Annotated in this window: 57 protein-coding genes and 1 riboswitch (1 of these 58 running past the window's edge); of the genes, 3 read left to right on the forward strand and 54 right to left on the reverse strand. The window is 49.7% G+C overall.

Annotated features, from left to right (window positions below):
* Positions 1–373: 373 nt before the first annotated feature.
* The 36 genes from lysS to pth form a co-directional block, all read right to left on the reverse strand.
* Positions 374–1,894 (reverse strand): lysine--tRNA ligase, encoded by a 1,521-nt coding sequence (gene lysS, locus ACFORK_RS28040; protein WP_379205372.1) that lies wholly within the window; start codon positions 1,892–1,894, stop codon positions 374–376.
* A 243-nt stretch (positions 1,895–2,137) separates the two neighbouring features.
* Positions 2,138–2,617, reverse strand: a complete 480-nt coding sequence (gene greA / locus ACFORK_RS28045; protein ID WP_175370191.1) for a transcription elongation factor GreA — start codon at positions 2,615–2,617, stop codon at positions 2,138–2,140.
* Between the two features lie 202 nt (positions 2,618–2,819).
* Positions 2,820–3,842 (reverse strand): tRNA dihydrouridine synthase DusB, encoded by a 1,023-nt coding sequence (dusB, locus tag ACFORK_RS28050; RefSeq protein ID WP_379205375.1) that lies wholly within the window; start codon positions 3,840–3,842, stop codon positions 2,820–2,822.
* Positions 3,843–3,868: 26 nt separating this feature from the next.
* Positions 3,869–4,075, reverse strand: a complete 207-nt coding sequence (locus ACFORK_RS28055) for a helix-turn-helix domain-containing protein (RefSeq protein ID WP_379205377.1) — start codon at positions 4,073–4,075, stop codon at positions 3,869–3,871.
* Positions 4,027–4,575: a 2-amino-4-hydroxy-6-hydroxymethyldihydropteridine diphosphokinase gene (folK, locus tag ACFORK_RS28060; RefSeq protein ID WP_379205431.1), complete on the reverse strand. Its 549-nt coding sequence runs from the start codon at positions 4,573–4,575 to the stop codon at positions 4,027–4,029. The genes ACFORK_RS28055 and folK overlap by 49 nt, the downstream gene beginning before the upstream one ends.
* An 11-nt stretch (positions 4,576–4,586) precedes the next feature.
* Positions 4,587–4,949, reverse strand: coding sequence for a dihydroneopterin aldolase (gene folB, locus ACFORK_RS28065; protein WP_379205380.1), 363 nt, complete (start codon positions 4,947–4,949; stop codon positions 4,587–4,589).
* 26 nt (positions 4,950–4,975) lie between these two features.
* Complete coding sequence (gene folP / locus ACFORK_RS28070; RefSeq protein ID WP_379205382.1) at positions 4,976–5,833, reverse strand: dihydropteroate synthase; 858 nt, start codon at positions 5,831–5,833, stop codon at positions 4,976–4,978.
* The gene (gene pabC / locus ACFORK_RS28075) at positions 5,830–6,711 is read right to left on the reverse strand and encodes an aminodeoxychorismate lyase (protein WP_379205384.1); all 882 of its coding nucleotides are present in this window, start codon (positions 6,709–6,711) and stop codon (positions 5,830–5,832) included. The genes folP and pabC overlap by 4 nt, the downstream gene beginning before the upstream one ends.
* Positions 6,708–7,289: an aminodeoxychorismate/anthranilate synthase component II gene (gene pabA, locus ACFORK_RS28080; protein ID WP_379205386.1), complete on the reverse strand. Its 582-nt coding sequence runs from the start codon at positions 7,287–7,289 to the stop codon at positions 6,708–6,710. Before pabA ends, pabC begins: the two co-directional genes overlap by 4 nt.
* The gene (locus ACFORK_RS28085) at positions 7,286–8,902 is read right to left on the reverse strand and encodes an anthranilate synthase component I family protein (RefSeq protein WP_379205388.1); all 1,617 of its coding nucleotides are present in this window, start codon (positions 8,900–8,902) and stop codon (positions 7,286–7,288) included. The genes pabA and ACFORK_RS28085 overlap by 4 nt, the downstream gene beginning before the upstream one ends.
* Before the next feature lie 525 nt (positions 8,903–9,427).
* The gene (gene cysK / locus ACFORK_RS28090; protein ID WP_379205389.1) at positions 9,428–10,366 is read right to left on the reverse strand and encodes a cysteine synthase A; all 939 of its coding nucleotides are present in this window, start codon (positions 10,364–10,366) and stop codon (positions 9,428–9,430) included.
* Between the two features lie 88 nt (positions 10,367–10,454).
* Positions 10,455–11,396 carry a peptidylprolyl isomerase gene (locus ACFORK_RS28095; protein WP_379205390.1) on the reverse strand — a complete coding sequence of 314 codons (942 nt, stop codon included), beginning with the start codon at positions 11,394–11,396 and terminating at the stop codon, positions 10,455–10,457.
* A gap of 12 nt (positions 11,397–11,408) precedes the next feature.
* On the reverse strand, positions 11,409–12,293 hold the full coding sequence (gene hslO / locus ACFORK_RS28100) for an Hsp33 family molecular chaperone HslO (protein WP_379205391.1): 885 nt from the start codon (positions 12,291–12,293) through the stop codon (positions 11,409–11,411).
* A 260-nt stretch (positions 12,294–12,553) separates the two neighbouring features.
* On the reverse strand, positions 12,554–13,321 hold the full coding sequence (locus tag ACFORK_RS28105; RefSeq protein WP_379205392.1) for a type III pantothenate kinase: 768 nt from the start codon (positions 13,319–13,321) through the stop codon (positions 12,554–12,556).
* Complete coding sequence (nadC, locus tag ACFORK_RS28110) at positions 13,318–14,193, reverse strand: carboxylating nicotinate-nucleotide diphosphorylase (protein WP_379205393.1); 876 nt, start codon at positions 14,191–14,193, stop codon at positions 13,318–13,320. The genes ACFORK_RS28105 and nadC overlap by 4 nt, the downstream gene beginning before the upstream one ends.
* The gene (nadB, locus tag ACFORK_RS28115; protein WP_379205394.1) at positions 14,183–15,799 is read right to left on the reverse strand and encodes an L-aspartate oxidase; all 1,617 of its coding nucleotides are present in this window, start codon (positions 15,797–15,799) and stop codon (positions 14,183–14,185) included. The genes nadC and nadB overlap by 11 nt, the downstream gene beginning before the upstream one ends.
* Positions 15,800–15,835: 36 nt before the next feature.
* On the reverse strand, positions 15,836–16,774 hold the full coding sequence (gene nadA / locus ACFORK_RS28120) for a quinolinate synthase NadA (RefSeq protein WP_379205395.1): 939 nt from the start codon (positions 16,772–16,774) through the stop codon (positions 15,836–15,838).
* Positions 16,775–17,004: 230 nt separating this feature from the next.
* Entirely contained in the window at positions 17,005–19,059 is a 2,055-nt protein-coding gene (gene ftsH / locus ACFORK_RS28125) for an ATP-dependent zinc metalloprotease FtsH (protein ID WP_379205396.1), read from the reverse strand.
* A gap of 109 nt (positions 19,060–19,168) precedes the next feature.
* Positions 19,169–19,708, reverse strand: coding sequence for a hypoxanthine phosphoribosyltransferase (gene hpt / locus ACFORK_RS28130; protein ID WP_379205397.1), 540 nt, complete (start codon positions 19,706–19,708; stop codon positions 19,169–19,171).
* A 46-nt stretch (positions 19,709–19,754) separates the two neighbouring features.
* The gene (tilS, locus tag ACFORK_RS28135) at positions 19,755–21,197 is read right to left on the reverse strand and encodes a tRNA lysidine(34) synthetase TilS (protein WP_379205398.1); all 1,443 of its coding nucleotides are present in this window, start codon (positions 21,195–21,197) and stop codon (positions 19,755–19,757) included.
* Positions 21,198–21,279: 82 nt separating this feature from the next.
* A complete protein-coding gene (locus ACFORK_RS28140) occupies positions 21,280–22,218 on the reverse strand; it encodes a serine/threonine protein kinase (RefSeq protein WP_379205399.1) in 939 nt (312 codons plus the stop codon).
* A complete protein-coding gene (locus ACFORK_RS28145) occupies positions 22,208–22,954 on the reverse strand; it encodes a vWA domain-containing protein (protein ID WP_379205400.1) in 747 nt (248 codons plus the stop codon). The genes ACFORK_RS28140 and ACFORK_RS28145 overlap by 11 nt, the downstream gene beginning before the upstream one ends.
* A gap of 468 nt (positions 22,955–23,422) precedes the next feature.
* The gene (gene spoIIE / locus ACFORK_RS28150; RefSeq protein ID WP_379205401.1) at positions 23,423–25,930 is read right to left on the reverse strand and encodes a stage II sporulation protein E; all 2,508 of its coding nucleotides are present in this window, start codon (positions 25,928–25,930) and stop codon (positions 23,423–23,425) included.
* Positions 25,931–26,324: 394 nt separating this feature from the next.
* On the reverse strand, positions 26,325–26,825 hold the full coding sequence (locus ACFORK_RS28155; protein WP_175370212.1) for a S1 domain-containing RNA-binding protein: 501 nt from the start codon (positions 26,823–26,825) through the stop codon (positions 26,325–26,327).
* A gap of 124 nt (positions 26,826–26,949) precedes the next feature.
* On the reverse strand, positions 26,950–27,282 hold the full coding sequence (locus ACFORK_RS28160; RefSeq protein ID WP_379205402.1) for an FtsB family cell division protein: 333 nt from the start codon (positions 27,280–27,282) through the stop codon (positions 26,950–26,952).
* 21 nt (positions 27,283–27,303) lie between these two features.
* Positions 27,304–27,867: a spore cortex biosynthesis protein YabQ gene (gene yabQ / locus ACFORK_RS28165; protein ID WP_379205403.1), complete on the reverse strand. Its 564-nt coding sequence runs from the start codon at positions 27,865–27,867 to the stop codon at positions 27,304–27,306.
* Positions 27,864–28,148 (reverse strand): sporulation protein YabP, encoded by a 285-nt coding sequence (gene yabP / locus ACFORK_RS28170; protein ID WP_379205404.1) that lies wholly within the window; start codon positions 28,146–28,148, stop codon positions 27,864–27,866. The genes yabQ and yabP overlap by 4 nt, the downstream gene beginning before the upstream one ends.
* A gap of 189 nt (positions 28,149–28,337) precedes the next feature.
* Positions 28,338–28,616: an RNA-binding S4 domain-containing protein gene (locus ACFORK_RS28175; protein ID WP_066367906.1), complete on the reverse strand. Its 279-nt coding sequence runs from the start codon at positions 28,614–28,616 to the stop codon at positions 28,338–28,340.
* Positions 28,616–28,888: an HU family DNA-binding protein gene (locus ACFORK_RS28180; protein WP_066367909.1), complete on the reverse strand. Its 273-nt coding sequence runs from the start codon at positions 28,886–28,888 to the stop codon at positions 28,616–28,618. The genes ACFORK_RS28175 and ACFORK_RS28180 overlap by 1 nt, the downstream gene beginning before the upstream one ends.
* Positions 28,889–29,235: 347 nt before the next feature.
* Positions 29,236–30,732, reverse strand: coding sequence for a bifunctional methyltransferase/pyrophosphohydrolase YabN (yabN, locus tag ACFORK_RS28185; RefSeq protein WP_379205405.1), 1,497 nt, complete (start codon positions 30,730–30,732; stop codon positions 29,236–29,238).
* Positions 30,733–30,856: 124 nt separating this feature from the next.
* Positions 30,857–32,527, reverse strand: coding sequence for a putative polysaccharide biosynthesis protein (locus ACFORK_RS28190; RefSeq protein ID WP_379205406.1), 1,671 nt, complete (start codon positions 32,525–32,527; stop codon positions 30,857–30,859).
* Between the two features lie 160 nt (positions 32,528–32,687).
* Positions 32,688–33,230, reverse strand: a complete 543-nt coding sequence (gene spoVT, locus ACFORK_RS28195) for a stage V sporulation protein T (RefSeq protein WP_379205407.1) — start codon at positions 33,228–33,230, stop codon at positions 32,688–32,690.
* Between the two features lie 282 nt (positions 33,231–33,512).
* Positions 33,513–34,541, reverse strand: a complete 1,029-nt coding sequence (locus ACFORK_RS28200) for a peptidylprolyl isomerase (protein WP_379205408.1) — start codon at positions 34,539–34,541, stop codon at positions 33,513–33,515.
* On the reverse strand, positions 34,528–38,052 hold the full coding sequence (gene mfd / locus ACFORK_RS28205) for a transcription-repair coupling factor (RefSeq protein ID WP_379205409.1): 3,525 nt from the start codon (positions 38,050–38,052) through the stop codon (positions 34,528–34,530). The genes ACFORK_RS28200 and mfd overlap by 14 nt, the downstream gene beginning before the upstream one ends.
* Positions 38,053–38,183: 131 nt before the next feature.
* Positions 38,184–38,414, reverse strand: a complete 231-nt coding sequence (locus tag ACFORK_RS28210) for an anti-sigma-F factor Fin family protein (RefSeq protein ID WP_066367922.1) — start codon at positions 38,412–38,414, stop codon at positions 38,184–38,186.
* A gap of 85 nt (positions 38,415–38,499) precedes the next feature.
* Complete coding sequence (gene pth, locus ACFORK_RS28215; protein ID WP_379205410.1) at positions 38,500–39,060, reverse strand: aminoacyl-tRNA hydrolase; 561 nt, start codon at positions 39,058–39,060, stop codon at positions 38,500–38,502.
* A gap of 116 nt (positions 39,061–39,176) precedes the next feature.
* On the opposite strand from pth, the gene ACFORK_RS28220 reads away from it, so the two are divergent.
* Positions 39,177–39,377, forward strand: coding sequence for a hypothetical protein (locus ACFORK_RS28220; RefSeq protein WP_066367928.1), 201 nt, complete (start codon positions 39,177–39,179; stop codon positions 39,375–39,377).
* Between the two features lie 104 nt (positions 39,378–39,481).
* Here ACFORK_RS28220 and ACFORK_RS28225 read toward each other — a convergent pair whose 3' ends face one another.
* From ACFORK_RS28225 to ACFORK_RS28285, 13 genes are all read right to left on the reverse strand, one after another.
* Positions 39,482–40,435, reverse strand: a complete 954-nt coding sequence (locus ACFORK_RS28225) for a ribose-phosphate diphosphokinase (protein WP_066367931.1) — start codon at positions 40,433–40,435, stop codon at positions 39,482–39,484.
* A gap of 88 nt (positions 40,436–40,523) precedes the next feature.
* Complete coding sequence (gene glmU, locus ACFORK_RS28230) at positions 40,524–41,924, reverse strand: bifunctional UDP-N-acetylglucosamine diphosphorylase/glucosamine-1-phosphate N-acetyltransferase GlmU (RefSeq protein WP_379205411.1); 1,401 nt, start codon at positions 41,922–41,924, stop codon at positions 40,524–40,526.
* A 284-nt stretch (positions 41,925–42,208) separates the two neighbouring features.
* Complete coding sequence (gene spoVG, locus ACFORK_RS28235; RefSeq protein ID WP_020425826.1) at positions 42,209–42,496, reverse strand: septation regulator SpoVG; 288 nt, start codon at positions 42,494–42,496, stop codon at positions 42,209–42,211.
* Positions 42,497–42,741: 245 nt separating this feature from the next.
* The gene (gene purR, locus ACFORK_RS28240; RefSeq protein ID WP_379205412.1) at positions 42,742–43,566 is read right to left on the reverse strand and encodes a pur operon repressor; all 825 of its coding nucleotides are present in this window, start codon (positions 43,564–43,566) and stop codon (positions 42,742–42,744) included.
* A gap of 75 nt (positions 43,567–43,641) precedes the next feature.
* Positions 43,642–44,496 (reverse strand): 4-(cytidine 5'-diphospho)-2-C-methyl-D-erythritol kinase, encoded by an 855-nt coding sequence (gene ispE / locus ACFORK_RS28245; protein WP_379205413.1) that lies wholly within the window; start codon positions 44,494–44,496, stop codon positions 43,642–43,644.
* A 160-nt stretch (positions 44,497–44,656) separates the two neighbouring features.
* A complete protein-coding gene (locus tag ACFORK_RS28250; protein ID WP_066367955.1) occupies positions 44,657–44,836 on the reverse strand; it encodes a small, acid-soluble spore protein, alpha/beta type in 180 nt (59 codons plus the stop codon).
* Between the two features lie 124 nt (positions 44,837–44,960).
* Positions 44,961–45,236 carry a biofilm formation stimulator Veg gene (gene veg, locus ACFORK_RS28255; protein WP_066367960.1) on the reverse strand — a complete coding sequence of 92 codons (276 nt, stop codon included), beginning with the start codon at positions 45,234–45,236 and terminating at the stop codon, positions 44,961–44,963.
* 323 nt (positions 45,237–45,559) lie between these two features.
* A complete protein-coding gene (gene yabG, locus ACFORK_RS28260; protein WP_379205414.1) occupies positions 45,560–46,459 on the reverse strand; it encodes a sporulation peptidase YabG in 900 nt (299 codons plus the stop codon).
* 111 nt (positions 46,460–46,570) lie between these two features.
* Positions 46,571–47,455 carry a 16S rRNA (adenine(1518)-N(6)/adenine(1519)-N(6))-dimethyltransferase RsmA gene (rsmA, locus tag ACFORK_RS28265; RefSeq protein ID WP_379205415.1) on the reverse strand — a complete coding sequence of 295 codons (885 nt, stop codon included), beginning with the start codon at positions 47,453–47,455 and terminating at the stop codon, positions 46,571–46,573.
* Positions 47,452–48,003 carry a ribonuclease M5 gene (gene rnmV / locus ACFORK_RS28270; protein ID WP_379205416.1) on the reverse strand — a complete coding sequence of 184 codons (552 nt, stop codon included), beginning with the start codon at positions 48,001–48,003 and terminating at the stop codon, positions 47,452–47,454. The genes rsmA and rnmV overlap by 4 nt, the downstream gene beginning before the upstream one ends.
* Before the next feature lie 173 nt (positions 48,004–48,176).
* Positions 48,177–49,358, reverse strand: coding sequence for a resuscitation-promoting factor (locus tag ACFORK_RS28275; protein ID WP_379205417.1), 1,182 nt, complete (start codon positions 49,356–49,358; stop codon positions 48,177–48,179).
* Between the two features lie 284 nt (positions 49,359–49,642).
* A riboswitch (cyclic di-AMP (ydaO/yuaA leader) is annotated at positions 49,643–49,871 on the reverse strand.
* Between the two features lie 199 nt (positions 49,872–50,070).
* Positions 50,071–50,841 (reverse strand): TatD family hydrolase, encoded by a 771-nt coding sequence (locus tag ACFORK_RS28280; protein WP_379205418.1) that lies wholly within the window; start codon positions 50,839–50,841, stop codon positions 50,071–50,073.
* A gap of 54 nt (positions 50,842–50,895) precedes the next feature.
* Complete coding sequence (locus tag ACFORK_RS28285) at positions 50,896–52,179, reverse strand: HD domain-containing protein (RefSeq protein WP_379205419.1); 1,284 nt, start codon at positions 52,177–52,179, stop codon at positions 50,896–50,898.
* Between the two features lie 306 nt (positions 52,180–52,485).
* Here ACFORK_RS28285 and ACFORK_RS28290 point away from each other — a divergent pair, with 306 nt between their 5' ends.
* Positions 52,486–52,740, forward strand: a complete 255-nt coding sequence (locus ACFORK_RS28290; protein WP_042123095.1) for an AbrB/MazE/SpoVT family DNA-binding domain-containing protein — start codon at positions 52,486–52,488, stop codon at positions 52,738–52,740.
* 321 nt (positions 52,741–53,061) lie between these two features.
* Positions 53,062–53,382 carry a hypothetical protein gene (locus ACFORK_RS28295; RefSeq protein ID WP_379205420.1) on the forward strand — a complete coding sequence of 107 codons (321 nt, stop codon included), beginning with the start codon at positions 53,062–53,064 and terminating at the stop codon, positions 53,380–53,382.
* A 621-nt stretch (positions 53,383–54,003) separates the two neighbouring features.
* Here ACFORK_RS28295 and rsmI read toward each other — a convergent pair.
* From rsmI to holB, 5 genes are all read right to left on the reverse strand, one after another.
* Complete coding sequence (rsmI, locus tag ACFORK_RS28300) at positions 54,004–54,909, reverse strand: 16S rRNA (cytidine(1402)-2'-O)-methyltransferase (RefSeq protein WP_379205421.1); 906 nt, start codon at positions 54,907–54,909, stop codon at positions 54,004–54,006.
* Entirely contained in the window at positions 54,906–55,676 is a 771-nt protein-coding gene (locus ACFORK_RS28305; protein WP_379205422.1) for a tRNA1(Val) (adenine(37)-N6)-methyltransferase, read from the reverse strand. Before ACFORK_RS28305 ends, rsmI begins: the two co-directional genes overlap by 4 nt.
* A gap of 94 nt (positions 55,677–55,770) precedes the next feature.
* Positions 55,771–56,136 (reverse strand): DNA replication initiation control protein YabA, encoded by a 366-nt coding sequence (yabA, locus tag ACFORK_RS28310; RefSeq protein ID WP_379205423.1) that lies wholly within the window; start codon positions 56,134–56,136, stop codon positions 55,771–55,773.
* A 29-nt stretch (positions 56,137–56,165) separates the two neighbouring features.
* Positions 56,166–56,966: a PSP1 domain-containing protein gene (locus tag ACFORK_RS28315; RefSeq protein ID WP_379205424.1), complete on the reverse strand. Its 801-nt coding sequence runs from the start codon at positions 56,964–56,966 to the stop codon at positions 56,166–56,168.
* A gap of 138 nt (positions 56,967–57,104) precedes the next feature.
* Positions 57,105–57,671: the 3' portion of a DNA polymerase III subunit delta' gene (gene holB, locus ACFORK_RS28320; protein WP_379205425.1), read on the reverse strand. It continues 408 nt past the right edge of the window; the window shows 567 of its 975 coding nt (coding positions 409–975); the start codon falls outside the window, past its right edge; it ends in the stop codon at positions 57,105–57,107.

The raw sequence follows: 57,671 nt of genomic DNA on the forward strand, positions 1-57,671 counted from the left end.
TGCTCATTTTGAAACATCTGACGAGAATTAAATTCTCATTTGTGAACTCACTTGCGTGAATTCGATACTCACTCGTTGTTCAGTTTTCAAAGATCAAGCTGTTCTCGTTGTCCGCCCAATGTCTCAGCAGCAACTCTTATACTATATCATGTCCGGCGTTTTAATGTCAAGCTCTTTTTTGAATTTCTTTTTTCGAACTTCATTTTCGAGCTCGGCATTGTTATTTCTTGGCCGGAATTAGAATATACCATGTATAGCAACTCATTGCAAGTCTTTTTTTAAATTAAATTGATTCATTAGAACAAAAGCCAAGAAGAACCCTCTTTAGAGGTCCTCTTGGCTCTTGTTGCTATACCTATTACTAAAACTGCACTTACTCCGCAGTACGGTTACGCATATGTGGGAACAACAACACATCACGAATGGATGCAGAATCGGTCAGAAGCATAATCAGACGGTCTACACCAATGCCCAGTCCACCGGTAGGCGGCATTCCGTGCTCCAACGCACGGATGAAGTCATCATCCATCTCATGCGCCTCGTCATTGCCTTGCTCCTTCTCTTGAAGCTGCGCTTCAAACCGCTGGCGCTGATCAATCGGATCATTCAGCTCGCTGAAAGCATTGGCATGCTCACGAGCAACGATGAACAACTCAAACCGATCCGTAAAGCGCGGATCGACATCATTTTTCTTCGCCAGAGGAGAAATCTCTACTGGATGCCCCATAACAAAAGTAGGCTGAATTAGCGTTTCTTCTACAAATTGCTCAAAGAACGCATTAAGGATATGTCCGAAGGTCATATGCTTCTCAACAGGCACACGGTGCTCCTTGGCCAATTGTTGAGCTTCCTCGTCAGTCATTTGCACACCAAAGTCAACACCAGTAACTTCTTTAACAGCGTCCACCATGGAGACACGGCGCCAGCCAGGGGACAGATCTACTTCTTGCCCTTGGTAGTTAACCTTCTGAGTACCAAGTACCTCTTGTGCGATATGAGCAATCAGGTTCTCCGTCAGGTTCATAATATCCTTGTAGTCCGCATATGCTTCGTACAGCTCAATCATCGTGAATTCCGGGTTGTGACGCGTAGAGATACCTTCGTTACGGTATACACGGCCAATCTCATATACTTTTTCCAAACCACCGACAATTAGGCGCTTCAGATGCAGTTCAATAGCGATCCGCATGTAAAGCTGCATGTCGAGCGTATTATGGTGAGTAATGAAAGGACGAGCAGCGGCACCACCAGCAATAGCATGAAGTGTCGGCGTTTCGACTTCAAGATATCCGAGCGAATCGAGATAACGACGCATAGATTGAATGATTTTAGAACGGGCAATGAAAGTCTGTTGAACTTCCGGGTTAATGATCAGGTCGACATAACGCTGGCGGTAGCGCAGTTCTACATCTTTCAGACCATGATATTTCTCAGGTAATGGCAACAGGGACTTCGATAAGACTTCAAGGTCCTTCACCTTAATAGAGGTCTCGCCTGTTTTAGTCTTGAACACGGTACCTTTTATACCAATAATGTCGCCGAGATCCAGAATATTGAATGCTGCATATTGAGCCTCAGGAATACTATCCTGACGAACATAGATCTGGATTTTGCCGGAAAGATCCTGAATATGAGCAAAGCTAGCTTTCCCCATCTTGCGTTTACCCATAATACGACCAGCTACACTGACTTGGACATCCTTCTCCTCAAGCTCTTCCTGTGTAAAGCTATCGTACTCTTTCAGCAGATCACCTGCATTGGCGTTACGCTCGTACTTTTTACCGAAAGGATCGATTCCCAGTCCCCGTAGCTCGTCCAATTTGGCCCGGCGGATCTGCAACAGCTCGCTAAGCTCATTCTCCTGAATCTCATCGTTGTGCAATTCTTCAGTCATGCCTTTCATCCCCTCTAAACTCATTAATGTCATATACGCAAGAAGAAACGGCGCCGCCCTTCAGCCTTGTGAGGACAGTCCCGTTCCAGCTTAGGAAACCATATGTGGTTCTATATTGCCGGTTAATGTTGAAAAAAGCTTCCCTAAGGAAGCTTTCCCAAACATGTCCCCGCGTCTGCAGCCCGGTTCAGCCAAACCAGTGTGTGCCACAGCAATGCTATGTCAGACGGCAAGCGTCCGTGCTTACTTCATTCGGATATCAAGAATTTTATATTGAATAACGCCTGCAGGTACACTTACATCCACAATAGTGCCTTGCTTCTTGCCGATGATGGCTTTGCCCACAGGGCTTTCGTTAGAAATCTTGTTATTGAGCGGATCGGATTCAGCCGTGCCGACGATTGTATATTCCATTACATCACCATACTCCATATCCTCTACACTTACGGTAACGCCAATGCTTACAACATCTGTAACGATCTCGTCGCTATTGATAATACGCGCGTTGCGAAGCATTTTCTCCAAAGTGATGATACGTCCTTCGATAAAGGCCTGCTCGTTCTTCGCGTCTTCGTACTCCGAGTTCTCGCTGATATCTCCGTAGCCAATGGCCACTTTGATCCGTTCGGCCACTTCGCGGCGTTTCACGGATTTGAGGTTCTCTAGCTCTTCTTCCAGACGCTTCAGTCCGTCCGGGGTAAGGATGACTTCTTTATCGCTCATCTCAACCGATTCTCCTGTCGTATACATTTATTGAAAACACCATAACTATATGCGAATCTGAAGGGTTAAGAACCCTCCTTGCTGCATTGATCTAACTGTAACGGCGATTTTATACTGAGAAATTATATTGGAACCGCTACAAAATGTCAATGATGGCACATATAATGTTGTGGGTATTCAAATCATGCTCGCGGAAGAGCGGTTACACTGCGGAAAGAGTCACTTCCGTGCCCGGGCCGCTGTTATCTCCCTCATATTGCAACCGATCGACAAAATCATTCAAAATCTTCACCATTTCATCGCGTTTCGTCTCTTCCATAATGACATCCTTCACCCGTGCAGCAGCCTTCAAACCCTTCAAGTACCAGGCAAGATGCTTACGCATTTCACGTACAGCTACAGCCTCACCTTTGAGAGCGATCAGACGGTCCATATGCAGAATAGCTACTTTGATCTTCTCTTCTGGTCCTGGCTCAGACATCAGCTCACCGGTACTCAAATACTGAATAGTACGATAGAGCATCCATGGATTACCTAGCGCTCCGCGGCCGATCATAACACCATCACATCCGGTTTGATCCAGCATAGCCCGGGCATCCTCCGGCGTGTTTACGTCACCGTTACCGATTACGGGAATTGACACAGCTTCTTTGGCCATTTTGATATAGTTCCAGTCTGCACGTCCAGTATAGAGCTGTTCCCGAGTGCGACCATGCACGCTAACTGCTTGACCTCCAGCCCGTTCCACGGCACGCGCATTTTCTTCGACAAAAATATGCTCGCTATCCCAGCCGATCCGCATTTTAACTGTAACCGGCTTCTCCACGACCTCTACAACCGCGGATACCATCTCGTAGATTTTATCCGGGTTCAGCAGCCAACGAGCACCTGCATCACACTTGGTTACTTTCGGAACAGGACAGCCCATGTTAATGTCGATAATATCGGCATTGGTTTCCTTGTCCACCACTTTAGCCGCTTCCACCAGTGAAGTACGGTCACCACCAACAATCTGCAGACTCAGCGGTTTCTCGCGCTCGTCTACGAACAGCATTTCACGCGTCCGCTTATTGCCGTGGATGATCGCCTTATCACTAACCATCTCCGCACACACCAGTCCCGTACCAAATTCCTTGGCAATCAGACGAAAAGCAGGGTTACATACGCCGGCCATCGGTGCCAGAACAACTTGGTTCTTCATCTCGATGCCGCCAATCTTCAACATTTCTTTCACTCCTTCCTTCTATGGAGTTACGAAGGGTCAGACAATTCTTGAACTGTGACCTCTAAAACATCAGCAATTTTATTTAAAATTTGATCTTCTAATCGTCTATTCCCACGCTCGACTGCGCCAAGCACAGCCAAGGATATTCCCGTACTATCGGCTAATTCCTGTTGAGTATAACCCTTCAGCTTACGGAATGCCCTGACCCGCCTTCCCATACGCTTGTTGTCCACAGCCGAATTCCTTCCTTTCCGTCTACATCTTGGAGCGCTTCTGTGACCCTGGCACGGAGTCCGGAGGCTTCTTGCTCTGGAACGATGTCATTCAATGGAAATAGCACAAACGCGCGCTCCAGCATACGAGGATGGGGTAGCGTTAGCTTCGGAGTATCGAGGGTCTGTCCTTCTACCCACAACAAATCGAGATCTACCGTTCTCGGACCATTAAGGATATCGCGGATACGTCCAAGTTGATTCTCAATCTCCAACATGACGTCTAGTAACATCTCCGGAGCAAGGGTAGTGCGCAGCGTAGCTGCCATATTCAAAAACTGCGGCTGATCGAGATAACCGACAGGCTCTGTCTCATACACGCCTGAACAACGAATGACTTCAATTCCATCATGACTGTCCAGCCGATGTAAGGCTTCTTTCAAGGTTCCCTCGCGGTCACCCAAATTAGCCCCTAAAGCAATATAAGCCTCTGATTCCTCAGAGGTGGAATGGTTATTCATTGGTTCGACTCTCACTTTCTAGTTCTGCGCAGCTCTACGGTCACTCCCTGAAAATGAATGTCGAACGGCGGATGCGGCTTGGTAACTTTGACCGTTACCGCATTGATAATAGTATAAGTGTCCAGTACATGCGATGCAATACATTCACCCAAAGCCTCAATCAGCTTGAAGGACTTGGTTTCGACAATATTTTTAACTAAATCATGCACTTCGGCATAATTCACTGTTTGTGTGAGATCGTCATTTAGACCTGCATTTTGTAGGTCAATATCGAACTCCAGATCAATGTAATATCGTTGACCTAACTTACGTTCTTCCTCGAAAACTCCGTGGTACCCATAGTACTCCATTCGATGTAATTTCATTTTATCCATCTGAGAGCCGCCTTTCCAAATATCAATTATTCCTGCACCACGGGTGGTGCAGCATATAGCATGGCATCGCACATCTTCACTGTACGTTTGATAAGAGACACATCATGCACCCGTACAAACTGACAACCTTGAGCTATTCCAAAAGCTACCGTAGCAGCAGTTCCCTCCAAAACATCATCAGGTGGCAGATCTAACACGGTGCGGATGAATTTTTTGCGCGAAGTACCCAGCAGCAACGGGTACCCTAGTCCGGCCAGTGTATCTAGTGACATCATTGCTTTCAGGTTCTCATCATGATCCTTTGCAAAACCGATTCCGGGATCGAGAATGATTCGTTCCGGTTTCACCCCTGCATGAATAGCGAGCTGTACAACCTCTTTTAAATCCTCAGACATATCCGTGATGAAGTTAGTGTAATTACGATCATGACGGTTATGCATCAAAATTATCGGGCAGTCTGCCTCTGCGGCTACACTCACCATCGCTGGATCAGCTTTGCCTCCCCATACATCATTAATGATGTGCGCACCTGCCAGGAGTGCCTGACGGGCCACTTCAGCCTTATAGGTATCTATCGATAAAGGCAGATGGGGCGCCGCACGATGGATGCTCTCAATAACCGGGAGGACCCGCTCCAACTCTTCTTCCAGACTAACCGGCTGATGGCCGGGGCGTGTTGACTCTCCACCAATATCGATAATGTCTGCGCCGTCAGCAGCCATCCGTAACGCATGCTCAACCGCCTTCTCCGGCTCATTCCACAGTCCGCCATCGGAGAAAGAATCCGGGGTGATATTGAGAATCCCCATGACCAGTGTCCGCTGCCCCAAAGTCAGTTCCGTATCGCCACAACGGTAGGTTCGCTTGTAAATTACAGGTTTCATTGTCTCGCCCCCGTTCTTTCCCTGTATAAATGGATCAATTGTCCAGTAATCTCGCCACAGCTTCCGTCGCCAACGATGTAACGCTCATCTTGTTCCCACAATGTAGTGACTGGGACAAGCTCCTGCACGGAGTTGGTCAGAAAGACCTCGTCCGCAGTCCTTAGGCGCTCCCATTCATATTGTCCTTCCTCAATTCTCAATCCAGCACTCGAAGCCAGTTCCAATACCATTTCCCGGGTAATGCCTGGAAGAATGCCTGTAGAGAGTGAAGGCGTATATAGCACATTATGATGAACAAAAAACACATTGCTGACTATCCCCTCAGACAGGTGCCCATCAGCCGTAAGCATCAGGCCTTCGGCCCCTTCAGTGGAAGAGGCATATTTCGAAAGCTCACGCTTGGCCAATATATTATTCATATAGTGCAAAGACTTGAAGCGCTGCGTCCCCTCCGGTGTATTCCGGCGGTGAGACAATAATTGCAGTGGCTTGCCTGCGGTATAGAGCTTATTTGACCGTTTAGGCAATTCCTTGATATACAGCAGGTGATTAGGCTGGCTGTAGTCTCCCGCGGGCAACCCCAGAATATCCTCACCAGCAGTTACTGTATAGCGAATATAGGCCTCCTGCAAACCGTTCTTGTCCATTACTCGCTTAATCCAATGCAATAGGCGCCCTTCTTCCTGTTCAAAAGGAATGCCAAGCTCCTTGCACCCCGCCGCCAACCGCTTTAAGTGACGATCCAGCAGGAAAGGGACTCCGTCATAGGTACGAAAGGTCTCGAACAACCCTATGCCGTACAAAAAGCCGTGATCCAGAACAGAAACCACGGCTTCCTTGGCGTCGAATACGCCGTCATTGATCCCTATATATTTCATGCCGATTGTCCGGCTCTCCGTTTCAGGAAATTGCGCAGCATGGTGTGACCATGATCCGTAATAATGGATTCTGGATGGAATTGGACACCTTCAATTGGATACTCTTTATGACGCAGGGCCATGATCTCGCCTTCTTCAGTCTCAGCAGTAATCTCCAGACAATCCGGCAGAGTCTCCCGCTCTACGATCAACGAGTGATAACGTGTTGCTGTGAAGGGCGATTCCAATCCTTCAAACACCGAGGTCCCGTGATGGTGAATCGGGGAGGTCTTGCCATGCATTAGACGTTCAGCACGGATGACATTGCCTCCGAAGGCTTGCCCGATCGCCTGATGACCCAGACACACTCCGAAAATCGGAATGATCCCCTTGAAATGCTGCAACACCTCCAGGCTGATCCCTGCCTCATTTGGAGTACAAGGTCCCGGGGAAATCAGAATATGGTCTGGAGCCAGCTTTTCAATCTCCTCAATGCTAATCTCGTCGTTGCGGGATACCTTCACCTCTTCGCCCAGTTCTCCTAAATACTGTACCAGGTTATACGTAAAGGAATCATAATTGTCGATGACCAAGATCATAATATTGCTCCCCCTTCGGCGCCGCCGGAAGCCTGCAATTCTTGCGTGTGTTCACTGCAAAGAACCGCCGTGACTATCGCTTTGGCTTTATTGTGACATTCCCGGTATTCACGGTACGGATCAGAGTCGATCACAATTCCCGCGCCCGTCTGAATGTATCCGATACCATTCTGCACAGCTAGTGTACGTATAATAATATTTAATTCCATATTGCCGTTATAGTCAATCCAGCCCATAGACCCAGTATATGGGCCACGCCGGACCGGCTCTAACTCCTCGATGATCTCCATGGTGCGCACCTTGGGGGCGCCAGTGATCGTACCACCCGGGAAGAGGGCGGCGATGACATCATAGGCATCCTTGCCTGGAGCGATCGTACCTTCCACCTGCGAGACCAGGTGCATGACATGGGAGTAACGCTCCACAGTCATCAGCTCGGGCACATGGACCGAGCCGTAGGCAGCGACACGCCCGATGTCGTTGCGTTCCAGATCGACGAGCATGATGTGCTCGGCGCGTTCTTTCTCGCTCCCGCGCAGCTCCGCCTCCATGGCGGTATCTTCAGCGGGAGTCAGCCCACGCCGCCGGGTGCCGGCGATGGGGCGTGCGCTAACGTTGTCCCCATGCAGCTTGACAAGCAACTCCGGCGAAGCGCTGGATAGCGCGAAGCCAGGCGAGCGCAGCAGCCCCATGTATGGGGACGGGTTAAGTCTGCGCAGCCACTCGTAGACATCCTCTGGCTGCGATTTCAGCGCTGCTTCCTGACGCAGCGACAGGTTCACCTGGAATACATCGCCCTTGCGGATGTATTCCTGAACGTCCAGCACAGCCTGCTGAAACTGCTCATTGGTAAAGGCCGAAGACATGCCCGGCCATTCTCCGGTGGCACCGGCATAGATTTTGGCTACTTCGGCGCTGTTATCGATTAATCCCACTGCCGATGTGATCATTGCCCACTGAGCCAGCATTACCTCCACACGGCCTAGCGCAGCATTATATAGCCGCTCCAATTCTTCTGACGGGGCCGAATCCTTCTTTGCCAGCGGCACATGCACTGCACAATAGAGCATGTCCGTTTCATGGTCATAAATCCATACTTCTTCCATTCTCATGAAGAGGTAATCGGGGAACCCGGGATCGTCTTCTGCCAAGGACGGCAGACGTTCCAGCGAACGAACGACATCATAGCCCAGAAACCCGAGGCAGCCGCCTAAAAACGGTGGAATCTCCTCAAGAGGCAGGCGCGGGGAGGTGTAGCCTGACATCCAGGACTGCAGCACCTCCAGTGGCTGACCTTCCAGAGAGCCTGCCGCTGGTCGCGCCGAGCCATCCGATCCGGAATCGGCATTCCCAGCCAAAGGGTCGATCACTTCGGCGGAATCGCCTTTTCCTTTCAGTACGGAAGCAGGCTTGAGACCGAGATAGGTGTACCTGCCACCTTTACCGCTTTCCAGCAGGACAGAATATGGAGATGCCAATTCCCATGCAGCCTTCCAAGAGGCAGGCAAACCACCGGACTGTTGTTGTGATTGTATAAGTAATGGCAGGGTGCTCCAGCCTTCATTCGCCCACTGCTCCCACCACTGCCGTGTCGTTAAGATCTCCAAAGCCATCCTCCTAAAAGTTTTGTGAAGCTTCGCTTCTTTGATTTCACTACGCAACAAAACTTGCTTCGTAAGCATCTACTTAAGTTTTGTGAAGCTTTACTTTACTGAAATTTCTACGTAACAAAACTTACTTCGTAAGCATCCTCTTAGTTTTGTGAAGCTTCGCTTCTTTGATTTCACTACGTAACAAAACTCGCTTCGTAAGCATCTACTTAAGTTTTGTGAGCATTACTCCATTGAACTTTCTACGTAACAAAACTTACTTCGTAAGCATCTACTTAAGTTTTGTGAGCATTACTTCTTATAATCATTATTAATTATCGGTATATTGCCTGTCAGTATACTGTACATTCGGCCCTTTTGAAAAGACCACACAGCAAAATAACTCTACCAAATGCATGCTATATACGAGAAATTAATTAGTGCGTGGCATAAATGACCAGATAATAATCGTATTAAAACGTTAAAAAGCCTTCGCCACCACCAAATGGTGGGACGAAGGCTCTGAAGCGTCCGCACAGACGCAGCTAATTAAACTTCGAAGTTATAGAGCGGTGTGCTCAGGTAACGTTCGCCGTTACTTGGGATCACAGCAACTACTTTTTTACCAGGACCCAGTTCTTTAGCGACCTTGATCGCAGCAAATACCGCTGCACCGGAAGAAATACCGGACAGAATGCCTTCTTCCTTCGCTACACGACGTGCAGTTTCGAAGGCTTCTTCATTCTCAACATGAATGATTTCATCATATACATCCTGGTTGAGGATTTCAGGAATGAAGTTCGCACCGATCCCTTGGATCTTGTGTGGACCTGGTTTGCCGCCAGCCAGAATAGGGGAAGCTGCAGGTTCTACCGCGTAAACTTTCACACCTGGATATTGGCTCTTCAGAACTTCGCCAGCACCAGTGATGGTACCGCCAGTTCCAATCCCTGCAACAAATGCATCCAGCGGTCCACCGATAGACTCGATCGCTTCCACGATCTCAGGTCCTGTAGTTTCACGGTGAATCTTCACATTTGCTTTGTTCTTGAATTGCTCAGCAATAAAATAGCTTGGGTTCTCAGCCAGAATCTCTTCTGCCTTCTTAACCGCACCATTCATACCTTCTGCTCCCGGAGTCAGCACCAGTTCCGCTCCGTAAGCACGCAGCAGGTTCCGACGCTCCAAGCTCATGGTTTCAGGCATCACAATAACAACCTTGTACCCTTTGGCAGCAGCCACAAGAGCCAGACCGATACCAGTGTTACCGCTGGTCGCCTCCACAATGGTGTCACCCGGTTTCAGACGGCCTTCCTTCTCAGCCTCTTCCACAATGCTGATTGCAATGCGGTCCTTTACACTAGAGCCCGGGTTCTGATATTCCAGCTTCACATAGATCTCAGCTGCTCCTTCTGGTACAATGCGGTTCAGACGAACTAGTGGAGTTCCTCCGATAAGTTCTGTAACATTGTTGACGACTTTAGCCATGAGCAAAAACCTCCTTGGAATGTAAATGAATATTAGTACAATGAATTATTTCCGACTAAATCAGTAGGTTTTCAATAATCTCATATTATCAATGTTCCAGACTATTGTCAATATTTATTAAAGTTTCATATTTGATGCGCAGATCGCTTTCCACCTGCTGTAGGGGTGGCGCCTGCTCTAAAGCCAGTTCCTGACGAACTTGTGACCGTATCTCTTCTGTATCGGGTACCGGGCGTTCAATTTTATGTTCCAACCGGATTACAGCATACCCCGCATCCGTCTGAAGCGGACCGGCAATGTCCCCGATATCCAGTCCTGCCGCTGTACTCAGCAGTTCCTTCGGCCAGAAAGGATCATCTTCCTCTACGGTTCCCAGATTTCCGCCTCGCGAGCGGCTCTCTTCGTTAATAGACAAATCCTTCGCCAAAACGGCGAAGTCATCACCCTTCTCCAAACGGTCCATGACCCGCTGTGCCTTCTTATAGGTCGACACTTCAATCATAGAGAGTTGCATTTCCTTCTTGGGACGATAGCGATCTTCGTTCTGTTCCAGATAACTGTCAACGTCGGAATCCTTAATGGATATTCCAACGGTGGCTACGGCCTGAAGCGTCAGCCGGTACACTGTCTCTTCAAGCACCTCATTCCGAGATAGTCCCAGCTCAGATTGCATTTGAGCATAGTACTGTTCTTCAGATGGATAACCGGCTATGATGCGCTCCAGTTCCCGCTTAACTTCCGTATCGGTCACCCGGATTCCCAGGGTCTGCGCTTCTTTGCCGACAACGATGTGATTAATCATTTCCAATAACACTTCGTCGCCGTGTTTCTTTTTTAACTCAGCAATCCATTGCTGTTCGGTGATCTCTTGTCCACCCGCCGCAGCAACATCTGGCGATTCCGAATCCGCTTCGTTTCCCTCAAGAACGGCCATGGCACGCAGACTCCAGATTAGCAGCCCTCCGCATACCAAGGTCGCAGCAGCTAATAGAACAACGGCATTGCGCAAAGCGCGTTCCTGTCTTGTCATTATCTGCCGGCCCTACGATGTCGCTTGATCCAGGATCGCCTGCATTTCTTCTTTGTTAAATTGATAAGCTTCGTTACAGAAATGGCATACTACTTCAGCCTGCTCATCCTCTTCAATCAGACGCTCCAGTTCATGCTGTCCCAGACTGATCAGGGTCTGCTCCACCCGTTCACGTGAACACTGGCAGGCAAAATGAATATCCAGTTCATCCAGCACCACAGCATCAGGCAAAAGCCAACGCATCATTTCCTCTGGTTCCAAACCCTGTTCCAGCAGGGAGGTAACGGAAGGTGTAGCCCCTAGCTTTTGCTCAATCTCCGTGATTTCGGCATCCGTAAGACCTGGAAGCAGTTGAATGATGAAACCTCCGGCCACAATGACTGAGTTATCCGTATCTACTAATACGCCCAAGCCTACAGCCGCTGGTGTTTGCTCGGAAACCGCGAAGTAATAAGTAAAGTCATCACCAAGTTCTCCGGAGATAATCGGCACACTGCCAACGTATGGCTCTTTCAATCCCAAATCTTTGATGACCTCAATGAATCCTTCAGTGCCGACAGCACCCGCCACATCGAGTTTGCCTAAACTGTTGCTCGGCAGATGGACGTGAGGATTGTGCACATATCCTCGAACTTCTCCCAGTGCGTTGGACTCTGCCAATACCCGACCGATTGGCCCATTACCTTTAACATTGATATTAAGTCTCTCCTGGCCCTTGAGCATGGCTCCCATCATGGCCGCAGCAGTAACGGTGCGCCCCAGAGCGGCTGTAGCCACCGGAAATGTATCATGTCTACGTCGCAGCTCTTCGACCAATTCTGTCGTACGGACCGCAAATGCTCTTACTTTCCCGTTAAAAGCCGTTCCCCGGACAAGCCGATCCTTTTTATTTTCCATTGGGTGCATACTCCTCCTATCATTTATTCTGACTATATAAACAAACTTTAGATTCGAACGTAAGGCTCAGTCGTCACTACGGTGAATGTTTGGACTTCCGGTCGCTGTTGTCCCCAGATTTCCTCGATTAAACCGCTTCTAGCGGTTGAAATCTGGCGACAAAGGCGAGCGCTACGCTCCTACAGTTCCAAACTTCCCCTTCGTTCCTTCTCGCTTTTGTTGCTTTCTTTTGTTCGTCTATATAGCCTCTCTGGGCAATCTTATTTATTACGTTCGTAAACAATACGCAGGCCTTCAAGCGTGAGCAACGGATTAATCTCGTCGATGCACTCCGTCTCTCCAGCGATAAGCGGGGCCAGCCCACCCGTTGCAATGACCTTTAATTCCGGCGCATTCATTTCGATTTTGATACGTTTTACAATCCCTTCAACCTGACCCGCATAACCAAAAATGATTCCGGCCTGCATGGCATGAACCGTATTGCGTCCAATCACTTTTTTCGGCTTCTCCAGTTCGATGCGCGGCAGCTTGGAAGCTCGCTGATACAGCGCTTCAGTAGAGATGCCAAGGCCAGGGACAATGGCTCCGCCAAGATAATTGGCATCTCCATCGATGCAATCAAATGTGGTCGCAGTCCCGAAATCGACAACCACGAGCGGACATTTGTATTGTTCAATAGCTGCAACAGCATTCACAATCCGGTCTGCGCCTACTTCACGGGGGTTCTCATACCGTAGATTAAGTCCTGTCTTAATTCCCGGTCCCACCAGCAGGGGGTCTTTACCGATATATTTTACACACATATCAACGATTGTCTGAACCAGCGGAGGCACTACAGAGGATATAATGACGCCCTCTACATCCTTGACCGAGATATTCGACATTTGAAACAAATTGTGTATCAGTACACCATATTCGTCCACCGTTGATTGACGAGCAGTGCTCAGCCGAAAGTGATGCAGTAGCTCGCGCTTTTTATATATACCGAGAACAATATTAGTATTACCGATATCAACTGCCAGCATCATGAGACAGGACCCTCCTTCTTGGCGTTAAGGTCCAGGCTGATATCCAGCGAGGAAAAAGAGTACGTTAAGCGACCAACCGAAATTACGTCAACACCCGTCTCGGCCATTGCCCGTACTGTCTCTAGTGACACATTGCCGGAGGCTTCAGTTCTCACATGCGGTGCTTTCGCTTTAATTCTGGCTACGGCTTCCTTCATCATGTCTGTAGACATGTTATCCAGCATAATGATATCGGCGCCAGCCGCCAGTGCTTCTTCCACCTGCTCCAGGTTCTCTGTCTCGACCTCGATGGTCATCGTATGCGGAATATTATTTCTTGCACGACTGACTGCCTGCCGGATTCCGCCAGCACCTTTAATATGGTTGTCTTTAATCATCACCGCATCATACAACCCAAAACGGTGGTTCGCTCCTCCGCCTACACGGACTGCGTATTTCTCCAGCATCCGGTGGCCCGGAGTGGTCTTACGAGTATCGACAAGGCGGGTTGGCAGGCCTTCAAGCTCCTGTACAAAAGAAGACGTGCGTGTAGCCACTCCCGATAACCGCTGCATCAAGTTAAGCGCGAGTCGTTCACCGGTCAGGATAGCGTGTGTGCTACCCTCTACCTCGGCGATTACAGCGCCCTTCTCTAGCCTTTGACCCTCCTGAACATGGGTAGTAAACGTCAGTGACGGGTCTACGACCTCGAATACCAGTTCCGCCACAGGCAAGCCACAAATGATGCCGCTCTCCTTGGCATGTATTATACCCTTCGATTCATGACCGACAGGAATTGTAGTCTGAGTAGTAATATCACCCGAACCCACATCTTCACGCAGCCATGACTTGATGGACTGTACCAGTTCTTCATTATATCCGTTAAACATCATCGCTTAATTCCTCCACTATTCCCAGCTCACGAGTCTGGAGCAGGTGTTTGCGCCACTCCTCATCATTACGCTGCGGATAATCCTCACGGTAATGCGCTCCGCGGCTTTCCTGCCGGGCAAGCGCCGACTCCGTGATCAGCAAGCAGCAGGTCAGCATGTTGGCGAACTCGTATTCCTCACGCTTAGATAGTGATGCCCCAAAGATCGGCACCTGCCGCTTCAGCTCTTCCAACCCCTTAGATAGCATCTCCTCATTACGCCGCAGCCCGACATAGCGAACCATCACCTTCTGCAGCTTCAAACGACGTTCCACGATAGCCTGAGTAGATGCTTCTGTACGCCCTTCCTGGATACTAACGGCATTCACATCACGCCCCAAAGGTGGCAGCTCGTGAATCCTGTCAATAATCCGCTGGCCGAATACAACTGCTTCGGACAAAGAATTGCTCGCCAGGCGATTCGCTCCATGCACACCTGTAGAGGACACTTCACCACAGGCAAACAGGCGGGAAATATTACTTTCCCCGTTCAGATCGGTCTTAATGCCCCCCATCATATAATGCGCAGCCGGAGCCACCGGAATCCAATCTGAGGTAATATCCAGTCCGTAGCTCATGCAAGTCTCATATATGGTCGGAAAACGATGCTTCACCTTCTCTGGCGATTCATGGGTAATATCCAAATAGACAAAAGTCGATTTAGTTAACTCCATCTCACTTACAATCGCCCGGGCAACAATATCGCGTGGTGCCAGCTCTAGCAATTCATGATACCGTTCCATGAAACGCTCACCGTTGATATTACGCAGTACCGCACCTTCCCCACGCACCGCTTCAGAGATCAGGAAGCGAGGAGCACCTGGATAACTAAGCGCTGTAGGATGAAACTGGATGAATTCCATATCTCGAATGTGCGCGCCTGCCCGATATGCAATCGCTACACCGTCACCGGTAGCAACCTCAGGGTTGGTCGTATAACGGAATAACTGGCCGCCCCCGCCGGAACACAGTATTGTTGCGTCTCCCTGCAGAAATAACTTTCCGCCATCTGGCTGCTGCAACAGTACGCCAACACATTCTCCGCCCTCAGTAATGAGATCTATGACATAATGATCATCCCATACCTCAATATTGTTATGCTCCGCCACTTGCTGGCCCAAAGCCCTTACAATCTCATAACCAGTAGCATCGCCGTTGGCATGAAGAATGCGACGGTGGCTGTGCGCCCCTTCCTGGGTCAGCGCCAGAACACCATCTTCCTTATCGAATAATGTACCCAGTCGAATCAACTCATGCACACCCTCTGGCCCCTCATTGACGAGGGCATCCACAGCAGCAGAAGAGCAGAGGCCTACTCCCGCCATTAGCGTGTCTTGGCGATGGTAGGCCGGGGAATCATCTTCTGAAATAACTGCAGCAATCCCCCCCTGTGCATAGCGGGTATTACTCTCCATCAGCGATTTCTTAGTAATCACAATGACACGCCGGTCTTCACCGGCTTTAATTGCTGTGAATAATCCGGCAATCCCGGAGCCTATGACGATGCAATCCGTTTTTACAGTCGGAATATCCCGGAGATCAAAATCAACCAAATATTGTGGAATCATGACCGCTCACCTGTTTCAACGAAAGAGTAGCGCATGCTACTTGACTAGTAGCATGCGCTCTAAGGAAGTTCTGGCTTTGTCGGCGATAGCGGGTGGAACGTAAATTTGCGGTTTCATCGTTTCCAGGGCCTTCACCAATTTTTTGAGATTATTCACCTTCATATTAGGGCACACGAGAAATTTTGTGGCAAAATGGAACTCTTTATCCGGGCTATCCTTGCGAAGCTGATATCCGGTACCATCTTCAGTGCCGACAATAAACTGCTTGCGATCCGACTTGCGGCAGTATTCCAGAATCGAGGTGGTGCTACCGACATAATCCCCCATGGCTACAACTTCAGGGCGACATTCCGGGTGGACCACGAACTCCGCATCAGGGTACTTGGCTTTCATCTCCACTACATCCTTGACGGTCAACATGTCGTGGGTGTTGCAGTAGCCTTCCCAAATGATCAGCTTCTTGCCGGTTTGGTCTTGAACATATTGTCCGAGGTTCTTATCCGGTACCCAAATAATTTCTTCGGCGTCCAGCGATTCAATAACCTTCACCGCATTCGCGGAGGTACAGCAAATATCCGTCTCTGCCTTAATTTCAGCCGACGAATTGATATAAGTAACGACTTTAGCATTCGGGTGTTGTGCCTTTAGCTTGCGAAGGCCTTCCACATTGACCATATCAGCCATGGGGCAACCGGCGCGTTCGTCAGGAATGATTACTGTCTTGTTAGGCGCCAAAATTTTGGCACTTTCCCCCATGAAATGCACACCACAGAACACGATCACTTCTGCATCAGTCTCCGCTGCCTTTTGAGCTAGCAAAAACGAGTCACCCCGGAAATCAGCAACCTCCTGAATTTCATCCCGTTGATAGTAATGAGCCAAAATGATTGCGTTTCGTTCTTTCTTAAGCTGTTCGAGACGTATACGAAGTTCACGATTCTGTTCCTGCTTGCGCTCCAGCGCCAGAGCTTCCACGGTCTGTTCTCCCCCTTATGTCTTCGCGGCTTGAGGCCGGCGCGTTCATGTCAAATTGGACCCTATAAAAAGTAAGTAATATTAATCACTAATGTACACAACGTTCCAGCCCCTGTCAATGTAACCGTTATACGAAACAGAGATTGGATTTTATACAATCCTAACACAAAAAATCCGGAGAACACGAATGTTCTCCGGATTAGGCCCTGCGAATGTTATCCAATCACGACTTAGGAAGGTGTTCCGCCGCCGCCATTATTACTGTCGTCCGAGCCATTGTTTCCTTCGGATCCCGGATTGTTCGGGATATCCTTGGCCAGATCCGGTGTTGTGGACTGAGTATCCTCAGGCTTGCCTTGAATACGCACACGCACATCTCCGATAGAATCGATCACTGGCTCTCCACCTTCATGGACAACCCCTTCAGATTCCTCCGGCTTGCCATCTTCAGACAGGTAACCCTGCTCGATCAGTTCTTTGATCTGATCGAGCTCCAGTGTTTCCTTCTCAAGCAAAGTGTTGGCAATAAGGTGCATTTCCTTGGAATACTTGGTCAACAGTTCTCTACAACGCTCGTAGCACGTGCGGATAAAGTTCTGCATTTCTTGATCAATCTCATAAGCGATGGAATCACTATAATTCTGCTCATGTCCGATATCACGACCCAGGAATACTTGACCTTGGGAGGTTCCGAACTGCAGAGGTCCCAGCTTATCAGACATACCGTACTCCATAATCATGCTGCGAACAATAGACGTAGCTTGCTGGAAGTCACTGTATGCGCCCGTACCGATTTCGCCGATGAACATTTCTTCGGCAACACGGCCACCAAGGAGTCCCGTAACTCTATCAAGCAATTCCTGCTTGGTTGCAAGCATCCGGTCTTCCTTAGGAAGCATAATGACATATCCACCAGCGCGTCCGCGCGGGATAATCGTTACCTTATGCACCATGTCGGCATGCTCCAAGAAGTAACCAGCAATGGTATGACCTGCTTCGTGGTAAGCCACAATGCGTTTCTCGCGGTCGCTGATGACACGGCTGCGCTTCTCCGTACCCACGATCACGCGGTCAATCGCTTCATCCACCTCGCGCATGGAGATGTCCTTACGGTTGCGGCGAGCAGCGAGCAAGGCTGCTTCGTTCAGAAGGTTCTCCAGATCTGCACCGGTGAATCCAGTTGTACGCTTGGCGATTACATCCAGCTTAACATCCTTCGTCAACGGCTTGTTGCGGGAGTGAACTTTCAGTACCGCTTCACGGCCTTTCACATCAGGGCGGTCAACCGTAATTTGACGGTCAAAACGTCCCGGACGAAGCAAGGCTGGGTCAAGAATGTCTGCGCGGTTAGTTGCCGCTACAATGATAATACCTTCGTTGCCGCCGAAACCGTCCATTTCAACGAGCAACTGGTTGAGTGTTTGTTCACGCTCATCATGTCCGCCGCCAAGTCCAGCGCCACGCTGACGTCCGACTGCGTCGATCTCATCGATAAAGATGATACATGGAGCATTCTTCTTAGCATTTTCGAACAAGTCACGAACACGGGAAGCACCGACACCGACGAACATTTCTACGAAGTCGGAACCGGAGATACTGAAGAACGGTACGCCAGCTTCACCGGCTACGGCACGAGCAAGTAGTGTTTTACCTGTTCCCGGAGGACCTACAAGCAGTACGCCTTTAGGAATCCGAGCGCCAACAGCCGCGAATTTGCGCGGATCTTTGAGGAATTCCACGACTTCGACGAGCTCTTGTTTCTCCTCATCGGCACCAGCTACATCCTCGAAAGTAACACGCTTCTTCTCTTCATTATATAACCGGGCTTTGCTCTTGCCGAAATTCATAACCTTGCCGCCGCCACCCTGCGCCTGATTGAACAGGAAGAAGAACAGGATGAACATAATAACCAGCGGGATAATGGAGGAGAGGAATGTCAGCCAAATGCTGTCGCCTTGCATCTTCTTCTGCTCATATTGTACGCCGTGCTCATCACTGGCCTTAACCAATTCGTTAAGAGCAGAATCTGTAGGAGGGATATATGTGGAGAAGCTTTTGGACTTTTTGTCTGCTGGCAGCTCTTTATACTCACCTGTAACCAGGAACGCGTTGCCTTCAAACTGAACCGTCACACTCTTCACATTATCGCTCTTGATTTCCTGTCTTAACTGGTCATATCTAGGGAAATCGGCGGATTCATTTCCATTGCTTACAAACTGGACAATACCCACCACGACTAAAAATAAAATCAAATAAAAACCAGAATTCCGGATGAACCGATTCATCCCCTACCTCCTCTCACAACACTCAAGTTATTGTACCATAGCCTGTCGGGACACCTCAAATAAGGGAAGTCCTGGGAATCTGATCGCCAGCTGTATGGCTGCCAATAGTTTAATTCGAATAAATCTCAGGCTTCAGTACGCCGACGTAAGGGAGGTTCCGATACCGCTCGGCATAATCCAATCCGTAGCCCACAATAAATTCATCGGGCAATACAAACCCCGTGTACTCTGCTTCAAGGTTGACTGTACGTCCCGCAGGTTTGTCGAACAGGGTAACTACTGCGACTGATTTGGCATTGCGATTACGCAGCAGCTCGATCAGATAGCTGAGCGTAAGACCGCTATCGATGATATCCTCAACGATCAGCACATCACGGCCCTCTACCGACACATCAAGATCCTTGATGATTTTGACAACGCCGGAAGACTTTGTAGATGCTCCATAGCTTGATACCGCCATAAAGTCCATTTCCAGAGGTACTGTAATGACTTTAACCAAATCTGCCATAAATATAAACGCACCTTTTAGAACACAGATTACTAAAGGATTGCGTCCTGCATATTCCTTGCTTAGCACAGTGCCAAGCTCCTTGATTCTCTGTTGAATTTCCTCTTCGCTGATTAAAACCTCTTTAATATCGTTTTGCAACTTGCGAGACCTCCTAAGTTATACTATGAAAGACTTACTTCGACCATTACGTTTCTTCGATCCCGTCACTGTCTTCCAGCGACAGGAGAAGGACCGCGGCCGTATGCCGCCCTACTGCGGCATGCATCGAGCGTCTTACGCCCGGAATCCAGACGATATTGCCCAAACCATCGCACACGAGGGGAATTACAGATCGCTCGGAAGAAGGTATTTTATCATCAATGTAAATATCTTTTACCTTTTTGCTTCCGTTTAATCCCATAATCTTAATGATATCTCCAGGTAATCTGGATCGGACGGTCAGCGGGAAGACCAATTCATCAAGGTCAAACCATGCCGACATCACTTCAGACTGCTCCCCACGTAAAAAAAAGCTTTCTCTCTCCAGCACCGTCATCGTCATCACTTTCCCAATCTCACCGAGCAAAAGCCGGGTCTGGGGCAAAGAAATCCGATATGTATAGCTTGCCTGCCGCTTCAAGGGCTTGGACGAGAACAACATCAAGTCATATTGCCGGACACAGGTAAGTCCCCCACCCAGATCGAGACTCCAAGTCGTAGGATATTCCTGTAATGTCCGCCGCCGCACAGATTCAATTTTTGAGAAATCCGTAATGGAAGAATCCGCCGACAGATAATTTAATATTAGTTTAATCAAACGCCGTTGTAAAGCCAAGGGTACAGCCGCAAAGGATACCCTTTCAAATGTATAATTTCCGTTATTTACGGAAACCAGTTCATCAAAGCATCTGGCAGCAGCTTCTTCCATATAATCGTCCTCAGATCCGGCAATATCTGCCAGTTGAAGCAAAGACTGTCCCAAGTGTCCACTGTAACTTTCCAGGAAAGGCAGCACCTCCAGCCTCACGGCATTCCTCGTATATTGCGTCAGCAGATTGCTGGCATCTTCCGCATAGGGATATCCATTCTCCTGGCACAGGCCCACAAGGGCCGTTTTGTTAATACGGAGGAATGGTCGAATGAGTTGCACCTTTTTTTCCGTCCGCTTCCATCTCATGCCGGCCAGCCCCGAGAGCCCGCTTCCACGCAACAGCCGCATCAGTACAGTCTCAGCCTGATCATCAGCATGGTGGGCCAGTGCGACAGCTTGAGCTCCATACCGGTGAGCAGTATCAATAAGAAACTGATAACGCTTCTCCCGGGCTGTGCCTTCTGGGCCTAGGCCACTGTCCTTTGTCAGAGAGGGAATATCAAACTCCGCCATTTCGAAAGGAATGCCCAGCCCTACCGCCAACTGGCGAACAAGCTCTGCCTCTTCTTCCGACTCCACCCTGAATCCATGGTTTACGTGGGCACATATTAATTTTAAAGGTGTCCGATTTGCCGCGATTTCATGCAGCACATGCAAAAGAGCCACAGAATCCGAGCCACCGGATACTGCGACTACTATGGTGTCATGAGGCGACCACAGCTCATGCTCAGCTGCAGACTCCAGTACAGCATCCACCAGTCCGTTCATTTGCTCCATATGCGGCTCCCTTCCCGCCCGGCCGTTTGCACAGGTTCATATACCGGCAATCCTTGATCCATAGCCGGCAGTATGTATAATTTTAAAATCGCAGTAGCCAATAAATTGTAAAGGCCAGCATGAATAAAGACAAGCCAAACGCATTCTTCAACCAACGGGGAGTGGCCATATTCTCCGGTCTAGCCTTACGCGAGCCGTATATATGATTCTTCCAAATCTCCATAGCCTCGGCTGAGCCGCTGAATCCACCTTTTAGCGCATGACAAATCCAGGAAGACAACTTCTTGTCTGGCAGGCTGCGAGCCAGCTTCAACAGCTCATCCACACTTCTCGTCTGCGGAAGCTGCTGAGCCGCACTCTTCAGACCTTGTTCATTGAGCAAGCGAAGACAGAGAACGGCAAAGGCAAACAGATCATACGCCTCATCCCCGGTCCGGCTGCCGGCATTCCAGAAGCCGCGGTCATGCCATTCGGTGAATTGCTTCACACTGCGCCCCATTGGACTTGCGCCGCCAAAGTCTATCAGCTCGGCTTCTCCAACGTCAGAAACCATAACATTCTCCGGCTTTAGATCACCAAAGACAAATCCGCATTCATGAAGCCTGCGCAACTTATCAAGCAGCTTCAGGCCCACAAGCCCAAGCCAATCCGGTCCGTTCCTGGAGAGAAAATGATGCAGCGGTCTGCCCTGCACATATCTCATTACATAGAACGGCTTATTATCGTCTTCCATGTAATCATCTGCTTCTAGCAGATAGGAAGACAAAGGTGATTCCCGCTGGGCGCGGAATTCATTGCGCTTCCGGCGGGACTGCAAGGAAGTGAGCACGTTGATCTCGGATTGCAAATCAAGCGCATCGTATCCCATCTTCAGTGCATAGTATTCCCGTCTCCCTTGTCGCTGCACAAGATAAACGGTTCCATTCGCGCCCCTGCCCAGCAATCGCTGTATCACATAACGGTTTCCCCGCCATTTCCCGGTGATAACGGTGCCGAGAGGATAAGGCGGATTAGACGACATACCCACCAATCATCCCTTCTCTTTCATCTGGATCTTCAAGCATCCGGCGTCCTTGATGTCCATCCAGTGTATCATAACGGTAATGCTCAAGCACCTTGAAAATCGCTGGCCCTGTAGGAGTAGCGCCTTTCATCCGCAGCTTGGAGAACAAAGAGCGGACACCAGACACGTTGCTGGTCCAGTCCATATCAAGCTCTGCATCCTCACTGCTGGAGCGTCCGGGAAAATGAAAAACAGCAATCTCGCTTTTGCCTTCTCGTGCTTCCAAACTAAGCGCCAGATCTCGGATAGCATCCTCTACTGCAGCAAGCTTGGGCTTCATGCTCGCGCTAGCATCAATGAGCAGAGCAATGCGCAGCGGGGAAGTCTCCGTCAACTCGTCTACGACATTGACAACTTGAGAACGCTGTAGCGGCGGCAACTCTTCCAGCGAGCCATCACCCAGTATTTTTTTCACCTCTTTATTAACCGCCCGCTGAATGGTCTGAACTACGGTTTTGCGCGTCATCATCTGTATCGTTTGAGCCAATTGCGGTGTTCCGACTATACGACTCAGCCCCCCTCCGGCCTTCGCAATATCGGCAATCTCCCGGCTACCCAGCTCGCCAATGGTTCCATGATCAATCACACCGACCACGTTAACGGTGATTCCCTCCTGCAGGGCATGCGCCGCTGCCATCACCGGACTTTCCCCCACGTTCGAACATCCGTCTGTAATGAGCAGAATCTGCTTCATAACCATTCACTCCCCTTTGTTTGAAACCTCTGTTTCTAGCATGTCCAGAAATGAGAGATTTCAAACTCGCATTTTGTGAGGTGAAAGGCTTTTAGAAAGAATGTGAATAAAGGGGAACTGCGAGAAATGTTGGGCTTTCGATCGCTGTTGTCCCCGGATTTATTCAATAGTGATTTATAAGTGAAAATCCGGTGACAAAGGCGAACGCTTCGCTTCTACAGCTCCAAAATTTCTCTCCGTTCCATACCTTTCACTTTTTCAAAAGCCTAACCCTACCACAAATTGCGGTGTTTGGGTGGGGGGAACAAGTGGTGGCGAGTCATCATTTCATTCGACTCGGCAGGCAAAAGCAAGGGCAAGTGCTTGAAGTGCAACAAGTGCGGAAGCAAAACACTGCCTAAGCTTGTGCAACATTAGAAGGCTGATGCTATAGAAGTCTAGATAACAATAGAACAGAGCAGTTGTACTCTAGCTCACCGTACGCGGGCGCTCCATACGCCCGATTCCAGGCAGCTGCAGGCTGGACCATTCCGGATGATAATGGTCAATCCGACTGACGACAATGGTCATATCATCATGGATTTCATTCCCTTGGTAACGGATGACCTTCTCCAGAAGGATGTCAGCCATGTCCTGCGGATCATCGCCCTCAAGCTCCTGTATCATCCGTTTCATCCATATCTCTTTATTAACGGCATATCCTGGTGCATCATAAATACCGTCGGTCATCATAATGAGAATATCACCCGGATGAAGCTGCAAGGTGACCAGATCCACCTCCATATCTTGAATAATACCAATAGGTAGATTGCTGGCTGTCACTGGAATCACCTCGCTGCCCCGCCGGATAAAGCTCGGCGCAGAGGCGATTTTCATAAAAGTGGTCTGTGCGGAATATTGATCAATTAGCGCCATATCTACGGTGGCATAGAACTCGTCAGGGGAACGAAGCATCAGCACCGAATTAACGGATTTGACTGCCAGTTTCTCGTCCATACCGGATTGCAGCAGCTTCTCCAGCATTCCCAGTGCCGCGCTACTCTCCATTCGCGCACGCTCACCGTTGCCCATTCCATCACTGATGGATACAGCAAAGGTTCCGTTACCCAGTTCTACTGTGCTGAAGCTGTCACCTGACAGTAAATCTCCCCCTTTGGCAGCATTGGCCACCCCGGTATTTACCTCATATGCTTTTGCTGATCCGAACGTAACCATCGAAAGCCCTTCACGGGGATGTACTGCCGTCTCGCTCATGACAGCTATGTTCTCATTAAGAATATCCGAGAGCAACGGAGCAATCATTTTGCGGCATTCATCGAACCCGCGTGTATAGGCATGAAGCACCTCGATTTCCACACGACCAGGATCAAGGCTTAATATATCAATGCTATGGATGGACAAGCCCAGCTTCTCCAAGGCTTCACGGATCTGGCTTTCCTGGCGATACATTGCCTGTCCCTCCCGCTTAATTTCTTTGGCCAGGTCCTCCATCACCTGGGAGACGCCAGACAGTTGCTCGGCAACAAATTGCCGGCTGTCGTATATTTGTCTTTTCCACCGCATATCATGCTGGTAAAGGCCGTATTGACCCTTCATGAACTCCAGAACTTCACCGGTCTTACCGCAAATCCGGCTCCATTCAGGAGGAAGCTGAGTGGCTGTGACATCCGGGCATTCCTCTACAGTGCTCATCATATCGGTCATATAACGATAGGTCTGATAGAATTTCGCATCCCAGCAATGACCGCGGCGTACGCACCCGGCGCAGACGTTGTCTGTCACCGTACTCATGAAATCTTCCATCTCACGTTCGGCTGTTCCCAACTCTCCGGCATGTGATATTTGCCCGAAGCTGCTGGACAGCTGGCGGAATACCTGCGAAAACTGTGTCACCCTTTCTGCCGTAATATCCCGAACCCTGCGGGCATACTCATGCTGAGATCGACTATGATCGGCTGTTCCCGGCACATATTTGGCGATTGCCGAAATCATGCTGCGCGGAGTCAGAAGAAATAACACCACCGCTACACAAGTCTCCCATGTTGAAGCCATCATATCACCCGGACCCGTGAAATAAACGGATAGAATACTTGAGCCTAGTAGCATTCCGATAGAAACCGCACCTTTCCGGCCACCCTGCATCATGCCCGCCAGCATCCCGGAAAAAGCCAGCAGGCTCATCTGATAAATCGCCCCAATATCGGCCAGGCTGAGAATTAGCCCTGTAACTACCCCGACAGCGGCCCCTAGCGGGGCACCGCCAGCCATTGCAAACAATAGAATTAGATATCGAGAAAGAATATGCTCTAAAGACAGCCCCCCTATAGACCAGCCGACGAGCCCGGTCATTACGGAGGCAAGCAATATAATTAAGCAGAGAATTTCCTCATTGCGCAGTGATCGGCTCTTCTGCCGAAAGGTCAATAGTGGAAGCGCCTGCACGAATACCAGTGTCAGGACAAATCCGAGCCCTGCGTCGAGGGTCATCATCATCATTGGATACCAGGTGAATGAAGGGCCAATTACGATTTGAAACAGACCCACCATAAAAGATGATACGAAAACCATAAGCGGTGCATAAGAGAGATCAATGCGCTGGAAGCTTTCCATTCCCTTGTAGACCAGCATAAAAATAATCAGTTCTGCGGTGATTACCAGACCCCCAGGGAAAGGCGTAAAGAGGCTGCCTGCGATAATCGCTGCGGCCACGGGAAGCATAGAATCTCTGCGTATAAACATAATGACGGCAAAATAAGCAGCAGCGAACGGGGACAGCTCATTCAGGATGGTAGCTCGTCCAAGCAGGAATCCCATGACACTGAGGAGCAGCATCCATTTCTTCGCAGATAGAAGCTTAAGGGTACGCTGATTCTGAGCCCATGTCTTCAGGCGCGATCCCAAGTCCTCTTTTTGTGCTTTGTCCTTGTTTCCTGTTCTTGTCCACTCCGGCAAATTAACCACATTGCTTTTACTCATTACTCTACACCACCCGTTTCCAAATTTATGGTTTTCATTATATAGTGGCGGTTCTGAGAAAGTTTGTCAGAAACGGAAGGTAAGTGATAAGAAATTTCCGACAAAAAAGCCTGTCCCGACAAACCTCGGAAAAAGCCCTTTATTCCTTATGGGACAGCGACTTACTCAGCTTGATTAGTCGCAACGTCCGACTGTTACCAGTGAAAGGCGGCAGGCATTCGCCAGCGATTGCCCTAATGTAATGTGAGATTGGCAAGGATGCTGTCGCCGATTTGGCGGTCCCCGACAAAAAAAGTTAAGGGTCGTGAATCCTTGCCCGCACACTACACAAAAAACAAAAAAACCGCAAAGGGCCAAAAGCCCCTGCGGTTATTTATGATGTTCAAGTTTGGGATTATACGCGCTTGGCTCCACGGCCTCCACGTTTTCCTTCTGTGTTCTTCTTAATCGAAGACATGCGCTCTTCGCTGTCTTTCAGGAAGCGTGACATTTTATCCTCGAATGAAGGTTTACCGGCTGCAGGCTTGAATGGACGCCCTCCCCGTTCACGATTAAATCCACCGCCTCCACCACCGTTGCCTCCACCGCCGCCAAAACGGTCTCCACCGCTTGGACGTTCAGGTCTTGGTGCTCTTGGGGGACGTACTTCCGATGCCGGCTTATCAACGGCCTGCTTGATGGAAAGTCCGATCTTGCCGTCCTTGTCGACGTTGATCACCTTGACTGTTACTACATCACTAATCTTCAGATGATCGTTAACATCCTTGACGTAATTATCGGCGATTTCCGAGATGTGAACGAGACCTGTGACACCTCCTGACAGATCCACAAATGCTCCGAAATGCGTGATGCCTGTCACCTTGCCTTCTAACTTGGTGCCCACTTCAATTGCCATAGAATAAAATGATCCTCCCTTAAAAATATACAGACGAATATTAAGGTCATCCTGTCTGCGGTGATTTGATTATACAGTAAAGAGAAGAGCAAGGCAACAGAGCGAAAAGCCCTTTTGACCTGCTTTATTTCTCTGATTGCTCTGTTCGGATCGGAGTCTCCCCCTGAGGGTAAATATTATACCATTTACGCGCCAATTGGCCGATATACTCATCATCATTCAGCCTGGATACATCATATTTCAGTTGATTCAGAGTTTTGGTAATACTATCCTTGGTCTCCTGCTTCTTAGCCAGATCGGCACTCTTGTCCGCGATTAGCGCGTGTTGAGAAATGAAAATATAACCCGCCCAGCCGAAAAAAACCGCTACAACGACCAGCCAGATCAATTTCCTCCGCTTCGCACCGGCAGCCGAAGCTTTATTCGCATTCTTCTCTTCTGCAGAAAATCTGTTCATGCTGCGTCCCCCTCTTCAAGGTCAGCGTTTCCATCGGGTGGTCAGCCAAGTAGTAATTGTTGTCATCCATGTGCTATGAACAAGCCGTGCCCAATAGGGAGAAAGCCATCTAACAGGCAGTATCCAAAGCGGCTTCGTTAGACGCAAGAGCAGCTTGAGAATAAACAGCGCAATACGTCCGAGCAGCGTCAGTATCCCTTTGAGAAGGCGCCAGAGCCACAGAAGCGGCATCCCGATCAGGATGGTTACAAGCTTCCAAAGGAATTTGAACACAGAATGAACCAACTGAATTAACATTACCACAAAACGCCGCACCGTAACACTGAAGATCAAAAAATAGATCCATACACCCAGAAATAGACCAAGGAACGCATAGAACCGCAATTGCCCCTGATTACCTGCATACAGAAGACGAAACACAAGCAGGGCGGCCCACAGCCAGTACAGCAAATCCAGAGCGGCGCATAGCCAGTTGGGAAACCTTAACTTGAACGACAGCACCCGGTAGCCGTCATAGGCGAGTCCCATTGCCGCCCCGGCCAGCATCATGTAGAGCAGGGTTACCCATTGGACCCCGGGGTTCATTTAAAGAGCTTGCCGATAATTCCCTTGTTTTTGCCCTGCGAACCGGGATCAAGATAAATCAATGAATGAACGTTGCCTTCCAGCGACAGGAGTCCGTTTTCCAGGCTGAGATTTTTGATATGTAAATGGCTCCCGCGGATGGTGAGATGGCCGAGTTCTGTACGCAGCAGAAACTCCTCGCTGTCGAAACTTTCCACATTCTGCACACCTGTCAATTCCAGATGCTTGCGGTCGTGCATATGCAGATCATGCTGCTTATTGACTTTTCCTGTTTCAACCATAGCATGTACCCCTCCTTCTTACCTCTAATCTATGGTGGGGAAGTTCAAGATAGAACAGGAGCTTGTTTTAAAAAAACATGCTGAGTATCTCTGAAGTCACCTTATCTACGCAAAAAAAGCGCAACTCTACAATAATGTAAAGTTACGCTTTCTTTCATCAGGCATCCGTATAAGCTAAGTTACCGGCACTTACCACTCCAGCCCGTTGCTCTTGGCAACCGGCTCTTCCCGGAGCAGGGTATACATCCCGGCGGCTTCGTCCTTGCGGGTCGTCTCCACCAGTTTTTCTACCTTGACCGTTACCAGCTTCTGACCGAACTGCACTGTAATCTCATCGCCGAGCTTTACTGTGCTGCTGGGTTTGGATTCCCGTCCGTTAATCAGCACCCGACCTTGTTCGGACACATCCTTGGCCACCGTACGGCGCTTAATCAAACGGGAGACTTTCAGAAATTTGTCGAGACGCATTAGTTGACAGCTTCTTTAAGCTTGTTACCTGCCTTGAAGGCCGGTACAGTCGATTCAGGGATTTCAATGGTTGTGCCCGTTTGCGGGTTACGGCCTGTACGACCGGAACGTTTGCGGGTTTCGAAAGTGCCGAAACCGATCAATTGGACTTTATCGCCTTTAGCCAGAGCTTCGGTGATTTCACCCAGGAATCCATTCAGTACTGCTTCTACGTCTTTCTTTGCCAATCCGTTTTTCTCGGAAATGTTGTTAACCAGATCTGTCTTGTTCATAGTTTAAGGTTCCTCCTAGGATACGAAAAAATAAATGAAACGAGATTTACTGCCATTATCTGCCGCAAATCGCCATTTCGTCTTTATGATATTCTGGATGCCACCCGAAAATCCTGCCACGACTCGCCGTTTTTTTGAAAAGCGGGCTTCTTCCTTCCCGGCAAGAAGAGGGTTAGCAGAGTATAGCACTATTACATTATAAACTGCAATCCCTGCTTCAAATCAAAGATTCATAGCCGCTATATTCACAGCATAGCCGCTTCTTCGCGTATATATACGGCTAGGGAGCTTTTGATCGATCCCCGAGCGTGAAGCAGCTACTGCAGGCCTTTCCTGCAGGACCGCCGTTACTTGCGCTCCTGGACCTTAGCCTCCTGCCAGAGGGCCTCCATCTCATCCAGACTGCTGTCCTGCACGCTTTTTCCCTTGCTGCGCAGGCTTTGTTCGATATATTGGAACCGCTGGACAAATTTACGGTTGGTGCGAGTCAGCGCGTCTTCCGGATCGGCACCGATAAACCGGGCCACATTGGTGGCCGCAAAGAGCAGATCGCCAAGCTCCAGGATCTGATCCTCCGCAGGGGCTCCACTAGCAATGGCCTCCTGCAGCTCGTCGGCCTCCTCGCGGACCTTCACCAGGCAGTCTTGTGCATTGTCCCAGTCAAAGCCTACCTTGGAGGCTTTCTTCTGCAGCTTATAGGCCTTCATCAAGGCTGGCAAATCGCGAGGAACGCCATCAAGGACAGACTGCTCCTCCGGCTTCACACCCTTGCGCCGCTTCTCCTCTGCTTTCATACCTTCCCAGTTCTGAAGCGCCTCATCTGCATTGCCAGCCTGACGGTCGCCGAACACATGGGGATGACGGAACACCAGCTTGTTATTCAGTCCCTCAATGACGTCAAACACGTTGAACGTCCCCACTTCTTCTTCCATCTGAGCGTGCAGCATAATCTGCAGCAGCAGGTCGCCCAGTTCCTCCTTCATATGGTCCGGGTCATCTTCATCAATGGTTTCCAGTACTTCATAGGTTTCTTCGATCAGGTTCTTACGCAGAGACTCATGAGTCTGCTCTTGGTCCCAAGGGCAGCCCTCCGGGCTACGGAGAATATCGACAATTTCATGTAAACGGGCAAAGGTGCGATTACGCACGTCTTCCGAACGGTTCGCCGGAACATAAATCAGCGACAGGTTGCCGTACCCGTCCAGACGGTCCAACTCGTAGAGTGGCACCTTCAGAATTTGCTCCTCGTTCTCCACACCCAGCGCATGCCCAACCACAACCTCGTATTCAGGCGGATATAGCTCCATCAGGCTCAGCTTGGTCTCCGAAGCGGTGAAGGTATCATACACCTGACCAATCAGGGTGTGCAGCTCAGGCTGAAGGTGTGAGCGGCGAATACCGGAAGCATCCAACAGCTGGAACCCTTCGATAGGGTCAAAACCGAGCCGGACAAAGGCCTCGTCTAAGAAGCTCTCGCCACCCAGAATCTGCAGCTCTATCCCCGACTCGGGGCAGCGCTGCCGGAGTAAAGAAACCGCCGATTCCGCAACCATGGGATGTCCCGGCACGGCATAGACAATTTCTGTGCCGTGCTCCCCAGCAGAAGCCTCTTGAATCAGACGGGAAGCGATAGCCTCATAGACCTCGGGAAACGAGGACAGTGACTCGTATAATCCGTCGAAGGACTGCCACTCAATCTCCAGCTCCGCAAGCGCGGACATCACCGGGTGTTCCTTGGTGCGTACGTACACGGTGGAAGCTGCCTTCAGCTTCTTGATAATACCCAGCGTCAGCCGGTCGGGATTGCCGGAACCCAGTCCGACAATCGTTAATGATGCACTCATGCCTGTTCATCTCCTTGTTGGCCCTCTCTAGCCGTAAGAACGGGCAGAGGGCACTCTATCCTTGAATGTTCTTCCGGCTCGCTGCGCGAGGCCAGAAGACAGTGAATGGTTCATTTATGATACGCTAGCGGAACAGCCGTAGCTTTCTAAATCCCTTCGCCAGCGATGGGCCGATGCCCGGAAGCTGGCGCAGTTCGCTCTCGCTGAGCAGCCGCAGGACGATCGCACCCACGGCGAAGACGACGCAGCCGGCCGTCACGCCGAGCAGGCTTTGGGCCAAGCTGGCGGTACGCCCGCCCGCCAGCCCTGCCGCCGCGAACAGCGCGTCAGCTCCATAGCTGACAGCCGCAGCGGCGGCAGCCAAGCCCGCGAGCAGCAGCGCGGGCTTCACCAGGGCATCTGCGAGGCGAAGCCGCAGATAGCCCTGGCGGTGCAGCAGCAGCACGTTCAGCGCTGCTGCCAGCAGGTGCGCGGCCACACTGGCGATGGCCGCGCCGGTAATGCCCTGCTGCGGGACAAGCAGCAGGTTGAGGGCCGCCTTGAGCCCCGCGGCGGCCAAGAGATGTATGGCTGGGGCGCGCACATGCCCCAGCCCCTGCAGCAGCGCCGCCGAGATGATGCTGACTGTGCTGCCGGCAGCGGTGAAGGCCAGCCAGATCATCGTGCTGCTGCCGGCAGTATCGCCGTAGAGCGCGATGTTAATCGGCTCAGCCAATACTGCAAGCCCCACCGCTGCAGCCAGACCCAAGAGCCAGAACCAGCGTAGCGACAGGCTGCAGCGGGTCTCCACCAGCTTCAGATCGCCGTTGTACTTGGCTTCTGCCAGTGCGGGAATGAACACAACGGATAGCGAGGTGGCAAGCATGGTCACAATCTGCACAAGCGGCAGGCCGCGGTTATAGATCCCAAACTGCGCCATGGCCGCACTTTCACTAAGACCCTCCGAGAGTAGGCGAGGCACGGTGAATACGTCGACCAGCCCGATCAGTGGAAGGGCTAGCGCACCCAGCATTACAGGGACCCCATAGGACAGCAGACTGCTGACCTTGATCCCTGAGGCTTGTCCGGGCCGAATCCTAGCCCCACCCTGGGGTCCTGTTACTTCTGCGGTAGCCGCTACTTCTGCCGCGGCGGGAAGCCCGGTACTGCGGCGGTGCCTCCGCCAATACAGCAGCATTACCAGTAAGCCAGCGGCTCCACCTCCCGCGGAGCCAAGCAGAGCGCCGGCAGCAATACTCTCCACTCCCGCCCCGTGTGAAGTCAGATAGAGCAGCAGCACGATCATTACCGCTACGCGGACCGACTGCTCCACAATTTGTGACACCGCAGTGGGGGTCATATTGTGGAGACCCTGGAAATAACCCCGTAATGCAGCCATGACCGGAACGAACACAAGACCCCACGATGCGCTACGTAGCGCTGGAATGACATGGGAACTGCCCACCCATACAGCAATAAGCGGCGCACCGACATAAGTCAGGAGGCCAAGCACCAAGCCAAAGAGACCCGTAATCAGCGTGGACAACAGAAGGATTCTGCGCCCTTCACCTTCCCGTCTTCCGGCGGATGCCTCTGCCACGAATTTGGATATGGCTGAAGGCAAGCCCAGCATGGCGATGGTTATAAGCATGGTGTACAGCGGATAAACCGTATTGTAGATGCCGAATACGGCATCACCGCCCAGATTTTGCAGCGGAATTTTTTGCAAAGTGCCAATCAGCTTCGAGATAATCGCCGCTGCACTAAGAATGAAGGCTCCCTGAAGCAACCGGGATGCTTGTGTTGTCGATTTCATGAGATTACCTGCTTCTAACGCTGAATTTGGAAAGAAACGTGACTGCCATCCAGTCAAAAACAAGCTTAATTATAACGTATGTATGCCCTGAACGACAAAACTCCCGCTTTCCTTTGTACATCATACCAAAAGGAGAGCAGGAGCCATAGTACCGTAGATATTACTGTTCCATCTGCTTGCCCAAAAATGCAGCAGCCGTTTCAGTCATTTTGACTTCCATCTGGGACATTTTCACCGAATCATCCTTGTTGAGCATCACTACACAGCCGATCGGATCGCCTCCGGAAATAATCGGGGATGCTACATAAGAAGACAGCAATTCTGTGTGGTCTTTACCGATCTCGTAATTACCACCGTTCGTTTCCAGCACGGTTTTGCGGCCATCCATTACCTTTTCCAGTAGCGGACCCACTTGCTTCTCCAAATACTCTTTCTTGGAACCGCCAGCAAGCGCAATGAAGGTATCTCGGTCCGCGATTATTGTAATATGACCCGTGCTTTCATACAGTGACTCGGCATATTCCTTGGCAAAATCGCCAAGCTCGCCGATTGGAGAGTATTTCTTGAGGATGACTTCACCATCGCGGTCAACGAAAATTTCAAGAGGGTCTCCTTCCCGGATACGAAGCGTCCGTCTAATTTCTTTTGGAATCACCACTCGTCCGAGGTCGTCAATACGTCGTACAATTCCAGTAGCTTTCATTCACATGTTGCCCCGCTTTCTTAAGAAGTATTGTTCAACTACTGTCCATTATGGGAATGGATAATCCCAGTGATTTATCGTAATATCTGCCCATAGTATTCATCTCTTCCCAGTTCCTTATACATATCATTGCCTGTATAAAAAATCTCGGGCAAACTGTGCCGATTGCTGTGAATAGCCTGAATAAAACAAAAAAATACCGCCCACAGGGGCGGTATTTGAAACAGAATCAACGAGGCTTTCTGTAGTGTGTATTGAATGTTAAAGGGAGCTTGTCCCGGCTTATTCAGCGGCCTTTGTTGCCTCCGGAGATGCACTTGGCTCTGTGCCTTTTTCATCAGCAGGGGCAGAGCTCTTCGGCAGGTTGATCTTCTCAATGATGCCGTCGAGTTCCTTCTCCATGAAGTTCTCCAGGCTCTTGGAAGCCAGTGATTCCTTAATGCTGTCCTTCTGCTGGTCAGTCAATTGGTCGAAGGTCTTCTCTGTACGGGACTCTACCTTGATAATGTGATATCCGAATTGGCTTTCAACCGGTTCACTGATCGTGTTCAGCGGCAGGGTCTGTGCAGCTTTTTTAAATGATTCTACATAACTACCCACTTCTTTGTCTTTGTACTCGCCACCCGTTTCCTTGGAACCCGGATCGTCGGAGTATTTCTTCGCAACCTCTGCAAAATCGGCTCCGCCATCAAGCTCTGCCTTTACTTGCTTTGCGAGCTTCAAAGCATCCTCTTTGCTGCGTTCCTTCTTGTCGGCATCCGTAAAGCCAATCAGGACATGACGCAAACTGGCTACCGTAAAGTCGCCCTTTGTCGCTTCAAATTCCTTCTTCACATCGTCATCCGAGACTTTGAGCAGTTCATCCTTGTACACAGTCAGTACACGCAACATATATGCATGGATATCGTCTTCCGTGATTCCCTGCTGTTTCAAAGTATCTTTATACGTTTTGCCAAGGCCTTTCTTCATAGCCTCAATTTGAGCATCGGCTTCCTTCTTAGCTTCCTTCTTGGCCTCATCCGTAGCTTTACCAGCCAAATAATCAAAGGCTACCTCTTGCTTAAGGATGGACTCCTTGAAGGCATCAATTTGCAAATACTGTGCCTGCTCTGGCGACAGGAATTTCATGATCTTCTGATCCAAATCAAATGCTTTTTCTGTTATTGTACCACCTTTATAAGTAGCAACTGCCGTACTGTTGTCGCCAGCATTGCCCCCTTTGCTGCTGCAAGCGGATAGTACAGAGAAGGAAAGAGCCGCTGCGAGTGATACGAGCAGCACTTTCCAGGTTTTTTTGTTATTTAACGACATTGTGAAGTTCTCCCTTCGATTTGAAAGCCTGTTTGACTTCCTCCAGGAATTGCTCAAGCAAGTCAAGCAGCTCTTTGTCCCCGAGTCCTTTCGACTTGACCCGGATGACAGCTTTGGCATCCTTTTCAAATTGTACACGTCTTTCGAAACGATTTCCAACTTTAGCGAGCTTTGCCGTATCGAAAGCCCCGATTCGATCCTCGTAGAAATTGAGCGACACATCGTCTCCTCGCCGAACCATGGAATCGATGCCGTACATCTTGCCATAGACCTTCAACCGGGCTACAGACAGGAGGTTAACGACAGCCTCCGGCAACTCCCCGAAGCGGTCGAGCAGCTCGTCTTCAAGCTCGGAAGCATCGTCAAAGGCGGAAATAGCTGCTACCTTTTTGTAAATTTCAATTTTTTGGATGCTGTCGTAAATATACTCTGACGGCAGATAGGCGTCAATCGACAAATCAATGACTGTATTGCCTTCCTTCAGCGAAGTGTCTTCCTCGCCAAGTACAGTCACCTTGCGTTTACGGATCTCCTCGGCCAGCATTTGTGAATATAGATCAAAACCCACAGAGGCGATAAAACCGTGCTGCTCTGCCCCCAGCAAGTTCCCCGCTCCACGGATGGAGAGGTCGCGCATAGCGATTTTGAACCCGGAGCCAAGCTCTGTGAACTCCTTGATCGACTGTAGCCGCTTCTCGGCCACTTCGGTCAGAACCTTGTCCCGCTGATACGTAAAATACGCGTAAGCGATCCGGTTGGACCGGCCTACCCGTCCCCTTAGCTGATAGAGCTGGGAAAGGCCCATTTTATCAGCATCATGTACAATGAGCGTATTAACATTAGGAATATCTACCCCGGTCTCGATAATACTTGTGCTGACGAGCACATCGTATTCTCCATCAAGGAAGTCCAGAATGGTCTTCTCCAATTCCTGCTCTGACATCTGGCCGTGGCCGATGCCAACACGAGCTTCCGGTACCAGCATGGAGATTTGTGCAGCCATTTCCTGAATACCTTGGACACGATTATAAAGATAGTAAACCTGGCCACCGCGTGCCAGCTCTCGCTCCACTGCCTCACGAGTCAAAGTATGGCTATGTTCAACGACATACGTCTGTACGGGAAAGCGGTTCTCCGGTGGCGTCTCAATGACTGACAAATCCCGTACCCCGAGCATCGACATGTGGAGTGTGCGGGGAATCGGTGTTGCCGTCAGGGTCAATACATCCACGTTCGTCTTTAACTTCTTCAGCTTTTCTTTATGAGTCACGCCGAAACGCTGCTCCTCATCCACAATCAATAGACCCAGATCTTTAAAGACCAGATCCTGTGAAAGCAGTCGATGTGTCCCGATGACGACATCTACAGTTCCCTGTTTGACACCCTTGATCGTATCATTCTGCTCCTTGCGGCTGCGGAATCGGCTTAGCACCTGAATATTCAAAGGGTAATTAGCAAACCGCTCACGGAAAGTCTCGTAGTGCTGTTGGGCAAGAATCGTCGTCGGCACCAGTACAGCCACCTGCTTGCCTTCAATGGCTGCTTTAAAGGCGGCACGAATAGCTACCTCCGTCTTGCCATATCCGACATCGCCGCATAGCAAACGGTCCATCGGGCGATTCTGCTCCATGTCCTTTTTAATTTCCTCGATAGCCCGCAGCTGGTCACGGGTCTCCTCGTACGGGAATACCTCTTCGAATTCCTGCTGCTCCTGGGTATCCTTCTCAAATCCGTATCCCATCGCGCTTTGACGCTCGGCATACAGCTTGATCAGATCGTCGGCGATATCCTGTACCGAAGAACGCACTTTATTGGTAACACGGGTCCACTCATTACCGCCCAGCTTGTATACTTTTGGCTCCTTGTCTTCGGAACCAACATATTTCTGTATGAGATCAATCTGTTCAATCGGCACAGACAACTTGTCGCCACCGGCATACATAACATGCATATAATCACGGTGGATTCCGCTGACTTCCAGCGTACCGATCCCCATGTATTTACCAATCCCGTGATTTTGGTGAACGACATAATCGCCGATTTTCAATTCCGTATAGCTCTTGATTCGTTCGGCATTGTCCATGCCCTTCGACGCTTTGCGCGCCTTGCGCTGCTTCTGGGAGAACATCTCGCCTTCGGTGATCACCGCAAGGTGAATAGACGGGAGCTCAAAACCAGAACCCAGGTTTCCCTGAACAATGGTTGGCTCCTCAATGCCGTAGTCATACAGGACTCTGCGCACACGCTCAATACGTTCCTCGCCGTTCGCCAGCATGATGACTTTAACGCCGGACTTGTGCCAGCGTTCCATCTCTGATTTCAGGACATTCATCTGCCCGTGGAAATCCTGCATCCCACGGCTAATGAACCCAAGGATGTTCTGGGGCTGAACATGCGGAACTTGGCGGAGAAAGATCGACATGAACAGACTTTGGAATGGACGGTGATACATGACCGTATCAGTCTCTACGGAGAGCTGTAGATCCGGCAGTGTCTTACCGTTCTGCATCAGATGAAGATTCCATTCCGATTCGTCCCGTTCCAACTGCTTCGCCGTTTCCAAAAGCCGTGCCGGCTCGTCGAATACAAGCAGTGTATCCTCCACCATGTAATCATACAGATGGGAACGTTCAGGATACAGCAGACTGATATATTTATAGATTTCCGGAAAATAAGTACCCTGACGCAGCATTTCCAGCTCACGGCCCATTTCCTCCCGCAAACGCAGCTTCGCCTGGCGGTCCGTCATCTTCTCAAGCTGACGTTCCAGTAGAGCAGCCGCTCCAGTAGCTGCCGCTTCCTGACGGGACTTGTCCGCGATGATCTCTTTGGCCGGGGTAATCTTCACACTCCGCACCTTGTCAATCGAGCGTTGATCTCCCGGATCAAAAGTTCTGATAGAATCGACTTCATCGTCGAACAGCTCCACCCGGTAAGCCAGAGCAGAGGTCATTGGATAGAAGTCCACAATACCTCCTCTCACGCTTAGCTCGCCGCGGTTCTCTACCCGTTCCACCCGCTCATAGCCCATTTCGATCATGGACAGCAGGAATTCCTCAAGGTTAAGTGTACCTTCCTGCGTGATTGTCACCTGCGCTTCGGCCATAACATGAGGGGATGGCAGCAGACGGCGCACACCTGAATAAGGGGCGATTACAATGCCCCGGAAGCCCTGAGCACACCGTGTCAGCACATCAATCCGCTGAGCTAGCGTCTCTGGACTGGATACCGCCGCTTCAGCGGCCACCAGTTCATTGGCAGGGTAAAGCAGTACGCGATCTGGAGAAAGCGCTTCCTGCAAGTCATCAGCCATTTTCTGCGCCGAGAACATATTATGTGTCACCACCAGCAGCGGACGTGCTGTCTCTTCATGCAGCGCTGCCAGCATGATCTGCCTTGCAGATCCGGACAAGCCGGATATGAGCTGTTCCTTCATACCTGCTGCAACACCGCGGGTGATAGATTGAAAATCGGGATCTTGGGAAAAAGCTTCTATAAGACCTTGTAACAACAGGCGCACCTCTCTTACTAAACAGGCTGAAGGCGGCTGATGCCGCCTCACCTGTTATGATTGGAATCGAAAAACAAGCCTCAGCTGTAACGCCAAGGCTTGCGGATGACGATAGAGACAGGCGCTTCCACTTACTGAAGCGGACTGGCCAGGAGGCTAAGCTCGGGATTGTTATCCAAGGCCTGCTTGCAGTAATCGCAAGTAACCTTTACCGTAATCTCGCCTTCTGAATCATACGCTATTATATCTCTGCGCTCCGCAGGGGTCAAGGAATGTAGGCCAAGCTGCACTTCTGTCGCATCGCTTCTGTGAATGCTGCCCAGAAAGGTTCTGCAGTGCCTGCATACATAGTTTATTGCCATCTATATGCCTCCTGAAGGTAGTATATACCTTCAGTATGCCCGGCTGACACTGTCTTTAGCCCGGTACAAAGACCGTTACAACATATTAACCGTTGAATTTAGCCATGGTCTGTTCAAACGTATGCTTAAGACTAAACTCGAGCGCATCACAGGTACTCGTAATCGTATCCTGCAGCTTGTCTCCATCTTTCTTGGCAAAAGTGGACAGTACATAATCCACTATCGCATAGCCCGGCTCAGGGCGTGAGATGCCCATTCGAATCCGGTTAAAGTTCTGGGTTCCCGTGTGCTGAATGATGGATTTAATTCCATTATGCCCGCCAGCACTACCCTGATAACGCAGCCGTACCTTGCCTAGCTCCGTGTCCAGGTCATCATAGACTACGATCATATCTTCAAGCTGAACTTTGTAGTAGTCCATATATGCGCGTACGGCTTCACCAGAGAGATTCATGAAGGTCATTGGCTTGATCAGTACGGTCTTAACTCCGTCGATCACTCCTTCACCGATAACCGATTTGCATTTGTTCTGATTGAAGGAAATTCCGTGTCTGGCTGCCAGTTCATCCAGCGCCATGAATCCGACATTATGCTTAGTCTTCGCATATTGCGGACCGGGGTTCCCGAGTCCAACTATCCATTTCATTGCTGAACGTTCCTTTCCCTTCGGCTCTTTGCGCAAGTGATTACTGTTTTTGGTACAATGGAAGCATAAGGGCTTCTTGGACCGACATTACACTTTCGAAGACAGGTGATTATTCTATGTTACGCCAGGGCGAGAAATTGATACTTCACCGCCATTTCCAGTATCACATCCAGTATGCTGTGCCTGTCGAGATTTACCTGGACAATGTGCACATAGACATCGGTATACTGACGGCAGTAGATGAAGGCTTTGTAGAACTGCAGGGTACGCTGTACAACCGTAGCCGCTATACCTTCATCTCCCGTCCCGGGTACTAGAGACCACACGATTTCCCCGGCATCACGCCGAGAAGGGTTACATCTTCCGAATAGGAGAGGTGTAACCCTTTATTTATTATACAGTTGTTTCTAGCCTGTATGCCTTATTCGATCTCGAACAGCTTGCTGATCGACAGCTCCTCGTGCACACGGATGATAGCTTCGCCCATCAGTGGAGCAACGGACAGCACCTTCAGCTTCGAAGTTGGGTTCTCGCTACGGATTGGAATGGTATCCGTCACGATAATCTCCTTGATTGGCGAGTTCTCCAGACGCTCATGCGCAGGTCCAGACAGAACCGGGTGGGTACAGCAGGCATACACTTCCTTCACGCCGCCTTCCATCAGGGCATTGGCACCCAGCACAATTGTTCCGGCTGTATCAATGATATCGTCAATCAGGATCGCAGTTTTGCCTTCAATGTTACCGATGATGTTCATAACTTCACTGACATTCGGCTCTGGACGGCGTTTATCGATAATAGCCAGTGGAGCATTCAGGAAATCGGCCAGTTTTCTGGCACGAACCACACCGCCGTGGTCAGGAGACACAACAACAGGGTTCTCGATTTGCTTGGAGCGGAAATACTGGGCCAGAATCGGTACGCCGAGTAAGTGATCCACCGGAATATCGAAGAAACCTTGAATCTGCATCGCGTGAAGGTCCATCGTAATGACACGGTGCGCGCCTGCCTTCTCAATCAGGTTCGCTACCAGCTTGGCCGTAATCGGATCGCGTGAACGTGCCTTACGGTCCTGACGCGCATACCCGTAGTAAGGAATAACCACATTGATGCTCTTCGCGGATGCACGCTTGAGTGCGTCTACCATGACGAGAAGCTCCATCAGGTTGTCATTGACCGGACCGCAAGTCGACTGCACTACATATACATGGCAGCCCCGTACGCTTTCCGACAGTTTCACCTGAATCTCGCCATCGCTGAAACTGGTAGTGTGCGACTCACCCATTGGAATGCCGATATAGTCCGCAATTTGACTGGCCAGCTTGGGATTAGAGTTACAGGTGAAAATTTTTAACTTGGAATCACAATAAGTCATAAAATATAAACCCTCCGTGACGGAATTTAGCTTTCCAAAGGCGCCGGAGCGAAAAATGTTTAGTCCGTCCGGCGATTACAGCAGGACATTACGATGGACTGGAATTATCTTTCTTTGCTTTCGCACGGGCACGGATCTTCACCGCATAGCCCTCTTTATTCTCTTGCCGCACTCTAGCAATGGCAAGATCATGATCCGGAACGGAACGGGTAATGGTTGATCCCGCAACAACATAGGCCCCTTTGCCCACGTTAACGGGAGCGATGAGATTCACGTTGCTGCCGATAAAGGCATCATCGCCAATCTCTGTCTTGGCTTTATTATAACCATCATAGTTGACGGTGATTGCACCACAGCCGACATTTACATTCGAGCCTACAGATGCGTCACCAATGTAACTTAGATGCGACACCTTGGAACCATCGCCGATCGTGGCATTCTTGATTTCTACGAAATCGCCGACTTTGACTTCCTGCCCCAGTACAGCACCGGGACGTAAATACGCAAAAGGCCCAACGGTGGTCCGTGCGCCAACTTCTGCCTGATTCAATACGGATTGCTTGATCTCAGCTCCGTCTAACACACGGGAATCTTCGATTTCCGTTGACGGACCGATCACACAGTTCTCTCCAATATCGGTTGAGCCCTTCAGAATTGTTCCCGGATACAGAACAGTGTCCGACCCAATGACTACCTCTGCTCCAATATAGGTTGAGGCAGGATCAATAATGGTTACTCCGTTAAGCATATGGTAACGATTAATGCGGTTACGCATATGGGCTTCAGCCTCTGACAGCGCCAGTCGGTCATTCACACCAATAGACTCCGCGGCATCCTTTGTCTGGTAACCCAGTACAATCTCGCCCGAAGCCCGCAGTATGCCGATTACATCGGTCAAATAATACTCCTGCTGGTTGTTGCTGTTCGTGACTTTCTCCAGAGCAGCAAACAATTTAGCATTATCAAAACAATAAGTGCCTGTATTAATCTCCTGTACAGCAGCTTCCTCCGCAGTGCAATCCTTCTGCTCAACAATCTTTTGTACTCCGCCGTCTTCCCCGCGGATAATACGTCCGTATCCTGTAGGATCATCCATAACAGCGCTGAGCACGGTTGCTGCCGCCTTGTTCTCTTCATGCAGCGCCATCAGCCCGTTAAGCGTCTCCGTCGTAACCAGAGGGGTATCCCCGCAGATCACAATCGTCGTTCCTTCTTCGCCGCCCAGCAAATCCTTGGCCTGTTTCACGGCATGGCCGGTTCCGAGCTGCTGTTCCTGCAGCACATATTCCGCCTTGTCGCCCAAATAAGCCTGAACCGCTTCCGCGCCGTGTCCAACGATGACAATACTCCGCTGACATCCGGTCGCTTTTACTGTATCAAGCACGTGCCCAACCATCGGCTTTCCGCAAACAGGGTGCAGCACCTTGTATAATTTAGATTTCATCCGCTTGCCCTGGCCTGCGGCAAGTACTACTGCCATTCTTTTCAAGAATGCCAACCTCCTACTCTTGAACTCACTACTGAATATATCTCATTCCGGGCAAAAAGAAAAGAGAACCATGTAGGCATGGTTCCCTTTTCTCCGAACCCCAATGATAAAGACCGTTCATGCTGGACCTTAATTGATGCGGTAAAAACCATCAGTAAAGGCAGCACATTTTTGCAATATCAGGAAGTCACTTCAAAGGGATGCTCATACTTTCTGATATTATAAATAACGGCATGGCCTGGCACCGCCCCGAAGGGCAGCTGTTAGCGAGTAGAAAGCGCATCCTAAGCTCCCTCTTCGATAACTTCTTCTTCTTCTGTAGCGGCGCGATCGTACTCGGCCAGAACCGCAGATTGAATCTTCTCGCGTGTGCCCGAAGAGATCGGGTGTGCGATATCGCGGAACTCTCCGTCCGGTGTACGCTTGCTCGGCATAGCAACGAACATCCCATTGTTCCCGTCGATGACGCGAATGTCATGAACAACAAACTCGTTGTCGATGGTAATGGATGCAATTGCTTTCATTCTCCCCTCAGAGTTAACTCGGCGGAGTCTGACATCCGTAATTTGCATGTGTGTGTTCACCACCTTTTTCCATCAGAGACTTGGTGTATAATTCCACACAGCAATGCGAAATCCTTCTTTTTCATACCAAAAAATGACTGTTTAAGAAGATTATTTTTGAGCATCCATTGTTTTCGACATGTTTCGGGCGTTTTACTGTTTATTCCTCATAATTTCGACAAATTACTCCGTATTTGAAAAAATACGCGGACCTGCCATTTCAGCTAACCCGCGTATCTCTATTCACATTTCCGTTAAAAAAAGTAATTTCCCGGATGCGCGGAAATTTTCCGCTCCTTGGCGTCTACTTCGCTTAGTTTCACAAGCGACACATATTCGTGCAGCAGCCGCTCTTCTGATTCTACTGCGCCAGATTCCACCAGAACACCAACACCCGCCACTTCAGCATTAAACTCGCCGAGCAGATCCACCATTCCACGAATGGTTCCCCCTGCTTTCATGAAGTCATCCACGATCAGTACCCTGGATTTCTCCTTCAGGGCCCGTCTGGACAGCGACATCGTGTGGATGCTCTTATGCGAGCCGGATACATAATTAATACTCACTGCCGAGCCTTCCGTCACCTGATGGTCACGACGCACAATCACGACTGGCAATCCCAGCTGCGCAGCTGTGGCATAAGCCAGAGGAATCCCCTTGGTCTCTACGGTCATAACTACATCGATGTCCTGATTGCTGTAGGCAGTGGCAATGATCTTGCCAGCCTGCTCCATCAAGGAAGGAAGCCCAAGCAGATCAGACATATACAAATACCCGCCGGGAAGAATGCGATCGCTATGTTCGAGCTGTTCGCACAGACGCTTGGCAAAGTCCAGCGCCATTTCCTTCGGAATCATCGGAATATAGCGCACTCCGCCTGCCGCACCGGCCAGGGTCTGAAGTTCGCCCATACCTTCACCTTCAAATACCTCTTTTATAATAGCCAGATCTTCACTTACGGATGACTTCGCCGCACCATAACGCTCCGCAAAAATGGACAGCGGCAGCAGGTCATGCGGCTTCTCCAGCAAAAATTGGGTCATGTCAACCAAACGCTGACTTCGTTTTAGTTTCTTCACAGAATACTCCTCGCCAAAACCGAATATTATAGAAAAATATATCACTTTTGTACGGGTTTATACAAGAGAAGCCTGCTATGTCAGCGACCGTACTGCATATACTTCCTTACAAAATCCGCGCAATCCGTTATAGATCCGCGCTACCTTTGACTGCTTTGAAACCAGCCCGAACACGGTAGGTCCGCTACCAGACATCAAGACCCCGTCAGCCCCGAGCTTGATCATCGCATCCTTAAGCTGCTGCACTTCCGGGTGCAGCTTCAGCGTCACGTCCTCCAGGACGTTGCCTAACCTGTTGCATACACCGTGAAAATCGCCAGCCTCAATGGCCGCACGCATCTCACTAGCGGACGGATGCACGGCGATATTCCCGGCACGCACGCGGCCATACACCTCAGCCGTCGATACATTGATCGGCGGCTTCGCCAGCACCACCCAGCACTGCGGGGGACTGGCAATCGGCGTCAGCTTCTCCCCACGGCCGGTCGCAAGGGCCGTGCCGCCCGTCACGCAGAAAGGCACGTCAGAGCCAAGCTCAGCGCCGAGTTCCTGCAGCTCTTGCGCCGGGATACCGAGGCGCCAGAGCCTATTGAGGCCGCGCAGCGTAGCTGCGGCATCGCTGCTGCCGCCGGCAAGCCCAGCGGCAACCGGAATTCTTTTATCCAGATGGATATGTACGCCGCTCCGCACATTATAGCGGTCTTTAATCAGCCTTGCGGCCTGAAAGGCCAAATTCTTCTCATCCAGGGGGATATACCCCGCCTGGCTGGATATTATAATCGAATCCCTCGGCGTCTCCGACAACTCCAAACGGTCTGCCAGATCCACCATCGTCATTATCATTTCCACCTCATGAAAACCGTCAGCGCGCTTATGCAATACGTCCAGCATCAAATTGATTTTGGCCGGCGCTTTTTCGTACATTTTCAAGGCGTTCACCCACCTTCAGCTTTTCCCCTAAAAACAACTTAACATATTATATGAGAAACTGGTATCGAAGTCCATTCTTCAAATGTAATGGATCTCTGAAGACAGCACAAAAGACGCCCCATCTTGGCAGCGTCTCTCGAAGTCCCACACACCCTAAGCCTTAATCCGATCTACGTGCAGCCTGCTCAGCGAGCTGAATGGCCCGCTTGACCATATTTCCGGCATCCTTCGCTCTGATTCCACCCCAGCCTTCACGCTCCACAGTATCGTAGAACCCCAGTTCCTTGGCCAGCTCGGTCTTCAGTTCCTCCGACATCGTGCTACGTCTTCTTCGGCTCACTTAAGGTCCCTCCCTTAATGCATATTTGATAATGAGCAAATTGCCTTATTAGTATGCTTGCCAGGGGAAGGGATCATTCATCCAACAAAAAACAGCCCCCAAAAAGGAGGCTGTTCGTGAATCATTAAGATTTAATATACATGATCCGCATCTGCCCGTCATCTTCACATACTGTGATTTCCACAGATTCGGTAAGTATATCGGCATAGCTGTAGGAGACACGTTTGAACGTTTGTTGCTCCTGATCCAATTTGACAATAAAAACAGAAGGGTACGTTTCTTCCAGGACACCGGTGCGTTCGACGGTTTTACGGCGACCACCATTTGCACGTAGCGTAATCTTATGACCGACGTGAGCTTCGAGACTGCGTTTGATTTCCAACAGCGCGTTATTAGCCATTGCCTGACGACCACCTCTTTCCTTGTCCATTATACATCATTTTACATTCGATGTCAAAGTAAATAAATAATTATAAATTATGCCAAAAGGGATGTCAATGGATTTTTTTCGGGGGAAAGATCGGCTGTAATCAATGCCTTGTTATCGGTAATAAGCATTATCCTGAATTGTCCTTATGAGGAGTGTGTCCCGTTCCCGGCAGATTATGAGCGGCAGACCCTTTTTTTCTAAAAAAGAAAGAACCGGGCTTCCGCCCGGCTCTCCTCTGTTACGTATATAGCCGCTAAAACGGCTCTCTCTTCCTCTGAGGCGTGTGACACGTGTTAAACCACCGAAGGGGTGACCTTCAGTGCAGAGAGGTTCTGCAAGCGTGGCATCCCGACGCGGAAGCTGCCGCGTGTCTCAATGCCGCCCACACCCTGATAGCCGCTAATGGTGTTGCTCAGCACGTCGTTCAGGTTAACCGTGTCCCGGACGGAGGTGAATGACGCTTTGGCTGCCACATAGACAGGGTCCAGCGCGTGAATCAGAATCCGTCCCGGCGAGCTAGCGAAGTTGGCTCCTGCACCCAGCAGCGCCTCAAAATGTGATTGGCAAGCGCCCGCAATGATAGTGAGCGAGTCGAAATTCCGTTCATACTCCCGGGCCACCCGAACTGCGGCCACGAAATTCTGTGAATTTTTGTAGCTGTTCAGGTTATAGAGATCATAAGTATGCTGCTGCTTAAGCACCCCATCATGCCCGGTAATCACCACAATATCGGGACGGACACGGGGCAGTAGCCGGTAGAGTGTATCGGCCATGGAGGACTCATGTACATGATGGCCCTCGGCAGGAATCCGCAATTGCTCATACAAGCTAAGGCTTTTATTCAAATAGGATGCATCCCCGTCCAAATGCAGCACTTTGCCTGGCACTTCAAAATAAGCCGATTCTGTAGAGGATTGATTCCACAGCCCGCCCGTACCGTTTCCACTGTGCTGTGTTTGGTCCTGACGGTCCTTGTGCAGCTGCGTCAACGATTCTTTTGCCTTTATCTGCGCTCGCTGTCCCAGCTCTGTGATCCGGGTAGGAGGCACCTGTACCAAGTCGTCCAGTGGGGAATCCGCCAGCAGACGGAATTCTGTCCCCTTGATAACGGCTCCGGTCTGTACGATGCGCTCTACTCGAAAAGTCACGTCACCGCCATAAGATTTGCGAACGACCAAGTCTCCTGAATTCATCAAAACACCACCTTTACCCCATCGTATGGGCAAAGGCCGCGGTTGGTTCATATTCCGGCGTGTTTTTAAATATCTGCCCCCAATTAAGGATGGCAACCGTTTCTATTTAGCTCAAACGACGCCTGCGGCTAAGAGAACTCCGCTGAGCCGGGCATATTCCTCCAGGCTCAGTGTCTCTCCGCGTCTGGTCGGCTCGATTCCCGCTTCGCTCAGCAGCGCCTCTAGACGCTCACGCCCCTCTCCTGGGAAGAAACGGGTCTTGAGGTTATTGGCGATCGTCTTGCGCCGCTGGGTAAAGGAGGCCTGTACCACGTCGAAGAAGTGCTTCTCATCGGCAACCTCTACCGGCGGACGCTCCCGTACCTTCAGCCGGATTACTGCCGACTCAACATTCGGCTGCGGAATGAATACGGTGTGCGGCACAATGCAGACCAGTTCTGGCTCACTGTAATACTGCACGGCAATACTAAGACTGCCATACTCTTTGCCGCCTGGGGAAGCTGCCATCCGTTCGGCAACCTCCTTCTGGATCATGACAACGATGTTATCGAGCGGCAGCTTCTCTTCCAGCAGCTTCATAAGGATCGGGGTCGTAACATAGTAAGGCAAGTTAGCAACTACGCTCACTCGATCTACGGAGGCGAAGTCCTCCTTGAACAGCTGCTGCAGATCCACCTTTAGCACATCATCATTGCGAACCTTCACATTAGGGTACGGAGACAGTACATCCTTCAGAATCGGGATTAACCGTCTATCGATTTCCACCGCTGTTACAGCACCGGCGGTTTGTGCCAGGCGCTCTGTCAACGCGCCGATTCCAGGACCGATCTCCAATGCACCAGCGGTGTCATCCAATTCAGCGGCATTTACAATTTTATCGAGAATATTCTGATCAATCAGAAAGTTCTGGCCCAGACTCTTTTTGAATGAGAACCCGTACCGCTGAATGATTTCCTTTGTCCGTTTAGGGGTTGAAACGCTCTCTTTGCCAGTCATGAAGATATGCCTCCCTGTTCAATTTGGGCGAGGGCTCCGGCAAACTCCTCCCGCGTAATGCCAAACATTGCAAGCCGCTTGAAGAGCTGCTTACCATTGCAGTACCCAATACCGAGCAGATTGCCAAGAGCCATCCGCCGCTCTGCGGCCCGGGGATGCACAAGCATCCCTGCCGCCATCAGGTCATCCAGCCCGATCAGGGCTGGTGCGCCCTCAAAGGACGTATGTACATGCGCCAGGGCGTGGCGGATTGCCTCCGGTGTAGCATTTTCCACGCCAATATCGCCTTTACGGGTCGCATCTTTCTCGGGAATGAAGGCATGCTTGCAGCCCGGCACCTTGCTTGAGACGATCTTGCGGATACGCTCTCCCGCGTGGTCCGGATCGGTTAGGATAATGACGCCCCTCCGTTCCATGGCGAGCGCTATTTTGGCAATCACCTTCTTGTCCACTGCGGAGCCGCCAGTCTCGATGGTATCAGCCTGTACCGCCCGCTTGATGGCTATCGTGTCGCTCTTGCCTTCGACAACGATCACTTCCTTAATCATAATGTTTACTCCTTCTCGTAAACACAAAAAGAAGAGGATTCGCTCCCCTTCTTTTTGGCTAAAGAATGTATAAGTGATGAGCGGTAGCTCTGCGATCATTTCATGAGCACAAGTTATTCTTAACTGCTACCCTCACTATAGCTGATTCAATGCAATTTTGCAAAAGCTCAAACTTAGTTAAGCTCCGGTTTTACAGGTCCAATCACATACACTGTACGCGACTTACGTCCGAAATTACGGGCATGGCTCAGTGAATCGTAGTAGACGTCCACCTTATTGCCTTTGATAGCGCCACCAGTATCTTCTGCACGGCGGAAGCCCAGGCCTTCGATATACACCCACCAACCGATCGGAATTACACTAGGGTCCACTGCAATCGTACGTCCTTCCGTTACGCGTGTGCCGGAGGCGGTACGGGTTCCAATACCGGGTTCTTCCGAAGAGTAAGCGGTCATCGACATGTTCTTAATTAATTTCTTGTATTCAAAATTGACACCTGATTTAGTGACGGTGTTGGTGCTCTTGGCACTGGTTTTAGTTGAAATAGAAGCATTGGCAGCTTTGGAATTAGCTGTTTTGGAAGTTGTTGTTGTTTGGGCCACTGTAACAGGTTTTGGGAGAGGCTTTGTGCCAACGGCGATAATCTTGTCTTTGGTCACCGTCTGTACTTCCTTCCCAACCATACGCATGGAAGCCAGTTCACCATCTTGATAGATCTTTTCGATGTGCTGGATCATGACGCCTGGTGCGCCCGCCTGTGCCACTCTGACTGTTCCCTTGGTAAGGGAGGGGTCTGCCGTCTTAATAACTCGATATGGCAAGTTCGTTGTCCGCTGTACAGTTTGTTTGTTGATGCGAACAATCTTGATATCCATATTGGCAGAGATGGTGGTATCTAGCGAAGGGAAAATCTTATCATGGCCTTCGAGGGCAATACCCAGCTTCTTGATGGCCTGACCGATTGTTTTCTCGGTCGTATAAAAAATCTTTTTTGCACCATCCGCAGTAAGGCTGAATGGCTGTGCACGGTTAATCACGACACGGTCGCCGTCTTTTATTTCATCACTAAGGCCTATAGATAGTTGATCATGCGGCTGCAGCGAAATTTGCTCTTTTGCTAGTGCATCACTGAGAATCGCTTCACGCGTTTCCAGAGACTGAATTTTCCCGTCTATTACTAAAGTGATCTGCTTGCTGCTTTGACCGTGTACGTACAGCAGAATGATCAGCGTGATCAAAATCGATAACACGCCGGCAAGTGAAAGTACGCGAAAATTCACTTGTTCCCACCGTAAAGCGTAAGACCTGCTGGATGATTGCGAATCATGGGATACTTCTGGTTGGAATACGCCCACTCTCTCCATCCTCCTTACATAGCCCCGTCGTCAGCTGTATACCAAGATGTCTGTAATCATTCGGACGAAACTATTCGAGATTGTCACAGGACACGCTATTTGCAATACCTTTGCGTCTCCTGCTCATGGATCGCCTGCCCGGCATAGTGCTCCCCCCACATCTGTTATATAACAGTATGCAGGGTACATTCGCATTATTCAAAATAAAAGAAGCCTAAAAAGAGTTCTATGAGGACTCTTTCGTGGCTTCTCCGATGTCAGAATACGCGGCTTATGCACGAGGTTTCCTCTCTTACTTTCGCCTACGGGGTTAGCTGTCGGGTTCGGACGAAAGAGAGACGCCCTATCTTGGGTCACCCGCTCACGGCGGTTGCCCTTAAATTCACCCCAAAGACCACGTAAAGAAATCAACTAGTGTCTGCGGCAATCTGAGCTGTACTTGATGTACTCTGCATGCGGCAAACAATATTGGTTCCCCCGTTCTCCATACAGAAGACTCAGCGAGACGATCCATGATAGCGTGAACTGTCACTATAACAACAGCTCACTGCACTGAAAAGATGATATCCTGTTTTGATGCATGTTGTAAAGGACGATTCAACCACGTTTACGCAAATATAAGGTTAAAATATTGTAATATTCGGTGGTTTTTTTGTTAAAAAAGTTTAATACATCGGCTATCCTCTATTTTTCACCGTGTTTTCTCCCGATTTCACTCAATGCCAAATCGTTCCAGCGCGTTCGCATACGTAATTTCAGCCAATTCCTCCCAAGTAATCCCTTTAATTTCTGCTGCAGCTTCTGCCACCAACTTGACATGAGCACTCTCATTTCGCTTCCCACGGAAGGGGTGTGGTGTCAGATATGGGGAGTCCGTCTCGATCAATAAACGGTCCAGCGGCGTCTGCGCCAGCACCTCTTTGGGAACCCTTGCATTCTTGAACGTTATCGGTCCTCCGAAGGATAAATGGAACCCCAAATCCAGGCACATTTTCGCTGTTTCCCAGCTACCCGAGAAGGAATGCATTACACCGCCAACCTCGTTAGCCTTCTCCTCGCGGAGAATTCGCACTACATCCTCATGGGCATCCCGATTATGAATACAGATAGGCATTTTCAGCTCACGGGCCAGTCCAATCTGCTTGCGGAAGACCTCGTGTTGCACGTCCTTAGGAGAGGTATCCCAGTAATAATCAAGGCCGATTTCACCAATGGCGACTACCTTCTTGTGACTGCACAGCGAGGCGATCCAATCCAGGTCTCCCTCTTTCATGTCGATGGCATCCACAGGATGCCATCCCACTGCTGCATAAATATAATCATACGCTTCCGCGAGCTGCATTGTGGTTGGAATCGTCTCCCGATTGAATCCGATATTGATCATTTTGCTTACACCGGCCTCCACCGCACGGGCAATCATCTGTTCGCGGTCCTCGTCGAATTGCGGAGCATCCAGATGGGTATGTGTGTCGAATAAGTACATGTACTGTTGTCCTCCCGGTCTTGATTTCTATATCTATCGATAACTATTCAGTCATTATTTGGCGAATATTTCAGCAATGGAATCAGGCAGTTTTGAAAGCGCCTTATTCAGCCTGTCTTGAGGAAAATACAGGTGATATCTTCCACGGTGAATACCGCTGATGGAACGTACAATATCAGAAACCTCCGAGATCTCTCGCAGCCGATCCTGCCGATCAAGCAGTAATATTTGGTTGCTGTCAAAACTGTCTCCCGGACGGAAAACGTCATATGGAAGATCTGTCGGAAAATCAATTTCCAGATCGTATTCGGGGTTTAGCCCCGCTTCGGCAAAGCTACGGCGGATTTCGTCAATCGTCTCCGTATCGAGACTCTCCATCTCCACATATTTATACAGTTTACGATGAATAAACCGGCTGCACAAGTCGCTCAGCAGTCCATCCTCTTCCTGCGTCCATTGCATGAAGGCCGTTTGGACCAGCGCCTCATCAAGCAGTAAATATTGTTCTACTGTCACTTCTCCCTGAAGCAGGTCACCCAGCGGATTGATCATGAATTTAAACTCATACCCCTTTAAATACAGATCTTTAGCCCGGCGGAAAATCTGCCGTAAAATAATTTCGGAGCTGCGTGTTACTGGATGAAAGTATATCTGCCAGTACATTTGATACCGCGACATCAAATAATCCTCTATCGCATGCATTCCTGATTCCTTAACTACAACTCTTCCATTATAGGGACGAAGCACCCTTAGAATCCGATCAATGTCAATCGTGCCATAGTTCACACCAGTGTAATAAGCATCGCGCAGCAGATAATCCATCCGATCTGCATCTAGCGGGCTGGACACCAAATTCACAACAATTTCATGTTCATAGGTTTTAGCAATAACTGAGGCGACTTTCTGAGGAAAGTCTTCCTCTACATCTCGCAGAATATCGGTAATTTCTGTGTTCTCTAGAATGATCCGGCACGTCCAGTCTTCATGATTCATCTCAAAAGCTTCTTCTATAGAATGAGAGAACGGCCCATGCCCCAAATCATGCAGCAGAGCCGCACACAGCGTGAGCATTCGTTCCTCCGGAATCCACCCTTTATATCCGCTTCGTTCGAACTGGGAAATAATCCGACGTGTAATTTCATAGACACCAAGAGAATGCGAGAATCGGCTGTGTTCTGCACCATGAAAGGTCAGATAAGAGGTACCTAGCTGGCGAATCCGGCGCAAGCGCTGGAACTCCTTAGTATTAATCAAACGCCAGATGATTAAATCCTGCACGTGAATGTAATTGTGAACCGGATCCTTGAAAACCTTCTCTTCTGTGAGCGGCTGCTTCATGAGATCAACTCCTTCATCTAATTTTAATTAGTCATTTCGAGCTTGACGGTATATAATGGTTAATAATGTCGCACTTTGTCGAATTATGACACATATTGAGTTGTTTAATCGACAATATTTATCCTTGTAATTTTTGGGTAGTTTTGCTTGAAACCTAACAACACTATACATTTTCTTAAAATTACCCTAAAATTCGCTAGAAAAAAGGTTGACTGTTTTGGGAATCGTTGGTATTATGGATATCATAAAACAGTGAACAATGTCGAATAATGACGCTTTTGATATTTGAAAGGGGCAACGATGGCTATGATGAAATCAACAGGAATTGTAAGAAAAGTAGACGAACTGGGACGGGTTGTTATTCCAATTGAATTACGCCGTACGCTCGGCATTGGTGAAAAGGATGCGCTCGAAATTTACGTGGACGGTGAGCGGATCATGCTTAAAAAATATGAGCCTGCCTGCATCTTCTGTGGCAATGCCGAGAACGTAACTTATTTCAAAGGAAAAATTGTTTGTCATGAATGCATTTCTACTATCCCTACCCCTGTGACAAACTAAAACAAATAGTATATAATAAGAATAAATCAAATTGTTAATTCTAACCTTTTTATATCTCCTTGGCCCTCCGTGTATGCGGGGGGTACTTTTTTTGTGGGGGCACCCTCCCAAACCCTCCCTGCAGGGAGGGCCCCAAAGGGCTGCCAGCCCTCTGGACACCTGGAAGGGTACACCCGCGGAACGTTCGACAATCGCGGACGGAAGCAGGTGGTAGTGGTAGGCCCGGCCCTTCTGGCCTCGTCATGCGGCGCGGGCGGTTGAGCTGCATCGTGCGGATTGCGGCGGCTCTCCCTGCGGGAATCGCCTTACGTCTGTGTCAGTGTGACGTCTAACACCGAGACTGCTACAATCTACGGGAATGGATCGCTCTCCCTTCGGGAATCGCTAGCGTCGACGGTAGTCGTCCTTTTAGGGCGGGCCGGTGAGCTACGGCGTGCGGACTGCGGCGGCTCTCCCTCCGGGAATTGCCTTACTTCGGCACGCGGAGCTACTTTTAGATCCGGGCGTGCTACAAACAACGGGGATCGATCGCTCTCCCTACGGGAATCGCTAGCATCGACGGTAGTCGTCCTTTTAGGGCGGGCCGGTGAGCTACGGCGTGCGGACTGCGGCGGCTCTCCCTGCGGGAATCGCTGGCGTTAGCGGTGGTCCTTACTTTCCAAAATAAACGCTAAGTGTTTTCTCAATATTGCCTCAACATTATTAAACATCATCAACCTTGTCCAATTAATACATTTTAATCCATATAAATGAATTATTTAGTGCGAACTTAAAAACCTAACATCTTGGATGGGTGAAACCCTTGTGCAAAGGATACAACTTGGTGAGCCTTGAATGTCTCGTGTGTCCTGGATAGCTTGGGTAACTATTCGTAAGCGATCATTCTTACGTTCAGCAAATAGAGGCGCTTTAACCTCGATTAAATAGGGGGCGGCATTCCCCCCACGCCCACACCTACTGGAATATTCGACTGATCCCACGTTTGAACTTAAAGAAAATTTTATATAACAGGAAAATATACTTTTAGTTTCTAAATTACAACTTAATTATTCTAAATAAAGGGAACTCATTCTGTTAGAAATCCTCTTTTCCCGCGATGATATAGCCATCTTTCAGGATACGTGTTACCTGAATCTGTGAATTCCTTAGGGCAAAGAGTTCTTTTGTGCCTAAGGATACAGCGAAGGACATTATTGGACGTTGGAGTTACGTTGTGTTTTAAATACGTTGGGTTTTAAATGCGTTCTATATAACGATTACCTTCTATTCCCGCTCCAGCAGCGCGTTATAAATATCTCGTTTGGCGACGCCGCGGTCGGAAGCGGCTTTTTTCATAGCTTCTTTGCGGGGGATGTCGTTGGCCTCGTAGTGGGCTACGTGTTCTTCAATGCTTAGCTCACGCCACCAAGCGGAATCGGCAGCAGCTGCCTCTTCTTTACTCTCGCCCTCAACGACGATGACATATTCCCCAAGGGGAGGATGCTCGGCTAGCCAAGCGCCGCACTCTTCAATCGTTCCGCGCAGGAACTCCTCATAACGCTTAGTCAGCTCGCGAGCCAGAACAACACGACGGTTACCGAACGCCTCCTGCAAATGCTCCAAGGTCTTAAGTACCCGATGCGGGGACTCATAGAACAATAATGTTCCCTGAGCAGAACGCAGAGGAGTTAAGACAGCACGAATGTCTTTACGTTCCCGAGGAAGGAATCCGGCGAAAGTGAAGGTTGTCGTCGGCAAACCGGAAGCGATCAATGCGGATAACGCAGCGTTCGCGCCCGGCACTGGAATGACCGGGATACCATGGCTAATAGCAAGCGCAACAAGGTCAGAACCCGGGTCAGAAATAGCCGGCAGACCGGCATCACTGACAAGCGCCAAATTTTTACCTTCTATTATATAGCGGATCAGCTCCGGCCCACTCGCCGCCTTATTATGCTCGTGATAGCTGAACAGCATGGATGGGGTAATCTCAAAATGGCTCAGCAGCTTTCGCGTATTTCGTGTATCCTCAGCGGCGATAATGTCGCACTCCTGGAGGGTGCGCACAGCACGATAAGTCATATCCTCCAGGTTACCGATCGGTGTAGCCACAAGATAAAGAGAACCGCTCCCCTCTGGACGTCCTCCATCGTTATTTTTTTGAAAACTGCTTTGGCAAGATATTGTCATGATCTACCCTCTCCGGCTCCAAAATAGATGTCCATAATCTCCGGACAATATTGATTGTTCTCATCGTAAACGATCAGCGGCGGCTGCAAACGCACCTCGGGCTTGCCGTCACGCGCTGCTTCGATTAATACCATGTTAGCCTCAAGATGTGCTCGCGGGTGTACAAAACGGATACTTTTCGGCTCCAATCGGTACTGGCGCATCAAGCTGATAATATCGGCCAGACGCTGCGGTTTGTGTACCATACTAACCTTGCCACCCGTACGGACAAGCCGGACACAAGCCTGAATGACTTCCTCTAGTGTACAGCCCAGTTCATGACGGGCCATCGCCTGGTGTGTATTCATTTTGAGATCGCTCCCGTTCAACGGCATGTATGGTGGATTAACGGTGATCGCGTCATATACGCCGTATCCAGCCACTGTATGCAGCTCACGCAAATCGCCTTCATGGATGACAATCCGATCCTCCAGACCATTCATCGCTACACTCCGGCGAGCCATGTCAGCAAGACGGGGCTGAATTTCAATTCCTTCTATAGAAGCATTGGTACGTGTAGTCAGCAGCATAGGAATAACGCCATTGCCCGTACAGAGGTCAAGCACTCTACCACGTGGCGGAATACCTGCGAATCGGGCCAACAGCACAGCATCCATCGAGAAGCTGAATACCTCGTCGCTTTGTATAATATGCAGATCATGGGTCAATAAATCATCCACCCGCTCCGATGGAAGCAGAGGAATGGCTGCATTTTTGAACGAATTCATCTTGTAGCTCTCCTTACCATAAAAAAATTAAAATAACGTATGTCTCTTCTATATTACAAAAAAACCGTAGGCGTAAATCTCCTACGGCTGGATATCATTTATTAAGAAAAGAAAGACAGAACAGACAATCACCCTCTGTACGCAAATGCCCAAAGTAAACATTGCAGATGTGAAAGCCCTCATGGTATAGACGAGCCAGGTTATCATAACCTTCCCCGACAACCTCCTCCGTTCCTTCGCTTGCGGCCAGAAGCGCTTCCGCTTCCGCCGAATCCACGTTAGGATCAAGGGGTGCTTCCCTCTTTAATATTTTTCTAAGTTGTTCATTTTCGAGACTGAGCCTTTGATTGGTTTCCATCAGTTCTTTTACCGTCTGTTTCCAATCGCCAATACTTAAGCGCATCGTTTCCATCTGCGCTTCCATATCCTGCATGTGTGCAAATATATTTTTCTTCTCCAAGTTTCCACCCCGAAAGTAACCTTTATGGTTTACTTGACGACAACATCATCCATTGGAAGTTCCTTCACTTTGCCCACTTCAAACAGCTGTACATGAATCGTGCGGTTTCCAGCATTAATGCCTACAACCTTGCCTTCCCCTAAAGAGGTAATGACCAATTTACCAACTGCCGGCATTTCTTCCTTCACGCTTTCATAATTATCATGCTCAAACTTCAAGCAACACATGAGCCGTCCGCATAATCCGGAAATTTTGGTCGGATTGAGCGAAAGGTTTTGATCCTTGGCCATCTTAATGGATACCGGCTCGAAATCGCCTAGCCAGGATGAACAGCAGAGAACCCGCCCGCAGGGACCCAGTCCACCCAGCATTTTGGCCTCATCGCGTACACCAATCTGCCGAAGCTCGATCCGGGTACGGAAGATACTAGCCAGATCCTTGACCAATTCACGGAAATCGACACGTCCCTCAGCCGTGAAGTAGAAGATGATCTTGTTGCGGTCAAACGTGAATTCGACATCCACTAGCTTCATTTTAAGGCCATGATCACGAATTTTATTTAAACAGGTGGTAAAGGCATCCTTTGCCGCACCTTTATTCTCCTCTACCACGCGTGCGTCGGTTTCACCGGCAATACGCATGACTTTCTTCAGAGGTAGTACAACGTCAGACTCCTGCACCTCTTTTTTGCCAATGACGACCTTGCCATACTCAACCCCACGAGCCGTCTCAACAATCACGCATTGATCCCGTTCTATCGGAAAATCCAGCGGATCGAAGTAATATATTTTACCCGCTTTTTTGAAGCGGACACCTACTACGCTGTACAAAAATTAACCCCCTTGTTTGCCGGTAAAAGGAACCTAAGGGCAAGTCCGCTCCCTGGTAATGCATGCTTGTCCTTCCTCATCGGTTACACCAATACTTCCAGGCTGAAGCGACATATGGAGGATATTCATAATTATCCTTTAGCTTTCCAGACGGATTAAGAACTGCTCCAGACAAAGCTGGGCATTGGCATTGGAGCGTAGCTTTCTTTTACTCTCTGCAGCAAACTCCATGTAACCTACCCACTGTTCCGTAGTCCGCTGACGGGCATGTCTGGAAATAAAGTCTAACTGATCTATGAAAACGATACTTTCGTGCTTTCGGTACAGGAAGTAGAGCATATCTTTGAACCATAGATGGAACATGCTGAATAGAGTATCCAAATGTTCACCGAGCCCGGTCTTGAACAGCTTCACCCCCGCAGTTGCAAGTGCGGAGCTGCCTTTGCCCAAAGACTCCTTTGCTAATTGTAACACTAGATTTCTCATTTCTGCAAACCAATTCTGTGCCAAAAGTTCCCTGCAACCCTCAAGCCCCGAGGTCAAAGAGACGGCGCAGCGGGCCAAGGGAAGTGGAACTCCATCAGAAGCGAGCGACTGCAGCATTAGATCCGGATGAACAGGACTGAATGGAATGCGCTGTGTTCGTGATTGTATCGTCGGTAGCAGCGCCCGGCTGTTGTCCGAGATCAGAATCCCCACGGCCGG

Source organism: Paenibacillus sp. GCM10012306, assembly GCF_042649265.1.
Taxonomy (GTDB): domain Bacteria; phylum Bacillota; class Bacilli; order Paenibacillales; family Paenibacillaceae; genus Paenibacillus_AQ.

Excerpts from the sequence above, each read along its gene's own strand:
- lysS (WP_379205372.1), bottom strand. The coding sequence starts at position 1,894 with ATGACTGAAGAATTGCACAACGATGAGATTCAGGAGAATGAGCTTAGC.
- greA (WP_175370191.1), bottom strand. The coding sequence starts at position 2,617 with ATGAGCGATAAAGAAGTCATCCTTACCCCGGACGGACTGAAGCGTCTG.
- dusB (WP_379205375.1), bottom strand. The coding sequence starts at position 3,842 with ATGTTGAAGATTGGCGGCATCGAGATGAAGAACCAAGTTGTTCTGGCA.
- folK (WP_379205431.1), bottom strand. The coding sequence starts at position 4,575 with ATGAATAACCATTCCACCTCTGAGGAATCAGAGGCTTATATTGCTTTA.
- folB (WP_379205380.1), bottom strand. The coding sequence starts at position 4,949 with ATGGATAAAATGAAATTACATCGAATGGAGTACTATGGGTACCACGGA.
- folP (WP_379205382.1), bottom strand. The coding sequence starts at position 5,833 with ATGAAACCTGTAATTTACAAGCGAACCTACCGTTGTGGCGATACGGAA.
- pabC (WP_379205384.1), bottom strand. The coding sequence starts at position 6,711 with ATGAAATATATAGGGATCAATGACGGCGTATTCGACGCCAAGGAAGCC.
- pabA (WP_379205386.1), bottom strand. The coding sequence starts at position 7,289 with ATGATCTTGGTCATCGACAATTATGATTCCTTTACGTATAACCTGGTA.
- ACFORK_RS28085 (WP_379205388.1), bottom strand. The coding sequence starts at position 8,902 with ATGGCTTTGGAGATCTTAACGACACGGCAGTGGTGGGAGCAGTGGGCG.
- cysK (WP_379205389.1), bottom strand. The coding sequence starts at position 10,366 with ATGGCTAAAGTCGTCAACAATGTTACAGAACTTATCGGAGGAACTCCA.
- ACFORK_RS28095 (WP_379205390.1), bottom strand. The coding sequence starts at position 11,396 with ATGACAAGACAGGAACGCGCTTTGCGCAATGCCGTTGTTCTATTAGCT.
- hslO (WP_379205391.1), bottom strand. The coding sequence starts at position 12,293 with ATGGAAAATAAAAAGGATCGGCTTGTCCGGGGAACGGCTTTTAACGGG.
- ACFORK_RS28105 (WP_379205392.1), bottom strand. The coding sequence starts at position 13,321 with ATGATGCTGGCAGTTGATATCGGTAATACTAATATTGTTCTCGGTATA.
- nadC (WP_379205393.1), bottom strand. The coding sequence starts at position 14,193 with ATGATGTTTAACGGATATAATGAAGAACTGGTACAGTCCATCAAGTCA.
- nadB (WP_379205394.1), bottom strand. The coding sequence starts at position 15,799 with ATGATTCCACAATATTTGGTTGATTTTGATCTCCGGGATATTCCGACT.
- ftsH (WP_379205396.1), bottom strand. The coding sequence starts at position 19,059 with ATGAATCGGTTCATCCGGAATTCTGGTTTTTATTTGATTTTATTTTTA.
- tilS (WP_379205398.1), bottom strand. The coding sequence starts at position 21,197 with ATGGAGCAAATGAACGGACTGGTGGATGCTGTACTGGAGTCTGCAGCT.
- ACFORK_RS28140 (WP_379205399.1), bottom strand. The coding sequence starts at position 22,218 with ATGTCGTCTAATCCGCCTTATCCTCTCGGCACCGTTATCACCGGGAAA.
- ACFORK_RS28145 (WP_379205400.1), bottom strand. The coding sequence starts at position 22,954 with ATGAAGCAGATTCTGCTCATTACAGACGGATGTTCGAACGTGGGGGAA.
- spoIIE (WP_379205401.1), bottom strand. The coding sequence starts at position 25,930 with ATGAGTAAAAGCAATGTGGTTAATTTGCCGGAGTGGACAAGAACAGGA.
- ACFORK_RS28155 (WP_175370212.1), bottom strand. The coding sequence starts at position 26,825 with ATGGCAATTGAAGTGGGCACCAAGTTAGAAGGCAAGGTGACAGGCATC.
- ACFORK_RS28160 (WP_379205402.1), bottom strand. The coding sequence starts at position 27,282 with ATGAACAGATTTTCTGCAGAAGAGAAGAATGCGAATAAAGCTTCGGCT.
- yabQ (WP_379205403.1), bottom strand. The coding sequence starts at position 27,867 with ATGAACCCCGGGGTCCAATGGGTAACCCTGCTCTACATGATGCTGGCC.
- yabP (WP_379205404.1), bottom strand. The coding sequence starts at position 28,148 with ATGGTTGAAACAGGAAAAGTCAATAAGCAGCATGATCTGCATATGCAC.
- ACFORK_RS28175 (WP_066367906.1), bottom strand. The coding sequence starts at position 28,616 with ATGCGTCTCGACAAATTTCTGAAAGTCTCCCGTTTGATTAAGCGCCGT.
- ACFORK_RS28180 (WP_066367909.1), bottom strand. The coding sequence starts at position 28,888 with ATGAACAAGACAGATCTGGTTAACAACATTTCCGAGAAAAACGGATTG.
- yabN (WP_379205405.1), bottom strand. The coding sequence starts at position 30,732 with ATGAGTGCATCATTAACGATTGTCGGACTGGGTTCCGGCAATCCCGAC.
- ACFORK_RS28190 (WP_379205406.1), bottom strand. The coding sequence starts at position 32,527 with ATGAAATCGACAACACAAGCATCCCGGTTGCTTCAGGGAGCCTTCATT.
- spoVT (WP_379205407.1), bottom strand. The coding sequence starts at position 33,230 with ATGAAAGCTACTGGAATTGTACGACGTATTGACGACCTCGGACGAGTG.
- ACFORK_RS28200 (WP_379205408.1), bottom strand. The coding sequence starts at position 34,541 with ATGTCGTTAAATAACAAAAAAACCTGGAAAGTGCTGCTCGTATCACTC.
- ACFORK_RS28210 (WP_066367922.1), bottom strand. The coding sequence starts at position 38,414 with ATGGCAATAAACTATGTATGCAGGCACTGCAGAACCTTTCTGGGCAGC.
- pth (WP_379205410.1), bottom strand. The coding sequence starts at position 39,060 with ATGAAATGGATAGTTGGACTCGGGAACCCCGGTCCGCAATATGCGAAG.
- ACFORK_RS28220 (WP_066367928.1), top strand. The coding sequence starts at position 39,177 with ATGTTACGCCAGGGCGAGAAATTGATACTTCACCGCCATTTCCAGTAT.
- ACFORK_RS28225 (WP_066367931.1), bottom strand. The coding sequence starts at position 40,435 with ATGACTTATTGTGATTCCAAGTTAAAAATTTTCACCTGTAACTCTAAT.
- spoVG (WP_020425826.1), bottom strand. The coding sequence starts at position 42,496 with ATGCAAATTACGGATGTCAGACTCCGCCGAGTTAACTCTGAGGGGAGA.
- veg (WP_066367960.1), bottom strand. The coding sequence starts at position 45,236 with ATGGCTAATAACGCGCTGTTGGAAATCAAACGCAGTCTCGAAGCTCAC.
- yabG (WP_379205414.1), bottom strand. The coding sequence starts at position 46,459 with ATGAATTCAGGAGACTTGGTCGTTCGCAAATCTTATGGCGGTGACGTG.
- rsmA (WP_379205415.1), bottom strand. The coding sequence starts at position 47,455 with ATGACTGGCAAAGAGAGCGTTTCAACCCCTAAACGGACAAAGGAAATC.
- rnmV (WP_379205416.1), bottom strand. The coding sequence starts at position 48,003 with ATGATTAAGGAAGTGATCGTTGTCGAAGGCAAGAGCGACACGATAGCC.
- ACFORK_RS28280 (WP_379205418.1), bottom strand. The coding sequence starts at position 50,841 with ATGTACTTATTCGACACACATACCCATCTGGATGCTCCGCAATTCGAC.
- ACFORK_RS28285 (WP_379205419.1), bottom strand. The coding sequence starts at position 52,179 with ATGAAGCAGCCGCTCACAGAAGAGAAGGTTTTCAAGGATCCGGTTCAC.
- ACFORK_RS28290 (WP_042123095.1), top strand. The coding sequence starts at position 52,486 with ATGATGAAATCAACAGGAATTGTAAGAAAAGTAGACGAACTGGGACGG.
- rsmI (WP_379205421.1), bottom strand. The coding sequence starts at position 54,909 with ATGACAATATCTTGCCAAAGCAGTTTTCAAAAAAATAACGATGGAGGA.
- ACFORK_RS28305 (WP_379205422.1), bottom strand. The coding sequence starts at position 55,676 with ATGAATTCGTTCAAAAATGCAGCCATTCCTCTGCTTCCATCGGAGCGG.